Here is a 56629-nt window from a genome sequence, read left to right as displayed (position 1 = left end):
AGCTTCACCTGCGACAAAGTGAAGCAGCGCGTCACCCGGTCGCATCCCGTCTTAACGAAATCCTCCTAAAGTGGTCCGGTATCCCACCGGTCACAGGCAGGAGGCGTCCCTTGGACGCGTTGTTGTTGTCCCGGATCCAGTTCGGGTTCGTCATCAGTTTCCATGTGCTGTTCCCCGCCTTCACCATTGGCACGGCCAGCTGGCTGGCCTTCATCGAATGGCGCTGGCTGCGCACCAAGCTGCCCGTGTGGCGCGAGCTGTATTTCTTCTGGCAGAAGATCTTCGCGGTGTCGTTCGGCATGGGCGTGGTCAGCGGCATCGTCATGGCCTTCCAGTTCGGAACCAACTGGCCACGGCTGAGCGAGGTGGCCGGCACGGTCATCGGCCCGCTGCTGACCTACGAAGTGCTGACCGCGTTCTTCCTGGAAGCCAGCTTCCTCGGCGTGATGATGTTCGGCTGGGGCCGCGTCTCGCCGCGCCTGCATTTCCTGTCCACCTGCATGGTGGCGCTGGGCACGCTGTTCTCCACGTTCTGGATCCTGTCGTCCAACAGCTGGCTGCATACGCCGGCCGGCTACGAGATGGTCAACGGCGTGGTGCATCCGGTGGACTGGTGGCAGGTGGTGTTCAATCCTTCGTTCCCGTACCGGCTGGCGCACATGGCGCTGGGTTCGTTCATCACCACCTGTTTCGTGATCGGTGGCGTGGGCGCGTGGTACCTGCGCAAGGGCACGCACGTGGAAGCGGGCCGGCGCATGTTGATCGCAGCGGTGGCGTTCGCGGCACTGACCGTGCCGGTGCAGATTTTCGTCGGCGACATGCATGGCCTGAACACGCTCAAGCACCAGCCGATGAAGATCGCGGCGATGGAAGCGCACTGGCATGAAACCAAGGAGGGCGAGGGCGTACCGCTGGTGGTGTTCGCGCTGCCGAACGAGAAGGAAGAGCGCAATGATTTCGAAGTTGCCATCCCGAAGCTGGGCAGCGTGATCCTCACCCACAGCCTGGACGGCACCTTCGACCCGCTCACTTCGGTACCGTCCAGCGAGCGGCCGCCGGTGACGCCGGTGTTCTTCGCCTTCCGCATCATGGTCGGGCTGGGCACGCTGATGCTGCTGCTGGCCTGGGTGTCGGCGTTCCAGTTGTGGCGCAGGAAGCTGCTGGATTCGCCGAGGCTGCTGCGCGGCTGGAACTGGATGCTGCCCGGCGGCTTCATCGCGCTGCTGTCCGGGTGGTTCGTCACCGAGATGGGCCGCCAGCCGTGGGTGGTGTATGGCGTGCTGCGCACCGCTGATGCGGTCGGCCCGCAGAGCGCGTGGATGACCGCGCTGTCGCTGGCGGTCTACGTCGTTGGCTACGCCTTCGTGTTCGGCTGGGGCATCTGGTACCTGGTGAAGATCCTGCGCCACGGACCGCGTCCGCACGATGATGGGCCGTCGCTGGACCACGGCAGCCACACCCCGGCACGCCCGCTGTCGGCGGCCGACGAACCGCTGGAGGAGCGCTGACATGGACCTGATGACCTGGCTGCCGGTGGCGTGGTTCGCGGTGATCGGCTTCGGCGTGCTGATGTATGTGGTGCTGGACGGTTTCGTGCTCGGTATCGGCATCCTGGCCCCGTTCGCCGAGGACGAGGAACAGCTGGACCTGATGATGAACACCGCCGCGCCGATCTGGGACGGCAACGAGACCTGGCTGGTGCTGGGTGGCGCCGGCCTGCTGGCGGCGTTCCCGAAGGCCTATGCGGTGCTGCTGTCGGCGCTGTACCTGCCGGTGCTGCTGCTGGTGGTGGCGCTGGTGTTCCGCGGCGTGGCGTTCGAGTTCCGCTTCAAGGCGCATCGATCGCGCCGGCTGTGGAGCGTGGCGTTCGGCCTCGGTTCGCTGCTGGCCACGTTTGCCCAGGGCGTGATACTCGGCACCCTGGTGCAGGGCATCCCGCTGGTGGACGGTGTCTATCAGGGCGGGCCGTTCGCCTGGTTCAGCCCGTTCGCGATGCTGACCGGTGCTGCGCTGGTGGCCGGCTATGTACTGCTGGGCAGCACCTGGCTGATCCTGAAGACCGAAGGCCGCGTGCAGGCGCTGGCACGGCAGATGACCCGGCCGCTGGTGGTGGCGGTGATCGCAGCGATGGGCCTGGTCAGCAGCTGGCTGCCGTTCCTCGATTCGCGGCTGATGGCGCGCTGGTTCAGCGACGGCAACTTCTGGTGGCTGTCGCCGGTGCCGCTGTTGACCCTGGCGGTGGCCGCCGCGCTGTGGCGCAGTGCGACCCATCCGCGCCGCGACCTGCCGCCGTTCCTGCTCAGCCTGGCGCTGTTCGTGCTTGGTTTCCTTGGCCTGGTGCTGGGCATGTGGCCGTACCTGCTGCCGCCGTCGATGACCCTGTGGCAGGCCGCCGCGCCGGCCTCCTCGCTGGGCTTCACCCTGGTCGGGCTGGTCATTCTGCTGCCGGTCATCCTCGGCTATACGGCGTGGTCGTACCGGGTGTTCCGCGGCAAGGTGCACGCCGACACCGGTTACCACTGATGGGTTGAAGGCGGGGCCCGCCGGTGCCGGGCCCCGTGTTGGGGAATGTGAAACCTGCACACCCCGGGCGGGACGTGCTAGCGTGCGCTCCTTTCCGGCAGCCAGGGGGGCAGCCGGCGACGTCCTGGACGGACGCACGGCTGCAGGAATGGGGGGCCGCCGCGCGTCGCCGTAATGGCTCGTGCCTATCGTTCTCCCGTTGAAGCACCAACGCTAAATGATTGAATTCTCCATCGTCGACTGGGCCGCGTGGGCGCCCGGCCTGAGCGAGCGTAGCCAGTGGCTGGGCTGGGCCGAAGCGCCGTACCTGCCGCACGGCGGGGATACGCCGGCACTGGCAGAGGTTCCGGCAATGCAACGCCGTCGCATCGAGCGGTTGGGCCGCATGGCGATCCAGACCGCGTGCTGGTGCGAGGACGGGCAGGGGGCCGACAGCGACGTGCCGCTGGTGTTCGCCAGCCGCCATGGCGACGTCGCACGTTCGATGGACCTGCTGGGGGCGCTGGTCGGCGACCAGCCGTTGTCGCCCACCGGATTTGGCCTGTCGGTGCACAACGCGATCGCCGCGCTGTATTCAATCGCCCGCGGCCATCGCGGCAACTACCTGGCATTGGCTGCTGGCCAGGCAACGGTCGAAGCCGCGTGCCTGGAGGCCGTCGCCCTGCTTGCCGATGGCGCCCGCGAGGTACGGGTGGTGGTCTACGAGTCGCCGCTACCGGAGGTTTACGCGACGTTCGCCGACGAACCCGACCCGTTCTTCGCCTGGTGCTGGCGTTTGACCGCGCCAGCAGAGGGCCGGCCGACGCTGGCGCTGCAGTGGCAGCCGGCCGACGGCCAGGCCAGCACTGTGCCTGGCCTGCTGCCGCACGCGCTGGACCTGCATCGCTTCCTGTTGTCCGGCGCGCCAGCGCTGGAGCACGTGGCCCATGGCCAGCGCTGGCGCTGGGGCCGCCGTGAGTGAGCTGCCGCGCCGCCTCGACCACGCCTGGCGGGTGTTTGGCACCGGCCTGAGCTTTGTTGCGTTTGGCCTGGGCGGGCTGCTGCTCGGCGTCCTGGTGATGCCGGTACTGCTGCTGATGCGGGACCCGGTGGCCCGTCGCCGGCGCGCCCGGCGCGTGGTCCAGGTCGCGTTCGCCAGCCATCTGCGGCTGATGCGCGGGCTTGGGGTGATGACCTACGAGATCGAGGGCGGTGAACGCCTGCAGCGTGACGGCCTGCTGGTGCTGGCCAACCACCCGACCCTGATCGACGTGGTCTGCCTGATCTCGCTGCTTCCCAACGCCGACTGCGTGGTCAAGCGGGCCGTGGCCTGCAACCCGTTCATGCGCGGTCCGGTACGGGCCGCCGGCTACATTTCCAATGACGATGGCGCCGGCCTGGTCGATGACTGCGTGGCCGCGGTGCATGCCGGCGGCACCCTGGTCATCTTCCCGGAGGGCACCCGCAGCGTGCCCGGGCAGCCGCCGCGCCTGCAGCGCGGGGCCGCCAACATCGCCGTACGGGGCCGCATCGACGTCACCCCGGTGCGGATCACCTGCAGCCCGCCAACCCTGACCAAGGGACAGAAGTGGTATCGTGTCCCCTCACGTCGCTTTCACGTTCGGCTGCAGATCGGCGAAGATATCCCGATCGCGCCTTTCTTGGCCGAAGACGACTCGCCAAGGGGGGATGCCTTGGCGGCACGCCGCGTTACCGAGCACCTTTCTCGTTATTTCGACCTGTCTGGAGAGCCGCCCCGTGCAAGCACTTGAGCACGAGATCAAGGAATTGATCATTTCCTCCCTTTCGCTGGAGGACATCACGCCGGAGGACATCGATCCGACCGCGCCGCTGTTCGTCGAGGGCCTCGGCCTGGATTCGATCGACGCGCTGGAGTTGGGCCTGGCGTTGCAGAAGAAGTACGGTGTCAGCCTCTCGGCCGATTCGGAAGAAACCCGTCGCCATTTCTCCAGCGTGCGCGCGCTCGGCGAGTTCGTCGCCGCCCGCCAGTCGTAACGGCGCCAGGAATTGCCATGACCAAGAATGAACTGTTCGAACGCATCGTCAGCATCCTGACCGACAGCTTCGAGATCGAAACCGCCCGGATCACCCCCGAGGCACGCCTGTACGACGACCTGGATATCGACAGCATCGATGCGGTCGACCTGATCGTGCAGCTCAAGCCGCTGCTGGGCCGCAACCTGCAGCCGGAAGCGTTCAAGGCCGTGCGCACCGTGCAGGACATCGTCGATGTCGTGCATGGGTTGCTGCCGGACCAGGCAGCCGCCTGACCGCAGCGCCGGCGGCTCCGCCATGGCACGCGCACGCACGGTCGTGGTGGCTGCGATCTCGCTGGCCTACCCGGTGCTGGTGTACCTGGCGATGGGCCGTTTCGAGCCACGCTGGCTGTCGCTGCTGCTGTTCACCCTGGCCCTGCTGCGTGCGCTGAGTACGCGCCAGCCGCTGTGGTGGGCCGCCGCCGCGGGAACCGGCCTGCTGGCCGTGTTGGCCACCGTGCTGAACCAGGCCCTGCCGCTGAAGCTGTATCCGGCGCTGGTCAACATGGTGATGCTGGCGGTGTTCGGCACCAGTCTGCGCTTCGGCCCGCCGCTGGTGGAACGCCTGGCGCGGTTGCAGGAGCCGGACCTGCCGGCGTTCGCGGTGGCCTATACCCGCCGCGTCACCCAGGTGTGGTGTGGCTTCTTCGTTCTCAACGGCAGCCTGGCCCTGCTGACCGCGCTTTACGCGTCGGACCGGGTCTGGATGCTCTACAACGGATTGTTGGCGTACGTGATGATGGGCGTGTTGTTTGCAGGTGAGTGGCTGGTGCGGCGTCGGGTCAAGGCAGCGCACGCGCATGGCTGAGTGGATTGCCCTGGACCGGCTGCTGGTGGACCCGCAGCCGCAGCGCAGCATCGGCGTGTGCGATGGCGAGGTGATCGACCATGCCCGCTTCCGCCAGCGGGTGCTGGCCTGGCGTGCGGCCTTTGCTGCTGCCGATGGCCGTGACTGGGCCCTGTACTTCGATGATGCGGTGGCCTTCGCTGCTGCGCTGTTCGGCGCCTGGCATGCCGGCAAGCGGGTGTTCCTGGCTGCCGACAACCTGCCGGCCACGCTGCAGGCGCTGCAGCCACAGGTGAGCGGTTTCGCCGGCGATGTTTCCACCGACTACCGAGCGCTGGTTGCCCCCACCGTTGGCGTGGACGGCGAACTGCAGGTGCTGGACGAGCGCGCCTGCGAGCTGTGCGTGTTCACCTCCGGCAGCACGGGCCAGCCCAGTGCGATCAACAAGCGCATGGACCAGCTGGCGCGCGAGGTGGATGCGCTGCAGGCTGCGTTCGGCGCGCAGCTGGAAGGCGTGCAGGTGCATGGCACGGTGTCCCACCAGCACATCTACGGCCTGCTGTTCCGGGTGCTGTGGCCGCTGGCCGCCGGCCGCCTGATCCATCCGCGCCGGTTCTTCCACGAAGACCTGGTGGGCGCGCTGGCCGGTACCGACACGGTGCTGGTGGCGACGCCAGCCCACCTCAAGCGCCTGCCCGAGCAGCTCGACTGGGCCAGCCTGCACGGCCGCCTGCGCGCGGTGTTCTCCTCCGGTGGCCCGCTTCCCGAAGAAGCCGCACGCCAGGTACGGCAATGGCTGGGCGTGGCACCGACCGAGGTTTACGGCAGCAGCGAAACCGGTGGTATCGCCTGGCGCCGCTGGGATACCGACCTGCCGCCGTGGCAGCCGTTGCCGGGCGTGCAGTGGCGCATCGAGGATGGCTGCCTGGCCGTCGCCTCGGCGCATCTGGAAACCCTCGACTGGTGGCGCACCCAGGACCGCGTGGAAGCGTTGGCCGATGGCCGCTTCCGCCTGCTGGGCCGTGCCGACCGCATCGTCAAGATCGAGGAGCGCCGCGTTTCGCTGGATGCGCTGGAACGCGCGCTGCGCGAAGACACCGAAGTGGACGATGTGAGAGTGCTGGTCCTGCCGGGACAGCGTGAGCAGCTGGCAGCGGTGGTGGTACCGGCCAGCCTGGCGCTGCTGGAGGGCGGTGACGCCGCGCGCCGCGCGCTGGGCCAGCGCCTTGGCGCGCGCCTGGCACAGGCGCATGACGCGGTCACCCGGCCGCGCCGCTGGCGCCTGGTGAAGGCGCTGCCGATCAATGCACAGGGCAAGGTCACCCAGGCGGCACTGGCGGCGCTGTTCCAGCCGCTCATGCCGGTGCCGGTCTGGGATCACCGCGATGCTGCCAGCGCTACGTTGCGCATGACCCTCGACCCGGCGCTGCGGCCGTTCCAGGGCCACTTCCCGCAGGCGGCGATCCTGCCCGGCGTGGCGCAGCTGGACTGGGCCGTGCGTTTTGGCCGCCAGGCGTTCAGCATGCCGGCCGGATTCCTGCGCATGGATGCGGTGAAGTTCCAGCACGTGGCCCGCCCGGGCGATGAGCTGACCCTGCAGCTGGACTGGGATGCCGCGCGCAATGTGCTGGCCTTCCGCTACACCTCCAGCCACGGCGTGCATGCCAGCGGCAAGGTGGTTTTCGCCGATGCGGACTGACCCGGCCGTTGCCGGTGCCGCGTTCGCGCCACTGGTGGTGATTCCCGTCTATGACCACGAGCACGCCATCGCGGCGGTGGTCGACGGCGTGCAGGCCGCCGGGCTGCCGTGCCTGCTGGTCGACGATGGCTCGCATGAAGCGTGCGCGACGGTGCTGCGTTCGCTGGCACAGCGCCAGGGCGTCGACCTGCTGCGCCTGGACATCAACCAGGGCAAGGGTGGGGCGATGCTGGCCGGTTTTGCTGAAGCCGCTGCGCGTGGCTACAGCCACGTGCTGCAGATCGATGCCGACGGCCAGCACGATACCGCCGACCTGCCGCGTTTCGTCGAGGCGGCGCGTGCGCACCCGGGTGCGGTGATCTGCGGCATTCCGGCCTACGACGCCAGTGTTCCCAAGGCGCGCCTGTATGGCCGCTACGCGACCCACATCTGGGTCTGGATCAACACACTGTCGCTGCACCTGCGCGACACCATGTGCGGCTTCCGCGTGTATCCGCTGCCGCCGGTGCTGCGCCTGGTCGGTGAAGAGACCATCGGCCGCCGCATGGATTTCGATACCGAGGTGATGGTGCGCCTGTACTGGCGACAGCTGCCGGTCGAGCACCTGGCCACGCGGGTGACCTATCCCGCCGATGGCGTGTCGCACTTCGATGTGTGGCGCGACAACGTGCGCATCAGCCGCATGCATACCCGCCTGTTCTTCGGCATGCTCTGGCGCGCACCGCGCCTGCTGTGGCGCCGCCTGCGGGGGCAGCGCTGAGATGGCGGCCGCGCAGGGTGCCCCGCACTGGGCCGACATCGGCGAATCGACGTCGGTGGCCGGCGTGTTGTTCCTGTGCTGGGTGCACCGCTGGTTCGGGCGCTGGCCGTTCCGTCTGTGCGTGTGGCCGGTGGTGGCCTGCCACTGGCTGGGCAACCGCGTCGGCCGCCAGGCCTCCATGCAGTACCTCCAGCGCCTGCAGGCACACAGCGGTGTGCTGGGCCGTGCGCCGACCCGGCGCGACAGCCTGCGCCACTTCTTCGCCTTCGCCGACACGATGCTGGACAAGATCCTCGGCCTGGGCGGGCGCTATCCGGCCGAACGCATCCACCTGCATCGCGACCTGGTGCTGGAGAAGATCGCGCGCCGCGAAGGCGGGCTGATCCTGACCGCGCACATCGGCTGCCTGGAACTGTGCCAGGTGCTGGCCGAACAGGTGCCGGGGTTCCGCATCACCGTGCTGGTGCACACCGCGCATGCGCAGCGCTTCAACCGCCTGCTGCAACGGCTGGACCCGCTGGCGGCGGTGGAACTGGTGCAGGTAACCGAAATGGGCCCGGCCACGGCAGTGATGCTGGCCGAGCGCGTCGCGGCGGGGGGCTTCGTCGCCATCGTCGGCGACCGCACGCCGGTGCAGGGCGGACGCAGCGTCACCGCCGATTTCCTTGGCCACCGCGCCCCGTTCCCGATCGGTGCCTATGTGCTCGCCGCCGCACTGGGCTGCCCGGTCTACACCATGGCCTGCCTGCACCAGGGCGAGGGCTACCGCGTGGCATTCGAACAGTTCGCCGAACGCATCGTGCTGCCGCGCGGCTCACGCGATGCGGCACTGGCCGAACAGGCACAGCGCTTCGCGCGCTGGCTGGAACTCCAGGTCATCCAGTCCCCGTTGGACTGGTTCAATTTCTTCCCCTTCTGGGATCAGGCTCCGCATGACGACTGACGCCGTACCCGCGTGCCGCTTTGGCGATGCACCGTTGACCATCGAAGACGTGGTTGCCCTGGCCCAGCGCCAGTGCGAGGCCGCACTGAGCGACGCGCCGGCGTTCCGCGCCCACATCCAGCGTGGTGCCGACTTCCTCGACCGCCTGCTGCGCGAGGATGGCGTGATCTACGGTGTGACCACCGGCTATGGCGATTCGTGCACGGTGAACATCCCACCGGCACTGGTGGCTGAACTGCCGCACCACCTGTACACCTACCATGGCTGCGGCCTGGGCCGTTACCTGGACCCGGTCGAGACCCGTGCGGTGCTGGCGGCGCGCCTGGCCTCTCTGGTGCGCGGCATGTCCGGTGTAAGCCTGCCGCTGCTGGAAGGCCTGGCCACGCTGCTGCAGCACGACGTGCTGCCGATGATTCCGGCCGAAGGCTCGGTCGGTGCCAGTGGCGACCTGACGCCGCTGTCATACGTGGCGGCGGTGCTGTGCGGCGAGCGCGAGGTACTGCACGACGGCCGCGTGCAGCCGGCGGCGGACGTGCTGGCGAAGATCGGCATGACCCCGCTGAAGCTGCGGCCGAAGGAAGGCCTGGCGATCATGAACGGCACCGCGGTGATGACCGGCCTGGCCTGCCTGGCCTGGCAGCGCGCCGACTACCTGGCACGCATGGCTACGCGCCTGACCGCGTTCAACGTGCTGGCCAGCGACGGCAACGCGCACCACTTCGACGAAACCCTGTTCGCCGCCAAGCCGCACCCGGGCCAGGGCCGCATCGCCGCGCGCCTGCGCAGCGACCTGCACAGCGAGCGCCCGCCGCGCAATGAACAGCGCCTGCAGGATCGCTACTCGCTGCGCTGCGCACCGCATGTGATCGGCGTGCTGGAGGACAGCCTGCCGTTCCTGCGCCAGCTGATCGAGACCGAACTGAACAGCGCCAACGACAACCCGCTGATCGACGCCGACGGCGAGCGCATCCTGCATGGCGGCCACTTCTACGGGGGCCACATCGCGCTGGCGATGGACACCCTGAAGAACACCGTGGCCAACGTTGCCGATCTGCTCGACCGGCAGCTGGCGCTGGTGGTGGACGCCCGTTACAACCATGGCCTGCCGGCCAACCTGTCGGCGGCCACCGGTCCGCGCGCGGCCATCAACCATGGCCTGAAGGCACTGCAGATCAGCGTGTCGGCCTGGACTGCCGAAGCGCTGAAGCAGACCATGCCGGCCAGCGTGTTCTCGCGTTCCACCGAATGCCACAACCAGGACAAGGTCAGCATGGGCACCATCGCCGCGCGCGACTGCCTGCGGGTGATCGAGCTGACCGAACAGGTGGTGGCGGCAATGCTGATCGCCGCGCGCCAGGGCCTGGCCCTGCGTGAACGGGTTGGCCTGAATGCGCAGCTGCATGGCAGTCTGGCCGACATGTACGCCGACCTGGGGCAACGCATCGCCCTGGTCGAGGAAGACCGCGCGCTGGATCGCGAACTGCGGGAACTGCTGGTGGAGATCCGCGCGCAACGTTGGGAGCTGTATGCCGGTGAATGAGGCCATTGAACGGGTTGGCGAGATTGCGTTGACCCCCGCCTTCCATGACTGCGATCCGATGAACGTGGTCTGGCATGGCAACTACTTCAAGTACTTCGAGATCGCGCGCTGCGCGCTGCTCGGTCGCTACGACTACGACTACCCGCAGATGCTCGAATCGGGCTACCTGTGGCCGGTGGTCGACGCGCGGGTGAAGTACGTGCGCCCGCTGCTGTTCAACCAGGCGCTGCGCGTGGTCGCGCGCATCGTGGAATGGGAGAACCGGCTGAAGATCGAGTACGAAATCCTCGATGCGGAAAGCGGCCAGGTGCTGACCCGGGCGATGACCATCCAGGTCGCGGTGGACGCGGCCAGCAAGGAAATGCTGTACCAGTGCCCGCCGGTACTGTGGGAACGCCTGGGAGTGCCTGCGCCATGAACCGAGCGAACCGTTTCGCGCGTGCGCTGCTGTGCGCGCTGCTGCTGGTGGCCGCACCACTGGTGCAGGCGGCCGACCCCGCCATCGATGCGATTACCCAGGCGGTGGCGCGGCCGGATGTGCTGCGTGGCCAGTTCAGCCAGGAAAAGCAGGTGAGTGGCTTCATGAACCCGCTGCGCTCGCAGGGCCGGTTCGTGGTCGCGCGCCAGCGCGGCGTGATCTGGACCACGCTCAAGCCGTTCCCCTCGGAAGTAGTGGTCACCGCCGATCGCATCCTCAGCCGGCAGCGTGATGGCAGCACCCGCGTCGAACTGGACGCGCGGCAGCAGCCGGCGATGCGTTCGGTGAATGCGATCATGTTCGCGTTGATGAGTGGCGACGTGCAGGCACTGTCCAGCCAGTTCAACGTGGCGGCCAGCCGTGAAGGGCAGGGCTGGCGGCTGCGCCTGACGCCGAAGTCGGCGATGCTGGCCAAGGCCTTCGAATCGCTGACCCTGCAGGGCGACCGCTACGTGCGCCAGGTCGAGATCGTCGAGGCCAACAAGGACCGCACGCAGATCCAGTTCAGCGCGTTGAGCGAGGCGCCGGCCACGCTCAATGCCGACGAGGCCCGCCGCTTTGAGTGAGGCCGTGGCATCGAACGCACCGGACCGGTTGCGGCGCTGGTGGCACTGGCTGGGCATTGCCTGGCTGCTGGTGCTGCTGGCGCTGGGCGCACAGCAGTGGCAGCTGTGGAGCCAGCAATCGCGGATCGACACCGACATCCTCGCCCTGCTGCCGCAGGATGCGCACGACCGCCTGTTGAGCGACGTCACCCGGCGCATTGCCGATGGCAGTTCGCGGCAGGTCGTGGTGCTGCTCGGCAGCAAGGACAGCGCGGCTGCCAAGCGCGCGCAGGCGGCCTTTGCGGCGGCCATGGCCAAGGATGCCGACCACGCCTTGCTGGTACCCAGCGGCTCGATCGAAGGCTGGTTTGACGAGGCGCGCGCGTTCTACGCGCCGTACCGCGACCGCCTGCTGACACCGGCCCAGCGCGAGCAGTTGCAGGGCAGCGAACCGGGCGTGTTGGCCGAGCAGGCGCTGGCTGCGCTGTATGGCCCGATGGGTGCGCCGCGATTGACTGAATGGCGCCAGGATCCGTTGTCGCTGTGGCCGCAGTGGTGGCAGCAGCAGGCGCAGGGTTCGGGCCTGCGGTTGGGCGATGACGGCCTGCTTGAAGCCGAGGGCAGGCATTGGGCCGTGCTGCAGTTCGATACGCCCGGCTCGGCGTTCCAGCTGGATGGCGAGCGCCACCTCGATGGCCTGCTGGAACGTGCCGGGCAGGCCGCCACGGCGGCGGCGCCTGAGCTTGAAATCCTGCATGCCGGCGTGCCGCTGCATGCCGAGGCCGCCGCGGTGCAGGCCAACCAGGAGATCAACACCATCGGTTGGGGGTCGCTGGCGGCGGTGCTGCTGCTGGTGTGGCTGGCATTCCGCTCGCTGCGCCCGATCCTGCTGGTGGCCGCCTCGCTGCTGATCGGCTGTGGCGTGGCGCTGGCGGTGACCGTGCTGGTGTTCGGCAAGGTGCACGTGCTGACCCTGGTGTTTGGTGCGTCGCTGGTGGGCGTGGCCGAGGATTACGGCATTCACTGGTTCGCCTCGCGCCAGGCCGAACCGGCCGATCGTCGCTGGAAACTGCTGCGGCATCTGCTGCCCGGCCTGTGGCTGGCCCTGCTGACCAGTGCGCTGGCCTACCTGGCATTGGGCCTGGCCCCGTTCCCCGGCCTGCGCCAGATGGCACTGTTCTCGGTGGTGGGCCTGGCCGCAGCTTTCCTCACGGTGATCTTCTGGTTCCCGTGGCTCGACGGTGGCGAGATCCGCCAGACCCGCTTCTCGCAGTGGCTGGGCAATACGCTGGAGCGTTTCCCGCGGCTGCATGGCCGCCGCGCGGTGACGGTCTTCGTGGTGGTCGCGCTGGCACTGTCTGCCATCGGCATCGTGCGCCTGCAGAGCAACGACGACCTGCGCAGCCTGCAGTCCTCGCCGCCGGCGTTGATGGCGCAGCAGATCCGCCTGAGCCAGTTGCTGGGCATGCCCAGCCCGGCACAGTTCTACCTGGTGCAGGGCGCCGATGCGGCGCAGCTGCTGCAGCGCGAGGAAGCACTGACCGAGCGCCTGCGTGTATTGGCCACCGACAAGCGCATTGGTGGCTATCGCGCGATCAGCGATTGGCTGCCGTCGCCGGCGCGCCAGCAGGCCGATGCTGCGCTGACCGCGAAGGTGGAACCCGGCGTGCTGTCGGCCGTGTCCGAGGCGGTGGGCGAGCCGCTGCAGCGGCCGCAGTTCGCCGCCGCGCCGCTCACCGCCGAAGCCTTCCTGGCCTCGCCGGCCTCGCAGCCGTTCCGCCACCTGTGGGTGGGTGAAGTCGGTGGGCAGATGATCAGCGTGGTGATGGTCGATGACCTGTCGCGCGCCGATGCCCTGGCCACGCTGGAGGGTGCCGCCGAAGGCCTGCCCGGCGTTCGCTGGGTAGACCGCACCTCCGATTTCTCCAAGCTGCTGGGCCACTACCGCAAGCTGATGGGCGGGCTGCTGCTGGTCGGCATCGCACTGGTGTTCGGTGCGCTGTGGCTGCGCTACCGCCGCCAGGCCTGGCGCGTATTTGCCCCCACCCTGATTGCCGGCGCACTGACCCTGGGCCTGCTGGGCCTGTTCGGCCAGCCGCTGCAGCTGTTCAACGTGCTGGCGCTGATGCTGCTGCTGGGCATGGGCATCGACTACGGCATCTTCCTGATCGAACACCGTGGCGATGCCAGCGCATGGCTGGCGGTCTGCGTGGGTGCGGCCAGCACCTGGCTGTCGTTCGGCCTGCTGGGCCTGTCGCAGACCCCGGCGCTGCGCGCGTTCGGCCTGACCCTGCTGTTCGGCATCGGCCTGGTCTGGCTGATCTCGCCACTGTTCCGGCCGCCACCGCATGACCTGCCGCCGGCCTGAGTCCGCCTTCCGCTTTTCTTCTTTCCCCTGATCGAGCAACAAGGACGCCCCGATGAGTACTGCTGTGGATGCTGTCGAACGCACTGAAATCCTGATCATCGGCGCAGGCCCGGCCGGCTCCGTGGCCGCGGCGATGCTGCGCCAGCAGGGCCGACAGGTGCTGATGCTGGAGCGCCAGCAGTTCCCGCGCTTCTCCATCGGCGAAAGCCTGCTGCCGCAGAGCATGGAGTACATCGAAGCAGCCGGGCTGCTGCAGGATGTGGTCGAGGCCGGCTTCCAGTACAAGAACGGCGCGGCCTTCGTGCACGGTGAAGCGCGTACTGCCTTCGACTTCCGGAAGAAGTTCTCGCCGGGCTGGGGTACCACCTACCAGGTGCAGCGCGCCGACTTCGACAACGTGTTGGCACGCGGCGCCGAGCGCATGGGAACCACGCTGCGTTTCGGTGATGAAGTGCTGTCGGTCGAACCCGGTGAACAGCCTGCGGTGAGCGTGCGCCGCCCGGATGGCAGCGAATACCGCATCGAGGCCGATTTCATCCTCGACGCATCGGGCTTCGCGCGCCTGCTGCCGCGCCTGCTTCAGCTCGAATCGCCGTCCAATTTCCCGGTGCGCGGCGCGATCTTCTGCCACGTGCGCGACAACATTCCGGCCGAAGCCGACTTCGACCGCAACAAGATCCTGATCACCACCCATCCCGAACACATCGACGTCTGGTACTGGACGATTCCATTCTCCAACGGCTGCTGCTCGCTGGGCGTGGTCGCCGAGCCGTCGTTCTTCGAGCGCTACGATGGCGACGACCTGCAGAAGCTGCAGGCCATCGTCGGCGAGGACCCCAACCTGACCCGCCTGCTGGCCAATGCCGAATGGGCGGTGCTGCCGGTGCGCCGCATCACGGGTTACTCGGCCAATGTCAGCTCGCTGTGGGGCCCCGGCTACGCGTTGCTGGGCAACGCCGGCGAGTTCCTCGACCCGGTGTTCTCGTCCGGTGTGACCATTGCCTTCAAGTCCGCGCAGCTGGCCAGCGAGTGCCTCAAGCGCCGTTATGCCGGCCAAACCGTCGACTGGGAAGCTGAATTCTCGATCCCGCTGCGCGCCGGAGTGAAGACCTTCCGCCGCTTCGTGGAAAGCTGGTACCAGGGCGGCTTCCAGAAGATCATCTACCACCCGCAGCAGCAACCCGAAGTGCGCGACATGATCAGCTCCATCCTGGCCGGTTACGCCTGGGACACCAAGAATCCGTATGTGGCCGATGAAAGTGGTCGCCGCATGCGCGTGCTGGAGGAATTGTGCAGCGCCTGATCTTCCGTACTGCGGCCCTGCTGCTGTGCCTGCTGCTGGCCGCCTGTGCCGGGCGCATGCCCAAGCCCCAGGTGGAGCTGCCGCCACTGCGGCTGTCGCCGGCCAGCCTGCCGGCGCCGCTGGCCCTGCAGCAGCAGCTGCATTTCCGCTTCGGCAGCCATGAGCGCGACCTCGACGCGCTGCTGGAAGCCGACGCGCAGCAGGTGCAGCTGGCGGTGCAGGCGATGGGCCAGACCGGCGTGCGCCTGCAGTGGGACGGCCAGCAGCTGACCCAGCAGCGCGCGCCGTGGCTGCCGCCGCAGGTACGTGCCGAGCGTGTGCTGGATGACCTGCAGTTCGCGCTGTGGCCGACCGCGGCCATCGCCGCCGCGCTGCCGTCCGACTGGCAGGTCAGCGACGACGGCCAGCAGCGCAGCCTGTCGCGCGATGGCACGGTGTGGCTGCAACTGCAGCGCCTGGACGATGGCAGCGTGCAGCTGGACAACCGTGCCGAAGGCTATGCGCTGCGCATCGAATCGATCGACATGGCCGGACAGGACCGATGAGTGCACCGATCTACCTGAACGACCTGGGCGTGGTCTGCGCGCTCGGCGATGGCCGCGCCGCTGTCGCGTCGGCGATGTTCGCCGACGTGCCGGGCGGGCTCAGTGACAACGACAGCCTGTTGCCGGGGCGCACCCTGGCGCTGGGAGAAGTACGCACGCCACTGCCGGCGCTGGAGGAACTGCCGGTGGCCCTGCGCGGCCGCAACAACGCCCTGCTGGACGTGGCACTGGCGCAGATCGCTCCGGCGGTGGCCGCCGCGATCACCCGCCATGGCGCCGAGCGCGTGGCGGTGGTGCTGGGCACCAGCACCTCGGGCATTGGTGAGTCCGAGCAGGCCCTGCGCACCCACGCCGAACAGGGCCAGTGGCCGCAGGGCTTCGATTACGCCCAGCAGGAAATGGGTACTGCCGCGCAGTTCGTGCGCCAGCGCAGCGGCGCTCAAGGGCCCGCGTGGACCCTGTCCACCGCCTGTTCGTCCAGTGCCAAGGCGCTGATGTCGGCTGCACGCATGCTGCGAGCCGGTATCGTCGACGCCGTGATCGCAGGCGGCGCGGACTCGCTGTGCCGCTTCACCGTGGCCGGTTTCAGCGCGCTGGAATCGGTGTCGGCCCTGCGCTGCAATCCGTTCTCGCAGCACCGCGCCGGTATCAACATCGGCGAGGGCGCCGCGCTGTTCCTGCTCACCCGCGAGCCGGGCCCGGTGTGCCTGGCCGGGTGGGGCGAATCGGCCGACGCCCACCACATGTCCGCGCCGGACCCGCAGGGCCTGGGTGCCATCGATGCACTGCAGCAGGCGCTGCAGCGCGCCGGCTGGGCGGCCGATGAAGTGGACTACGTGAACCTGCATGGCACCGCCACCGGGCACAACGATGCGATGGAAAGCCTGGCGGTTTCGCAGGTGCTGGGCAACGGCATTCGGGCCAGTTCGACCAAGCCCCTGACCGGCCATACGCTGGGTGCGTCAGGCGCGATCGAAGCTGCATTGTGCTGGATCGTGCTGGCCGAGAACCCGCAGCAGCAGCTGCCACCGCACTGGTGGGACGGCGTGGCAGACCCCGCGCTGCCGGCACTGCCGCTGGTCGCACCAGCCACCCGCCTGGCGCAGGCACCGCGGCGGGTGCTGAGCAATTCGTTCGCCTTCGGCGGCAGCAATGCCGTGCTGGCGCTGGAGCGTCGATGAAGATGCTGTATGCAATTGAAGAGGTGGTACCGCACCGCCAGGACATGTGCCTGCTGGAGCGCATCACGCACTGGGACCAGGACACCATCGAGGCGGAACTGGTGGTGCCCGAGGCCGGCCTGTTCGTGGAAAACCACGAAGTGCCGGCCTGGGTGGGCATCGAATACATGGCACAGGCCATCGCGGCCTGGGCCGGCTGCCGTGCGCGTGCAGCGGGCAAGCCGCCGCAGCTGGGCTTCCTGCTCGGCAGCCGCCGCTACAACAGCGCGCGCTGCAGCTTCCCCAGCGGCTCGCGGCTGCGCGTACAGGCGCGCTGCGAGCTGTTGGGTGACAATGGATTGGGGATGTTCGCCTGCCGCATCCTGGCGGGCGAGGACGAATGGGCTACAGCCAACGTGTCGGTGTTCGAACCGACCGATGCGATGGCCTATCTGGAGAGTGGACAGGCATGACAGGGAATCGAAGCGTGCTGGTGACCGGCGCCAGCCGGGGCATCGGCCGGGCCATCGCGCTGCGCATCGCGCGCGATGGCTTCGACGTGGTGGTGCATTGCCGCAGCCGCCTGGATGAGGCACAGGCCGTGGTGGCCGAGATCCACGCGTTGGGCCAGCAGGCCCGCGTACTGATGTTCGACGTGGCCGACCGCGAGGCCGCACGCGCCGCGCTGGAGGCCGATGTCGAAGCGCACGGCGCGTACTACGGCGTGGTCTGCAATGCCGGCATCGCCCGTGATGGCGCCTTCCCGGCACTGTCGGCGGAGGATTGGGACCAGGTCATCCACACCAACCTGGATGGCTTCTACAACGTGCTGCATCCGCTGATCATGCCGATGGTGCGGCGGCGCAAGCCGGGCCGCATCGTTACCCTGTCGTCGGTGTCCGGACTGGCCGGCAACCGCGGGCAGGTCAATTACAGTGCCGCCAAGGCCGGCATCATCGGTGCCACCAAGGCCCTGGCGCTGGAACTGGCCAGCCGCCAGATCACCGTCAACTGCGTGGCCCCGGGCCTGATCGAGACCGAAATGCTCAACGATGAAGTGATCGAACACGCGCTCAAGCTGATTCCCGCCGGCCGCGTCGGCCGTCCCGACGAAGTGGCGGCCACGGTGGCGTTCCTGCTGTCCGAACCGGCCGGCTACATCACCCGCCAGATGATCTCGGTGAACGGGGGCATGCTCTGATGGCCACCGATCGTCGCGTCGTGGTGACCGGTGCGTCCGCGATCAGTCCGCTCGGCCATGACTGGCCGACCATCGAGGCGCATCTGCGCAGCTGCCGCAACGCGGTGCGCGCGATGCCCGAGTGGGATGTCTATGCCGGGCTGAACACCAAGCTGGCTGCGCCGGCGCAGGACTTCGCGCTGCCGCCGAACTACAACCGCAAGACCACCCGCTCCATGGGCAAGGTCGCGATCATGTCGGTGCGTGCCACCGAAGTGGCGCTGCGCGAAGCCGGCCTGCACGAGCACCCGGTGCTGCGCAGCGGTCGCACCGGCGTGGCCTATGGTTCCTCGTCGGGCAGCCACGAAGCCACCGGCGAGTTCGGGCGCATGCTCAACGAGTTCACCACCGAAGGCATCAGCGCCACCACCTACCTGAAGATGATGAGCCACACCGCGCCGGTCAACATCGGCGTGTTCTTCGGCCTGTCCGGGCGTGTCTATACCACCTCCAGCGCCTGCACCTCGGGCAGCCAGGGCGTGGGCGCGGCCTATGAAGCGATCCGCAGCGGCAAGCAGACGGTGATGGTCGCCGGTGGTGCCGAGCAGCTCGACGCTACCGCTGCGGCGGTGTTCGACACCCTGTTCGCCACCAGCGTGCGCAACGACGCGCCGCAGACCACGCCGCGCCCGTTCGATGCCGGCCGCGATGGCCTGGTGCTGGGCGAGGGTGCCTGCACGCTGATCCTGGAAGACCTGGAGCACGCGCAGGCGCGCGGTGCCACCATCCTTGCCGAGGTGGTCGGCTACGGCACCAACAGCGACGGCCAGCACGTCACCCAGCCCAGCGCCGACACCATGGCCCAGGCCATGCGCCTGGCGCTGGAGGATGCGGGCCTGGAGGCGGCGCAGATCGACTACGTCAACGCCCACGGCACCGCCACCGATCACGGCGACATCGCCGAGACCCAGGCCACCGCGCAGGTGTTCGGCAGCCGCGTACCGATCAGCTCGCTGAAGAGCTACGTCGGCCACATGCTCGGTGCCTGCGGTGCGTTCGAGGCCTGGCTGAGCATCGAGATGATGCGTGCCGGCTGGTTCGCCCCCACGCTGAACCTGGCCGAGGTTGACCCGCGCTGCGGCCAGCTCGACTTCATCACCGGGCAGGGCCGCGAATTGCAGGCCGAGTACGTGATGAGCAACAACTTCGCCTTCGGCGGCATCAACACCTCGCTGGTGTTCCGCCGCTGGAGCGAATGATCCACCGTCCCATCCCGCCTTTTTCCTCAACCCACCCGCACCCCCGACAAGGAGATGTTCCGATGCGCCGCACCCTGATGATCGCCACGGCCACTGCACTGCTGGCCCTGACCTCCACCGCCTCCGCCCGCGACACCCGCGTTGAGCAGTCCCTGCAGGAGCTGATCACCTCGCAGGCCGCCCGGGACGCCGGCATCGACGGCAGCGTGCGCTTCTACCTGGCCGGCCAGCCGGTCAGCGTGCAGCAGCGCCTGGGCGAGGACGTGACCAACAAGAAGACCAACGCCGCCAACAAGAGTGATGCCGAGGCCTGCCGCTGGGTCGCGCTGTCGGCGCTGCGCGCGCTGCAGGACGGCGCCAAGTCGCGCGGTGCCAACGCCGTGGTCGACATCGTCAGCTACTACAAGAAGAACGAGTTCAAGAGCAGCACCAACTACGAATGCTATGCCGGTACGATCCTCGCTGGCGTGGCGCTGAAGGGCACCTACGCCAAGGTCAAGTAAGCGACCGCAGGGCAGCGGCGTTGCCTGAACGCCGCCGCCACATTGCTGAACCCCGTCGGGGAAACGCCGTCGATCACGCCGCCATCGTCGGCCGACGGCTTTCCCCGGTGTCGGCTTTCCGACACAATCATGGCTCTTCCCGGGTTATCGTCCCGCGGACATGCACGCCTACGTCTATAAAAGCCAACTCAAGCCTGACACCTACGTCTACGTTCCCCGACGCGATGATTTCAGCGCGCTGCCTGCGCCGCTGCTCACCTCGCTGGGTGCGCTCACCTTCGTCCTGGACGTGGCCCTGGATGCCCAGCGTCGCCTGGCCCAGGCCGACCCGGACAAGGTTCGCAGTGACATGAGCGAGCGCGGGTTCTACCTGCAGGTGCCGCCGTCGGTGGCCAGCCTGATGCCGCGCCACTATGACTGACGTCTCCCGTCCGCGCGCCCTGTCGATCGCCTTCGCCGTGGGCGCCTTGCTGGCACTGGGTGCTGCCGTGGGCGGCGTTGCCGGTGCCATCCTCGCCGCCCTGGCGCAACCGGCGTTCGCGCTGGGCGTATCGTGGTGGCGGCGCAGCCGTGCGCTGCTGCCGCTGAAGGTGGTTGCACGCCAGGACCTGCCGGCGCTGCTGGCGTTGTGGGCGGCCGCCCCGCTGTTGCTGGCGCTGCTGCTGGCCTGGCCGTTGGCGGCGCTGCGTGACAGCGGCAGCCTGGCCGCGGTGCTGGGCCTGAGCGTGCTGGTCAGTGCCGGCCTGCTGGCGGCCTGGCGCACCTGGCCGCTGTGGAACGACGTTGAACGCCTGGATGGCAGCCTGGCCCAGCATTGGCAGGCGCTGGCCGGACGCGACCTGACCGCCTGGCGCGGTCTCGGTGTCGCCGCGCTGGTGATCGCGCTGGCCGCGCTGGTGGTGCTGCCGGCCTGGCCGGGGCTGCTGCCGGAGAGCGCGCGCTGGCCCGCTGCGCTGGCCGTGGTGGTGTCTCCCGTGCTGCACCTGCTGCTGCAACGGGTCGCGCCGGCGCCGCTGGTGTCGTTGCGCCCCAGCCCGATGGCGACGTCCAGCGCAGAACACGAACCGATGTCCGCTGCCGCGGCCGAGACCGCGCCGCTGGAGGCGATGGCACCGCAGGAGCTGACCCCGGCCCTGTATGAAGCCGCCCGCCACGGCCGCATCGACCGCGGCCTGCAGCTGCTGCAGGCCGGCGCCGATCCGTATGCGCTGCCCGACCCGAACTGGCGCGACCAGCGCAGCCTGGCGGTGCTGGCGGCGGTGTTGCCGGACCTGCGCCTGCTGCGCGAACTGATTGCCCGCGGCGTTGACGTGAACGCGCCGCACCGGGGCATGACCCCGCTGCTGGCCGCCACCCGCGACAGCTGGCATGGCCGCCCCGAAGCCGTGATGACCCTGCTCGCCAACGGTGCCGATTCGCGTGCCACCGACAGCGATGGCAACACCCCGCTGCACCATGCCGCGCGCAGTTCCGACCCAGGCGTGGCCGCGCTGCTGCGCGATGCCGCCGCCGAAGTCGATGCGCTGAACAACGAGGGCTGGTCGCCGCTGGCCGTGGCCTGCCAGGTCGGCAACTGGCGCCTGGCCCGCTTCCTGCTCGAACGCGGTGCGCGCAGCGAACCGGCAGAGGGCACCCCGGTGCTGCTGGCCGCCGCCGCCACCGAAGACGACGATCCGGCTGGCGTGCAGCTGCTGCTCAAGCACAAGGCACGTGCCGACGCGCGTGATCGCCAGCGCCGCAGCGCGCTGCACGAGGCGGCGCTGGCCGGCCACGTTGAAATCATCGGCGTGCTGCTGGCCGCCGGTGCCAATCTGGAAGCACGCGATGCACTGGGACGTACGCCCTGGCTGGAAGCCGCCCGTGCCGGGCGCGCCGCGGTGGTCGAACACTTGCTGCCGCACAAGCCGGATCTGGTTGCCGTCGACGGCGAAGGGCGCAACGCAGTGCAGCTGGCCGTGATGGCAGAGGATGTCTCGCCGTTGCTGGTCAAGCGCCTGGTGGAGCTGGGCATCGCCGCCGACGCGACCGATCCGGTCGGTCGCCGTGCAGTGGACTACGCTGCCGAAGCCGGGCGCTGGGCGATTGTCGCCCTGCTGGATCCGTCCTATCCGTTGCCGGCCGCGGTCAGTGACGGCCTGGCCGAGCGTGGCGAAGCCGCCAGTGCCAGCGGCCTGCTGCCGGACCGCCCGCCGCTGACCCTGCTGCGCGAGGCGCTGGGCTTCGGCAACACCGAAGGCATGGCCGCGCTGGCCAAGCTGTGCCAGCCGGAAGAACTGGGCGGCCTGCTGCTCGACCCCGAGCTGGCGCTGGAGCCGCGCGCGGTGGATTGGCTGCTGGGCCACGGCGCCGATCCCTACGTGCGCGACGCCTGTTCCGATACGCCGATGTTCGCGTTGCTGTCGCGCGGAATCGATGCGGTGCCGGCGTTGCAGGTGATGTTGCAGCGTGGCTTGTCGCCGGCCGGACGCGGTGGCTTGGCGCGCTTCCTGGCGGCCTGTGCACAGCACGACCAGGCCGCCCGTGGCCTGGAACAGCTGGCGCTGGAATTGCTGGAGCGTGGCGCCGATCCGTTCGCGGCTTCGCCGGCCGGTGATCCGCCGTTGTCACTGGCGGTGCGCCTGGGCTGGCTGCGCCTGCAGCAGGCGCTGCTCAAGGCGGGCGTCGATCGTGAAGCGCGCGACAGCCATGGCATGACCGCATTGCATCTGGCCACCGCATTGGCCCGCGAAGGCGCGCTGAAGCTGCTGGTGCAGCACGGTGCCTCGCCGGAAGCACGCGCCGCCGATGGCCAGACGCCGCTGGGCGTGGCGCTGTCGATTGGTCGCCGCGATCTGGCCGACTGGCTGGACTGGCGGGTGTGGCCGTTGCCGCGTCGCACCCTGCGCGAGTCCGATCTGCCGGCCGCCGCAATGGCCGGTGACGTCGACGCGGTACGCCGCCTGATCGATCTGGGCTTCGCCGTCGATGCGGTTGATGCGCAGGGCTGCACCGCGCTGCTGCGCGCCGCCGGTGGTGGCCATCTGGCGGTGACCGACCTGTTGCTGGCGCGTGGCGCCGATCCGCAGCACGCAGCGGCCAGTGGTGCCACGCCGCTGTCGGCGGCGGTCAGCATGCGCCAAGTGGACATCGTCTCGGCCCTGCTCGACGCTGGCGCCAAGCTGGAACACCGCCTGCCGGGCGGCGTGACCGTGCTGATGCTGGCGTCCGCGCTGGGCTTGCCGGACATCGTTGCGCGCCTGCTCACCGCCGGTGCCGACGTGCACGCCGGTGACGCCCAGCAGCTGGGCCCTCTGCACTGTGCCGCGCTGTATGGCTTCAGTGCCCGCGACCGCTCGCGCCTGCTCGCCCTGCTCGACACCCTGCTGCTGGCCGGTGCCGAACCGGACCAGGCCGCGGCCGGTGCGGTCACGCCGCTGCTGCTGCTGCTGGGCGCACGCGCCGAGCCCGGCACCGCCTGCGACGAACAGGTGGTGATGGCCGCAGTGGAACGCCTGCTGGACGAAGACGTGAGCCTTGAGGTGCGTGATCCGCGCGGCTTCGGACCGCTGCACCTCGCGGCCCTGCACGGTCTGCCGCTGCTGGTGCAGCGCCTGCTGCGCGCTGGTGCCGATCCGGAGGCGCGCGACAGCCTCAACCGCAGCCCGCGCGAGATCGCGGTGATGCGTGGCTTCATCGACGTGGCCGGCGAGTTTGAACCGCGCGTGCCGGGTGTCTCGTCGATGGCGCGGTTCCTGCGCGACAACGGTTGAGCATCGGGGTCGGATCCCTTTCCCACGGAAAGGGCTCTGACCCCGGCATCGCGTCATCCACGCATGGCGTGGATCTACGGCCGGAATCCCCAGTGGGTAGTGCCGGCCGCTGACCGGCAATCTCCTGAAACCTTCGGGATCCCGAGGCTGCCGGCCAGCGGCCGGCACTACTGCAATCCGTGGTGGGTGCCGACCGTTGGTCGGCACGCCTACTTGCCGTCGCTTTCCGCGTCGGCCTCGAACAGATGCATCAGGTCGTTGCGTGCGTCGCGCGAGGTCTGGATCACCGCTGCCTCGTCGTCGTACACCAGGTACTGGTCGCGCAGCAGCTGCTCATCGTGCTCGCGGAAGCGCTGCACGTGGCGCTCGGCCACGTCCGGTGCCACGCCCAGCGCGGTCAGCACGCGGCCGCTCATCTCCAGGCTGGTGCCGAACACTTCGCGGAACGGCTCGGCCGACATGTCCATCAACCGCCACGCATGCTGACGGTTGCGTGCACGCGCCAGCACCGTCGCGTCCGGGTACAGCCGGCGCACCATGCGCACCGCGCGCAGGTTGGTTTCCGGGTCATCCACGGTGATCACGAACACATCGATGTGCTCGCCCCCGGCCGCGCGCAGCATCTCCGGCCGGGTCGGGTCGCCGTAATACAGCTGGTTGCCGAATCGGCGCAGGTCGGCCACGGTATCCGGGTTCGCCTCCAGCGCCACGAACGGCACCTTCTGCGCGGTCAGCAGGCGCGCAATCACCTGGCCGAAGCGGCCCATGCCGGCGATCAGCACCTTGGGCCGGTTGTCCGGCGCCACCTTGTCGGCCTCGGCCGGCTCGCGCGGAGTGGCTTTCTCCTGGCCGAGCAGTTTCAGCAGCGCGATCATCAACAGCGGCGTGATCGCCATCGACAGGCCGACGATCGCCACCAGCCGGTCGTGGTTGGCGTTGCCCAGCAGGTGCGCGCGCTGTGCCTCGTTGAACACCACGAAGGCGAACTCACCGCCCAGCCACAGGACGCTGCCCAGCAGCAGCGATTGCCGCGAGCTGAGCCGGGCGACACGTCCAACCGCGTAGAGCAGGCTGAACTTGACCACCAGCAGGATGCCGACACCTGCGGCGATCAGCCACGGCTCGGCGGCGATGCGGTCCAGGTCGATGCCCATGCCCACTGCGATGAAGAACAGGCCCAGCAGCAGCCCCTTGAACGGCTCGATCTGCGCTTCCAGCTCATGCCGGAACTCCGAATCGGACAGCAGCACGCCGGCCAGGAACGCGCCGAGGCTGGGGCTGAGGCCGGCTTCCTGCATGAACCAGGCGGTGCCCAGCACCACCAGCAGGGCGGTGGCAGTGAATACTTCCGGGCTGCGGGTGCGCGCGATGATGCTGAACACCTTGCGCAGCACCGGTCGTCCGCACAGGATCACCACCGCCAGCGCACCCAGCGCCACGGCCGCATCTTCCCAGCGCAGGGTCTCGTTCTTGACCCCGCCCAGCAGCGGGATGGCCGCCAGCAGCGGAATCGCGATCAGGTCCTGGAACAGCAGGATGGCAAAGCCCAACCGGCCGTGGTCGCTGTTGATCGCCTTGTGCTCGGACAGCAGCTGCAGGCCCACCGCCGTGGATGACAGCGCCAGCGCCACACCTACCACCAGCGCGCTCTTCCACTGGAAGTGGTCGAGCAGCAGCAGGCCGCCCAGCACCAGCCCGGACAGCGCCACCTGTGCCGCACCGGCGCCGAACACCGAGCGCCGCATCACCTTCAGGCGTGCCGGCGACAGCTCCAGGCCGATCACGAACAGCAGCATCACCACGCCGATCTCGGCGGCGCCGAGGATGCGGTCGGCGTCCTGCACGAAGCCCAGCCCGTCCGGGCCCAGCACCACACCGGCCGCCAGGTAGCCCAGCACCGCGCCGAAACCGAACTTCTTGAACACCGGCACGGCGATGACCGCTGCCAGCAGCAGCACCAGCGCCAGTTCCAGACCACCGCTATGCATGGGAATACCTGGTCATCGGGGGAGCCGCTGTGCGTCCGTTCGGGTTGGGAAAAGCGTGGCGAACACCACCGCGCCATTATGCGCGCCGGCCTGTGTACGCACGAGAACAACCTGCGGGCAGGGTGCTGCCGCGGCGGGACCGGGTTGACCTGCATGGTCCACGGGTCCAGACTGCCCGCCGCTGGCGGCGCGTCCGTCGGCACACGCATCCCGGAGTCCCCAACCCATGTCCAGCGACAGTAGAAGTCGACCTCGTTCGACGCCAGCGATGGCCACCGCCTGACATCGGGACGGTTTGCCTGCGTTGGCGTTGCGCGAGGTCGCACCCCCACAAGGCAAACCCGATGAACCAGAAGCAATTGCTGCGCCCGGTGGCCGATGCCGCCGCACTGGCCGCGCCGCTGGCGAACTTCAACACCGCCGATGCGGTGGAATTCCTCAACACGCTGGAACTGACCCGCGCCGCGGAAACGCTGGCTGCGCTGCCGTTGCCGCGTGCAGTGAAAATGCTGGAAGCGCCGGAACTGCACCGCAGCGGCGAACTGGTGGCTGCGCTGCCGCCGGCGCGCGCTGCCGCCCTGCTCGGCTTGATGGCCGACGACCGCGCCACCGACATCGTCCATGAGCTGGATGAGGAAGAACGCGCCCGGTTGATCCCGCTGCTGGGCACCGACGCCCGCCAGGCCATCCAGAAGCTGCTCAGCTACCCGCCGAACACCGCCGGCGCGCTGATGACCACCGAGTACGTGGCGGTACCCGCCAGCTGGACCGTGGCGCAGACCCTGCAGCACATCCGCCAGGTCGAGCGCACCCGTGAAACGGTGTACGCGATCTACGTGCTGGAGCCGGCCAGCCAGCAGCTGCAGCAGGTGGTGACCATGCGCCGGCTGATCACCGGCCTGCCGGAGGAGTCGATCCTGGACGTGGCCCAGGTCAATCCACCGGTGACGGTGGACGCACTGATGGACCAGGAAGAAGTGGCACGGCTGATCCGTCGCCACGACCTGCTGGCGATCCCGGTGGTCGATGCGCAGCAGCAGATGCTCGGCATCGTCACCGTCGATGACGTACTGGATGCGCTGATCGAGGAATCCACCGAGGACGCGCACAAGTTCGGCGGCATGGAAGCGCTGGACAAGCCGTACATGCAGATCGGTTTCTTCGAGATGCTGCGCAAGCGCGCCGGCTGGCTGAGCGTGCTGTTCCTGGGCGAGATGCTGACCGCCAGCGCGATGCAGCACTATGAGGACGAACTGGCGCGTGCGGTGGTGCTGACCCTGTTCATTCCGCTCATCATGAGTTCGGGCGGCAACTCCGGTTCGCAGGCCACCTCGCTGCTGATCCGCAGCCTGGCGCTGCGCGAACTGCGCCTGCGCGACTGGTGGAAGGTGGCCCTGCGCGAAGTGCCCACCGGCATGGTGCTGGGCGCGATCCTCGGCTGCCTGGCCATCGTGCGAATCGTGATCTGGCAGCTGGGTGGCCTGCATGACTACGGCGAGCACTGGATCCTGCTGGCGATCACCATCGGCGCGGCGCTGATCGGCATCGTCACGTTCGGCTCGCTGTCCGGATCGATGCTGCCGTTCATCCTGAAGCGGCTCGGCTTCGACCCGGCCAGTGCCTCGGCCCCGTTCGTGGCCACCCTTGTGGACGTGACCGGGCTGGTGATCTATTTCAGCATCGCCGCGATGATCCTGCACGGCACGCTGCTGTAACAGAAAAGGGGACGGAGGGGATTAAGTCGTTTGTGGCACAAACGACTTAATCCCCTCCGTCCCCTTTTTTGGGTACCGTAGGCGCATGAGTACCTACCACCTGCAGTCCGTGTTCCGTCCGCAGTCGGTCGCGGTGATCGGCGGCAGCCCGCGTCAGCGCTCGGCCGGACGTGCGGTGATGCGCAACCTGCGCGGCACCGGCTTCCCCGGCAAGGTGGCGTGGATCAACCCGCGGCATGCCGAAATTGATGGCATCCGCACCGTGAAGCGGCTGAAGGACCTGGACTGGGTGCCGGATCTGGTGGTGATCACCGCGCCGGCGTCGATCGTGCCGCAGGTGGTGCGCACCGCTGCCGAACGCGGCGTGCAGGCGGCAATCATCCTCACCGCGCACCTGGGTGAAGGCCCGGGCTCGCTGTCGGCGCAGGTGGAGGCGGTGGCGCGCAAGCATGGCCTGCGCATCCTCGGCCCACACTGCCTGGGTGTGATTGCACCGCACGCACGGCTCAATGCCAGCATCGCCGCGCACTTCCCGCAGGCCGGTGATCTTGCGTTGATCTCCGAATCCTCGGCCATTGCCGCCGCGCTGGTGGAGTGGGGCGTGGCCCGCTCGGTCGGGTTTTCCGCGGTGGTCTCGCTGGGCGACACGATGGACGTCGACTTCGGTGACCTGCTCGACTACTTCGCCACCGACTACCGCACCCGCGCCATCCTGCTCTACGTCGAGCAGATCAAGGATGCGCGCAAGTTCATGTCGGCCGCGCGTGCCGCCGCCCGCGCCAAGCCGGTGGTGGTGGTGAAGTCCGGCCGCGCCGAGCGCGTGCAGCCGGGCAGCCGCGATACCCATGTGCAGGCCCTGGCCCGCACCGACGACGTGTACGGTGCGGCCTTCAACCGCGCCGGCCTGCTGCGCGTCAGCGCGCTGGACGAGCTGTTCACGGCTGCCGAATCGCTGGGCCGGTTGGGGACGTTCCCCGGTCGTCGCCTGGCCATTCTCAGCAATGGTGGCGGTGTCGGCCGCCTTGCCGTGGATCAGCTCATTGCATTGCGTGGCACGCTGGCCAACCTGTCCGACAGCACGGTCGAGAAACTCGACGCCGTGTTGCCGCAGGGCTGGTCGCGCAGCAATCCGGTCGACATCGTGGTCGACGCCGATGGTGACCGCTATGCCGCCGCCATTGAAGCGCTGCTGGCCGACAACGAGAACGACGCGGTGATGGTGGTCAATGTGCCCACCGCATTCACCTCGTCTGCAGACGCTGCGCAGGCGCTGACCCGCACGCTCGGCCTGCGTCCGCGCCACCATCGCGACAAGCCGGTATTCGCGGTGTGGCTGGGCAACGATGACCAGGCCACCGCCACGCTCAACGCGGCACGGGTGCCGACCTATCCGACCGAGGCCGAAGCGGTGCGCGGCTTCCAGCATCTGGTGCGCTATCGCGAAGCGCAGAACGCGCTGATGGAAACGCCGCCCAGCCTGCCGCAGGACTTCAATGTCGACGCGGCGGCCGCACGCGCGCTGGTCGATGCCGCGCTGGCCAACGGCCAGCAGTGGCTGGACCCGCTGGCTACGCATGAACTGCTCAAGGCCTATGGCATTCCGTCCGCGCCGGTGATGCATGCGCGCGATGCGCATGAGGCGATGGACCTGGCGCAGCCGCTGCTGGAACGTGGTGCCACCGTGGCACTGAAGATCCTGTCACCGGACATCCCGCACAAGTCCGAAGTGGACGGCGTGCGCCTGAACCTGTCCACCCTGCCGGCGGTGCAGAGCGCGGCCAACGCGATCCTGTCGCGCGCGCGCCAGCTGCGGCCGGATGCGCGCATCGACGGCCTGCTGGTGCAGCCGACCATCGTTCGCCCGAAGGCGCGCGAACTGATTGTCGGCATCGCCGATGACGCGACGTTCGGCCCGGTGATCGTGGTCGGCCGTGGCGGTACCGCGGTTGAAGTGATCAATGACAAGGCATTGGCGCTGCCGCCGCTGGACCTGCGCCTGGCCCATGAGCTGATCGGCCAGACCCGTGCCTCGCGCATCCTCAAGGCCTATGGCGATGTGCCTGCCGCCGACGAGCGCGCACTGGCATTGGCGCTGGTCAAGCTGGCACAGCTGGCCGCTGACATCCCCGAAGTGCGTACGCTGGACATCAATCCGCTGCTGGTCGACGGCAAGGGCATCCTCGCCCTCGACGCACGCGTGGCGGTGGCGCCGTCGCGCATCCTGCACAAAGGCCGTGGCCATCCGCGCTTCTCGGTGTTCCCGTACCCGAAGGAGTGGGAGCGCACCATCGAACTGTCCGATGGCGGCCGCGCCTTCGTGCGCCCGGTGCGGCCGGAGGATGACGCGCTGTTCCGTGCGTTCTTCGCCCGCGTCAGCGACGAGGATCTGCGCCTGCGCTTCTTCCAGTCGGTGAAGCACTTCAGCCACGAGTTCATCGCGCGCCTGACCCAGCTCGACTATGCACGCTCGATCGCACTGGTGGCGATCGAACCGCGCAGTGGCGAAATGCTCGGCGCGGTGCGCCTGCACGCCGATGCGGATTACCACCGCGGTGAGTACGGCATCCTGATCCGCTCGGACCTGAAGGGCCACGGCATCGGCTGGCGGCTGATGGCGATCATGATCGAGTACGCCAAGTGGCTGGGCCTGGACGTGGTCGAAGGTCAGGTGCTGCGCGAGAACAGCACCATGCTGGCGATGTGCCAGAGCCTGGGCTTCAAGACCAAGCTCGATCCGGACGACCCGACGGTGATGATGGTGACTCTGCCGGTGCAGCAGGTCGAAGTCCCCACCCCGCTCTTGTAGAGTCGAGCTTGCTCGACTGCCATCATCGAAAAGCAGTCGAGCAAGTTCGACGCTACAGTCAGGTCAACGCAATGGTTCCACCACCACCGCCGTGCCATAGCACAGCACCTCGGTCAGCCCGGTCATCACATCGGTGGCGTCGTAAAGCAAGCTCATGCTGATGATTGCGCTGCTGTCAGTCGTTCCGACGATTGAATATAGACTACAACGATGGCTTATACCCTACGCCAGTGACGTCCGAGTGGTCCACGCATGTCGGCGTACCGGGTGCCTGCTGTGTCTCTTGCGTAGGAGTGACTGAATCACCAGAAGTAAAGAAGCGGCTACTGACGCATTTCGCTCTTCAACTCAGCGAAGAAGCAACGCTACCATTGCGCCACTGCGTGGCGGCGACCCTTCGTGACCTTATTGAAAGAAGATGTTTCCCGATGTTGCAGGAATGAGGAAATTTGTGAGGATCCAAGGTATCAACGAAAAGACCTTCGCCATCTGCGTGTGCTGCCTAGCTATGGTGGCGGCAACTGCAGACGGTCGGACCTTGCCGTTCTTGTTCATAGGAGCGGTTGTCATTGTGATAGCCAGGCGTGCCGACGTCAGGCGCGAGCGGATTCGGGAAGAGCACGCGTCGAAATGATCACTTTGCAAGGATGCCGCTTGAGCTGCAGCTGCGGCTGATTCCTGCAAGGACGCCAAGTCCGTATTGGTTTCAATGCGGCAGTTGATGGACCAGAGCAATCGTCATGACTCTTCTCGACGCTTGGCATGGAGTCCACGCGAGTTATGCAGGGCATCTTGACCTGAGAACGACTGGTGAGCCGTTCGAACAGCCGCATCGAATCAATCTCGTGCAACGCTTGCTACATGCCCGAATCGCTCAAACGCATATCACTGCTGCAGCAGGTGGATGCGCAGCATCGTCTCCATCGCATACGGTGACCGACCCACGCGACCCGAACGCGGGTAATGTGGCTCGATCCGGGCCGGTAGTGCCTTCCATGGCACTACCTAGTCCACCTCGTAAAGGAGAATCTCGCGCCGGGTCTGCTTGCGCTTGCCCAGGCCCTGCGCATCCCCAAATGTCAGCCGTATGATGTATTCCACTACGCGACTCAATAGTGTCCCCCGAAGCGGCAATCTGTGGCGGGCACTGCTGCACAGTTCGCAGGGAGCTGTTCAGAACATCCTTGGCGCTGGTAAATCATTGGCTGGATCGCGGGGCTTTCGCCCTGCGATCCTTTGAGGGTCGATATGAAGATTACTGATGGATTTGATGGGCGGCATGGCAAGTTCTATTTTATTTCCCTGGTAGCAATGGCGTCTGCCTCAGCGCTGATGCTGGTGGCGGCGCTTCGGGGTGCTGAGCCTTTGCAGGTTCCTCAGGAGGTCGGAGTTTCTGTTGCCGCATTCTCGCTGATGTGTTCGACGGCAAGTTACCTGCTAATAGGGAAAATTAAGTGCTCGTTCCTGCTGCTTGGGGCTTCGGCTGTCGTGTTTTCGGCCGCTCTATGGTCGTTCGGTGCGCCTTTGTCGTTCGTGCTTCTTTTGGGGCTTCCAGCTCTGCTCCTGTCTTTAATTTCAGTTATTTTTCGGGATAAGGTCGATATACAGGTCGAGGGGGATGACTAACGTTATTTATCTATAGATTTGCTTATTCTTAGTCCATTGGTCGCTGATGGCTGAGCGAGATTTGTCGTCCTCATGACCTGCATCTACGGATGCTCTGAACAACTACTTCGGTAGTGCTGTCCGCTGGCCGGCGGCCTGAGAGACAATAGAGGCACACGTTGAGAAGCCATCCATGCAGCTGACATTTGGCGATACGCAGGGTCTGGGCAAGCGCAAGCAGACTCGGCGCGAGATTCTCCTTTACAAGGTGGACTAGGTAGTGCCATGGAAGGCACTGCTGGCTCGGATCGAGCCACATTACCCGCGTTCGGGTCGCGTGGGTCAGTCGCAGTATGCGATGGAGACGATGGTGCGCACCCACCTGCTGCAGCAGTGATATGCGTTGGAGCGATCCGGGCATGTAGTAAGCGCTGCACGAGATCGCTTCGATGCGGCTGTTCGCCCGGGTCAGCGAGCTTGATGCGATCCCGGATGACCAGTTGTTTGCCGGGAGCATTGCCGACAACATCAGCGGCTTCGATAGCGGCTTCGATGAACAGCGCATCGAGGAAGCTGCTCGGATGGCAGCCGTGCACGACGATATCGCGGGGCTGGCGATGGGTTATCACGGTCTTATCGGAGACATGGGCAACTCGCTTTCAGGCGGTCAGAAGCAGCGAGTGATTCTGGCCCGCGCCCTCTACCGCCGGCCACGGATTCTGTTTCTGGATGAGGCCACCAGCCATCTTGATGTCATGCGCGAGCGCTTGGTCAACGAAGCCGTGCAGCGTATGGAGCTGACCAAGGTGATCGTGGCCCATAGGCCGGAGACCATAAACAGCGCCGACCGCGTGCTCGTGATGGAGCAGGGGCGGATCGTCCAGGAGGTGCGGCCCCAGCGTGGGGCGTCGACGGCGCCTGCTTCCGACGCCGAGGAATGCGTCGCGGCATCGGTCTGACTCGCGTCCCACAGGGTATCCAGAAGCGGGCGCGGGTCCGGCGCGCCTGGCTCATCCGGCGGCACGTCGCCGCGCTTGGCGCGGTCGCTGGCATGGCGCCGCCACCGCACCGGCGCGACAATACCCCCATGACCGACCGTATCCCCCTGTTGCTGCTGCCCGGCCTGCTCAACGATGCCGAACTGTGGCGCGCGCAGTTGGCCGATCTGGCCGACATTGCCGATTGCACCGTAGGCGACCAGACCCGCGGCGAGACCCTGCAGGCGGTGGCCGAGGACGTGCTGGCGCAGGCGCCGGAGCGCTTTGCGCTGGCCGGGTTCTCGCTGGGTGGTTTCGTCGCCCAGCAGATCCTGCGCATCGCGCCGGAGCGTGTGCTGCAGCTGGCGCTGATCGATACCTCGATCCACGCCGATTCACCGGAACGTGCCGAACAACGCCGCAGCCAGCGCGCCAGCGTGCGCCTGCCGGGGAAGTTCCACGGCTTCGGCGATGCCCTGATGCGCAGCTACATCGACGCCTCGCGGCTGGATGATTACGTGCTGGTGCAACGTGTGCGTGACATGACCGCCCGCCTGGGCGCGGAAGTGTTCCTGCGCCAGAGCGCGCTGGAACGCCGCGATGGCCACGATGTGCTGGCTGGTTACCGCGACCCGCTGCTGATCGTATGTGGCGTCAACGACCGCATTACGCCACTCGCAATGAGCGAGGAAATGCACGCGATGGTGCCGCACTCGCAGCTGGTGGTGGTGCCCGATTGCGGGCACCTGGCCCCGATGGAGAAGCCGGACGAGGTCAGTGCGGCGATGCGTGGGTGGTTGCTGCAGGCGTGACACTGTCCAGCTTGATGGATTCCTCGTTCCAACCCATGCCGTTGTAAACGTGGTAGCGCAGGACGCCGATGTACTCGTGCAGCATCACTTCGATCAGCAGCAGGTTGTACGCAGAGGGAAGCCACCCCGGCGAGGCGCGGAGGCGATCACTGGGCAAGCCCTCGGCCACGACACCGAAGTGCCGGAAGTAGATCAGACTTCGCCTTAGGTGCAGGCCAGAGGTCACCAGCACTACCCGGACACTGTCGCGCTGGATCATTCGGCTGCTGTTGCTGGCGTTCTGCCAGGTGTTCACGCTGGCGTGCTCGCGGATGATGTGTTCCGCAGGCACGCCCAGCGCAATCAGTTCACGCGCGTAGACGTTGGCTTCTGCGGCATTGTCTGGCGCAGTAGCGCCACCGCTGACCAGCACCACGCAGGATGCACCGGTGCGTTCGCAGGCGAGGTAGCGCTGCGTTGCGGCCATCAACCGGCTATAGCCAGCCAGGCCGGGCCTGGAGCCGTGAGCGTCCTGATCGATGCCAGCGCCCAGCACGACAATCGCCGTGCGTGGATGGTGCGCTGTTGCAGTGCTTGGCGGCGCGTCCTGTGCCAGGTCCAGCAGCAGTTGCGTGATGGGCGCGCTCGCGCTGGCCAGGATGGCCAGTGGCGCTACGGCGAGCAGGGCGCCGCTACGCACGTGTCGCTTTCGAACCAGAACCGCACACGAGAGCAGCAGAAAGAGTGTCAGGGCGAGCATGTCGAACCTCAGGAAAATTTGAAAGGAATCCGATGGCGTTACGCGATCGTTGCTTCCATGCTGGATGCCATGGATCTGAAGCGAATGTCACTCCCGGTCAGATGTGTTGCCATCGTGGGCGCCATCCTGCTCGCGGTTGCAGGCGGGCATCTGCTGGGTAGCATGTTTCCGCAGCTGTTCCTGCAGATCCATCAACGGATGCAGTAGTCCGTACGCTCCGCACGTTGTCGCTTCAGGCCTCTGTTTGGGCGTCGCGGAACGCGGAAACGCATCTCTTCAGGTGTTGAATGCGACAAGCAGAGGAAAGCAATGCGACGCTTGAACTCAACGCAAGGCGTAGAGCCGCGGCGACATCCTGCAGACGGACCTGAGCTCGGGGAGCGATCGATGCTCAACCTGATTGCAGCGACCGCGCCAGACCAGTTCTCATCGTTTGTCGTTGACCTGGACGAGGCGATTTCGCGCTGGATGAGCGCTGCGGAGAATGAATCCCCGGGTTGCCTGGAACAGGAGCTTTCGCGCATGCATGCCTTGAAAAGTGTGACCTCGGCCTTGGGCAGCTGCAGGATTGCCGATGCCTGCGAAAATCTGGCTGATGCTCTCCGCTCCGGCGAAGCCATCGGCAGCGTGCGGCTGCGCGGCTGCGCGCTGGCAATCTCGGCAAAGCGCCTTCTGGGACGCACGACAGGTCAATCACTGACCGGGGGGCGCTGACATGCATGATCCGTACACGCCCTCTCCAATGTCGTCCCCGGCAGCGCTGCTGCATGCTGCGCGCGTGCTGGAAATGCATCGTCTGGCTCTACTGCTGTCATGCTTCCAGGAGCCGCGCGCCAGTGGGTTCCGGGTGCTGCTGCAGGCGCTTGCGGTGCTGTGGTGCTGGCTCTGGATCGATGGCCCTCAGCCTGTTCTGGCCGATGAGGCAGCGCGGGTGCTGCCGGCCGCCGTTGTACTTCTGGCGGTATCTGTAGCGTGGGCACTCTTTGTAAACCTTCGCAGGGCGCGTCACGACACGTGGTACGACGCGGCGGGTCTTCTGCTCAGTCTGGCGATGGTGGCCATCCAGGTGCACGCGGCCTTCATCCTGTTGATGGCACTCAATGCAATCCTGCCGTTCCTCGTCATCGCCGCGACGGTGGCTTACGGACGCAAGGCCATGGCGCCGGCAATCGCGGTAACGGCCGTGGCGCTGCTTTGGGCAGCCCCCGAAGGCTACTGGTTCTCGCGGCCCGCCTATCTGGCCTATGCGCTGGCGCTGACCATCCTGTTGCCGCTGGTCGTGGCGTCACTGGTGGCAGCGATGCGCGAAATCGCGTTGCGTGCCATTGCGTCGCGTGAGGCGCAGGGGCGATTCGTCGGCACCATGAGTCATGAGCTTCGCACGCCGCTCAATGCCATCATCAGCGGCATCCAGCTTCTGGAGGTCAATACGGCAAGTGCTGCCCAGCGACACGCACTGGCCACCGTTGCAGGGCAGGCCCAGGCGCTCCGACGTCGCATTGATGATGTACTTGATGTTGCCAGCATTGATGGTGGCAAGCTGAAACTGCGGCCACATCCTTGTTCGCTGCGTTCCATCATCGAGGCGGCGCAGGCGAGCTGCATGCCTGCGGCTGCAGACAAAGGCGTGGTACTGCAGGTGGATGTGGGGAGAGCAGACGTATGGCTGTTGGCAGATGGCGGTCGCATCGAACAGGTGGTGACCAATCTTCTCTGCAATGCCATCAAGTTCAGTCCCATGGCGGGCGAGGCGAGGGTCTCGGTTGGCGCCGTTCGAGCGGTGGATGACTGGCAGGTGCGGATCTCGGTCTGCGACTCCGGGACGGGCATCGACGAAGCGCAGAGAGACATGATTTTCTCGCCTTTCGTGCAGGTCAGTCAGGGCGAAGCACGTTGCGAACAGGGCGTCGGGCTCGGGCTGTACATCGTTCGGCTGATTTCCGATGCCATGGGCGGAACGATCAGCGTCGGCCGCAGCGATGTCGGCGGCGCCTCATTCGTGTGGTGCTTCGCTGCTGCCGTGGCCGATGAGGCTGAGCCGCTTCCTTCCTTGGGTGAGCTTTTCCAGTTGCACGCGGCGGTGGTTCGTCCGCTGCACTGCCTGCTGTTCGAAGACGTGGAGACCAACCGCGAGGTGGTGCAGCACCTGCTGCAGTGTGCAGGCCATCGCCTCAGCTTCCGGAAAGATGGTCACGATGCTCAGGCCGTCATCAAGGCGCTGGCGCCCGACGTAGTTCTGCTGGATCTGCACATGCCAGGTTGCAGTGGATGGGACGTACTGGAGGCGCTGGTCAGGGACCCTGCGGCGCCTCCCGTTCTGGTGATGAGCGCAGACACCCGGGTAGAGGTGATTGACAGGGCGCAGGCGCTGGGCGCGGCTGGGTTTCTGTGCAAGCCACTGGACATCGAGAGCGTCCTGGATATGTTGCGCGGTGTTGCCGAGCGCTGACCGTCCGGTAGGTGCCGACCAAGGGCGGCACCTACCGATTCCGATCCGTAACCGCAGCGGGATCAATCCCAGGCCGGGGCGATACCTTCCGGGTTGGCCAGGCGATGGCCGCGGTCCAGCTTGGCGATCTGCGCCATGTCTTCGTCGGTCAGGCGGATCGCTGCTGCTTCCAGGTTGCCCGACAGGTTTTCGCGCTTGGTCGACGACGGGATCACCGAGAAGCCCTGCTGCAGCGCCCAGGCCAGCGCGATCTGCGCCGGAGTGGCCTGGTGGCGGCCGGCAATGGCCTGGATCACCGGGTCCTTGATCACCTCGCCATAGGCCAGGCTCATGTAGGCGGTGATGTGGATGCCGTTGTCCTGCAGGAACTTCACCAGCAGGCGGTTCTGCAGGTACGGATGGATCTCGATCTGGTTGGTGGCGATGGCGCCTGCACCGAGGATGCCGATCGCCTTGCGGGTCTGTGCGATGGTGAAGTTGGAGATGCCTATCTGCTTCGTCAGGCCCTGTGCCTTGGCCTCGGCCAGTGCGGTCAGGTACTCCTCCATCGGCACGTCGACCTTGTCGTTCGGCGACGGCCAGTGGATCAGCGTCAGGTCCACATGATCGGTACGCAGCTTTTCCAGACTGGTACGCAGGCTGGCCAGCAGCGCTTCGCGCTTGAACTCGGTGATCCAGACCTTGGTGGTCAGGTAGATCTCTTCGCGCGGCACGCCGGAATCGGCGATGGCCTGGCCGACCTCGGCTTCATTGCCGTAGATCTGCGCGGTATCGATGGCGCGGTAGCCGACATCCAGCGCATTGCGCACGGAATCGATCACGGTCTGGTCTTTGAGGCGGAAGGTGCCGAGACCGAAGGCGGGGACAGTCATGGGGAGCTCCAGCAAAGGGGAGGGATGCGAATATCCGGCAAAGGGTAGGCCAGTGGCCGCATGCGTGCCGGCAACGGTGCATTGCACCACCGTACCGGCAGGGCGCCGGCACGGCATGACTTATCTCAATGCGCGGCCACGGCGATGCCATCGGCGCGGTCATCGATGCCGTCGCGGCGGTCCAGGCGGCCGCTGAGCACGGTCAATGCATACGCGCCCACCACCACCAGCGCGCCCAGCCACGGCGTGTGCATCAGGCCGATGTTCTCCACCACCAGCCCGCCGAGCGAGGCGCCCAGCGCGATGCCGATGTTGAAGGCGGCGATGTTCAGCCCCGAGGCCACGTCGGTGGCCTGCGGCGCATAGCGCTGCGCCTGCTTGACCACGTAGACCTGCAGGCCGGGCACGTTGCCGAACGCCACCGCACCCAGTGCCAGCACCGTGAGCAGCATCAGCCAGGTGTTGTAGGCGGTGAAGGTGAGCACGAACAGCACGATGGCCAGCAGGGCGAAGATGCGCTTCAGTGCGGGCACCGGACCCATGCGGTCGGCCATGCGCCCGCCCCACAGGTTGCCGATTGCCACCGACACGCCGTACACCAGCAGCACCAGGCTGACCGCATTGGCGGAGAAACCGGTGACGTCCTGCAGGATCGGCGCCAGATAGGTGAAGGCCAGGAAGGTGCCGCCGTAGCCCAGCGCGGTCATCGCATAGACCAGCAGCAGGCGGGGTTGGGCGAGTACGGCCAGCTGCTGGCGGAAGCTGGCCGGCGCACTCTGCGGCACGCTGCGCGGCACGAACAGCAGCGCGCCGAGCAGGGCGATCACGCCCAGAGCGGCCACCGCCAGGAAGGTGGCGCGCCAGCCCAGGTGCTGGCCGATGAAGGTGCCCAGCGGCACCCCGGTCACCAGCGCCACGGTGAGGCCGGTGAACATGATGGCGATCGCGCTGGCGGCCTTCTCCTTCGGCACCACCGCGGTGGCGATGATCGAACCGATCGAGAAGAACACACCGTGGGCGAGGCCGGTGAGGATTCGGGCGACGATCAGCGAGGTGTAGCCCGGCGCCAGGAAGGCGATGACGTTGCCGAGGGTGAACAGCACCATCAGCGCCACCAGCAGCGACTTGCGCGGTACGCGGCCGGTGAGCGCGGTCAGCACCGGCGCACCGATGGCCACGCCGAGGGCATACAGAGAGACCAGCAGGCCGGCCGAGGGCAGGCTGACCTGCAGGTCGGCGGCAATGGTGGGAATCAGGCCGACGATGACGAACTCGGTGGTACCGATGGCGAAGGCACCGAGGGTCAGCGCCAGCAGGGCGAGGGGAATGCCACGGATCATGGCCGGCTCCGGAGGGAAGGAAGGCGCGCAGTGTGCGCGGCGCACCTTTGCCGAAAAACCGGTCTTCACGCCAATCACTATTGCCGCCCAGTCAATAATGGAGGCATGAAGACCACTCTCGATGAAATGCAGGCCTTCCTCGCGGTGATCGACAGCGGGTCGATCAGTGCTGCCGCCGAACAGCTGGGGCAGACGCCGTCGGGCGTGAGCCGGGCGCTGGGGCGGCTGGAAGACAAGCTCGGCACCACCCTGTTGACCCGTACCACCCGCCGCCTGCACCTGACCGCAGAGGGCGAGGCCTACCTGCGCCATGCACGGGCGATCATCGATGCGGTGGAGTCCGCCGAGGAACAGATGGCCGCCCGCCGCGAGCGCCCGGCCGGACGCCTGCGCGTGGATGCGGCGATGCCGTTCGTGCTGCACGTGATCGCGCCGCTGGTGGCCGGGTACCGCGCGCGCTACCCGGAGGTGCAGCTGGAGTTGAACAGCTCCGAGCGCTACATCGACCTGCTGGAACGGCGCACCGATCTGGCGATCCGGATCGGGCCGCTGGCCGACTCCACCCTGCATGCGCGGCCGTTGGGTCGCTGCCAGCTGCGGCTGGTGGCCAGTCCGGCCTACCTGGCGGCACACGGCGAACCGGCCAGCGTCGCCGCGCTGGGCCAGCACACCCTGCTCAGCTTCAACGAACCGGAATCGTTGAATCACTGGCCGTTGCCGGGCGATGCCGATGGCCTGCTGCGGGTGCGTCCGGATATCGCGGTGTCCAGCGGCGAAACACTACGCCGACTGGCGGTGGAAGGCGTGGGCATCACCTGCCTGTCCGACTTCGTGACCGACCGCGACCGCGCCGCCGGCACTCTGGTGCCGGTGCTGGCGACGCAGACGCTGGATGTGTACCAGCCGATCCACGCGGTGTATTACCGCAACACGGCGGTGTCGGCGCGGATCAGCTCGTTCCTGGATTACCTGGGTGAAGCGATGGCGCGGAGCGATTACCTGCGCTGAGGTCGTGGCGGGGTTGCCGGCCAGCGGCCGGCACTACCGCAGGTTACGGCGGGTGCGGACCGTTGGTCCGCACGGCCCCTGCCATCGCCCGACCAACGGTCGGGCGCTACCCATGTGGTGGTGGGGTCGCCGGCCAGCGGCCGGCACTACCGCAGGTTACGGTGGGTGCGGACCGTTGGTCCGCACGGCCCCTGCCATCGCCCGACCAACGGTCGGGCGCTACCCATGTGGTGGTGGGGTTGCCGGCCAGCGGTCGGCACCACCGCAGGTTACGGTGGGTGCGGACCGTTGGTCCGCACGGCCCCTGCCATCGCCCGACCAACGGTCGGGCGCTACCCATGTGGTGATGGGGTTGCCGGCCAGCGGCCGGCACTACCGCAGGTTACGGTGGGTGCGGACCGTTGGTCCGCACGGCCCCTGCCATCGCCCGACCAACGGTCGGGCGCTACCCATGTGGTGGCGGGGTTGCCAGCCGCTGGCCGGCAACCGGATCAATCAGGCCGCGCGCGCCAGCGCGTCCTTCGCTGCGGCGGTGGTCGACAGATCGAACACATCCACCGCGTCGATCAACCGGTTCGCCTGCTGCTCCAGGCTGCGCGCGGCGGCGCTGGCTTCCTCCACCAGCGCGGCATTCTGCTGGGTGGTGCCGTCCATCTGGATCACCGTCTGGCTGACCTGTTCGATGCCCGCGCTCTGCTCCTGCGAGGCGGCGGAGATCTCGGCCATGATGTCGGTGACACGCTGCACCGACGCCACGATCTCGGCCATGGTGTCACCGGCCTCGCGCACGCGCCGTGCACCGTGGCCGACCTGTTCCACCGACGCTTCGATCAACGCCTTGATCTCCTTCGCGGCTGCCGCCGAACGCTGTGCCAGGGTGCGCACTTCGCTGGCAACCACCGCGAAGCCGCGGCCCTGCTCGCCGGCGCGTGCCGCTTCCACCGCGGCGTTCAGCGCCAGGATGTTGGTCTGGAAGGCGATGCCGTCGATCACGCTGATGATCTCGGCGATCTGCCGCGACGAGGTTTCGATCGCGCCCATCGTCCTCACCACCTGGCCGACCACGCTGCCGCCGTGAGAGGCAACGGTGTGCGCGCCGATCGCCAGCTGGTTGGCCTGGCGCGCATGCTCGGCGTTCTGGCGCACGGTGGAGGTCAGTTCCTCCATCGATGCCGCCGTCTCTTCCAGGTTGGCGGCCTGTTGTTCGGTACGGCGCGACAGATCGTTGTTGCCGGCGGCGATCTCCGCCGCCGCCGTGTGGATGTTGCCGGAGGCGTGCTTGATGTCGGTGACGATGGTTGCCAGCTGCGTAGCGGTGGTGTTCGCGTCGCCGGCGATACGCGCGAACACGCCCTGGAAATCACCGTGCATGCGCGCGCCGAGGCGGCCATCGGCAATCGCGCGCAGCATGCTGGAGACCTCGCCGAGGTTCAGTTCGGTGGTCTGCATCAATCGGTTCAAGCCGTCGACCATTGCGCGGAAATCATGCTCGAAGCGTGCGCTGTCGCCGCGCTGGCTGAAGTCACCGGCGGCGGCGGCTTCGGCCAGGCGGCGGATCTCGCCGTTGATCATGCCGAGATTGGCCTTGGCCGTATCCAATGCGTTGGTGATCACGGCCTTTTCGCCGGGCAGGCGTTCCATGTCCTGGCTGAGGTCACCGACGGCATAGCGGCCCATGATCGAGATCGCGCGCATCTTCACCTGGATGTGCGCGTCAACCAGCGTGTTGCAGTCGGCCACCATGGTGCCGAACGCGCCCGGGAACGCACTGGCATCCATGCGATGGCTGATGGTGCCGGCGTCATGCGCCTGCGCCATCGACGCCTGTGCGTCCAGTACGCCGCGCAGCGTGGACTGCACCGCCTGCATCGCCTGCGCGAGGCGACCGATCTCGTCGCGGCTGCGCACCTGCACCACGTGCTGCAGATCACCGGCGGCCACGGCACGCGCAGCGGCTTCCACCGCCAGCACCGGCTGCACCACCGCGCGCCGCAGCCACCAGGCCAGGCCCATCAGCAGCAACACGGCGGCCAGCACGGTCAGCGCCGCGCACAGCAGCAGGGTCTGCCGCGCCTGCTGCGACCGCGCCGCTACGGTTGCTTCGGCCACCTGCGTGGCATGCGTGCTCAGCGCATCCAGTGCGGTCGCCACCGGGCGGTCCTTGCCACGCACCAGATTGTCGCCGGCGGCGGGATCGTAGCCGGCTTCCGCAAACGCTTGCAGGGCGGCGTGGTAGTCCTTCTGCAGCTGCGTGTGCAGGCCGATGAAGGACTGTGCCAGTTCGCGCGTGCGTATGTCCGGGCTGGCTATGAGGCCCCTGGCCAGCTGCTCGACCAGGCGGCCCTCGCTGTCGAAGGCGTCCAGATGGCGCTGGCGCAGCGCGTCGTCGTGGCCGCGCAGCAGCACGTTCTTCCATTCCTGCACCTGGCCGCGGAACTCGCGCTGCAGGCGTTCGGCGTCGCGGCTGTGCGCGACTTCGGGTGGAACCTCGGTGGACAACTTCAACCAGGCGGAGGCCAGGCCCGCCAATGCGCACAGCAGGACCACGGCCAGACCAACGGAAACCGCGCCGAGCAGCTTGGACTGCAGGCGCGGAGCACGGACAGACGCTTTCATGGAAGGGACTCTCGGGAAGGGGCAATGCGGTATCGACCTGTCCCCACGCGTCTGAAGTGCGACGCTCATCACATTACCGTTTCGTTTAGTGATGTGAAGGGGATGTTTCATAGGACAAATGTGTCCATATGGAACGAAAGAAGACTCTCGACAGAGAATTTAAATGTAACTATCTTTGTTACATGAAATCCGCAAATCCACTGTCCGACGCCCTGCATGTGATGGCGCACCTGGTCGGCCATGCCGCCCCGCGCACGTCCGAGCAGCTGGCGTCCTGCCTGCCGACGCATCCGGTGGTGATCCGTCGCCTGCTGGCGCAGCTGCACAAGGCCGGCCTGGTGCGCAGCACCCGCGGCCACGGCGGCGGCAGCCTGCTGGCACGCGATGCCGCGGCGATCACCCTGCATGACATCTACCTGGCGGTGGGCGCACCACCGCTGGTCCAGGTCGGCGCACGCGACTCCGGCGGTGGCTGCCCGATCCAGCAGCTGGTCAACAGCGCCCTGCTCGAAGGGGCGCGCGAAGCGCAGCGCCTGCTCGAAGCGCGGCTGCAGGCGACCACGCTGGACCAGCTCGGCGCCGACTTCGCCCGCCATCTTGCCCATCACCGTTCCCTGGAAGGTCACCATGAATCCTGATGTGCTCATCGTCGGCGGCAGCTATGCCGGCATTGCCGCCGGCCTGATCCTGGCCCGTGCCCGTCGCCCGGTCACCGTCATCGACGCCGGTTCGCCGCGCAACCGTTTCGCCAGTCATTCGCACGGGGTGCTCGGGCTGGATGGCATCAGTGGCGCCGAGCTGCTGAAGACGGCGCGCCAGCAGCTGCTGGACTACCCCACGGTGCGTTGGGTGCATGCCGAAGCCGTTCAGGCCACCGCCAGCGCCGAAGGCGTGGAAGTGCGTACCGCCGATGGCCAGGTGCTGGCCGCGCGCAAGCTGCTGCTCGCCAGCGGCATCGCCGACCAGTTGCCGGCGTTGCCGGGCCTCGCCGAGCGCTGGGGCAGCACCGTGCTGCACTGCCCGTACTGTCATGGCTATGAAGTGGGTGGTGGTGCCATTGGCCTGCTTGGCGGTCATCCGATGTCCGCCAGCAAGGCGCCGCTGTTCGCGGACTGGGGCAATGTCACGTTCTTCAGCATGGGACTGGACATCACGGATGAGGAACGCGCTGCCATGCAGCAGCGCGGCGTGCAGATCGAGACGTCACCCGTGCTGGGCGTGCAGGGCGACCAGCCGACCTGGCTGGAAGTGGAGCTGGCCGACGGCCGCCGAATCGCCCAGCGTGCGTTGTTCGTGCCGGCCACCCAGGCGATGGCCACGCCATTGGTGCAGCAGCTGGGCTGCACGTTGGTCGAGAGCCCGCTGGGCGTGCTGATCGAGGTCGATGCGATGAAGCACACCTCGGTGCCGAACGTGTATGCCGCAGGCGATGCGACCACGGTGGGCAACATCACCCTGGCCATGGCCGAAGGCGTGCGCGCGGGCATCGGCGTGCACCATGCGCTGGTGGCCGAAGACAGCGTGCCGCGCTGAATGTGCCGGGGTCAGATCCCTTTCGCAGAAAGGGATCTGACCCCCGACGCGACGTGTTGCTCTGGTAGAGGCCGGCCTTGGTCGGCACCGCTCCATTACCCCTTCACGCACAGCACCTGCCGCAGCGTGTGCACCACGTCGACCAGGTCCAGCTGCGCGGCCATCACATCGTCGATCGACTTGTACGCGGCCGGTGACTCGTCCAGCACGCCACTGTCCTTGCGGCATTCCACGTGCGCGGTGGCCTCGCGGTGCTGGGCCAGCGTGATCTGCTGGCGCGCCGTGCCACGGCTCATCACCCGGCCGGCGCCGTGGCTGCAGCTGTGGAAGCTGTCCGCGTTGCCCTTGCCGCGCACGATATAGCTGCGCGTGCCCATGCTGCCGGGAATGATGCCCAGCTCGCCCTCACGCGCGCTGACCGCGCCCTTGCGCGTCACCAGCAGTTCCTGGCCGTTGTGCATCTCCTTCTGCACGTAGTTGTGGTGGCAGTTCACCGCCATCGCTGCCAGCTGGAACTTCGGCAGCCGGTGGCGCATCTCGGCCAGCACGCGCGACATCATCGCCTCGCGGTTCTGCCGGGCGTAGTCCTGCGCCCACGACACCGCTTCGACGTAGTCATCGAACAGCGGCTCGCCTTCCATGAAGAACGCCAGGTCCTTGTCCGGCAGGTGGAAGCCCAGCACGCGCCGGGCCAGTTCCTCGCGCGCCTTCTCGATGAAGTAGGTGCCGATCAGGTTGCCGGTACCGCGTGAGCCGCTGTGCAGCATCACCCACACCGTGTCCGTCTCGTCCAGGCACAGTTCGATGAAGTGATTGCCGCCGCCCAGCGTACCCAGCTGGCGGTCCAGCTTGTCGGTGCGGATGCGGCGGTGCTTATCCTTGATCTTCTCCAGGCCGGCGGCCAGCCCGGACTGCACCAGCCGGGTGTGGATGCTGTCGGGCATGCGGTGATGCTCGCCGCCGCGCCCGTTGCCCACCGGAATGCTGCGCTCGATGCTGTTGCGCAGCTGCCGCAGGTCATCGGGCAGGTCATCGGCGCGCAGCGTGGTACGCACCGCCGCCATGCCGCAGCCGATGTCGACGCCGACCGCGGCCGGGATGATCGCCCCGCGGGTCGGGATCACCGAGCCTACGGTCGCGCCCTTGCCCAGGTGCACGTCCGGCATCACGGCCACCCACGGCCCGACGAACGGGATCGCAGCGATGTTGCGCAGCTGCTCATGCGCCTGCGCTTCCAGCGGCACACCGTTGACCCAGCCCTTGATCGGCGTGGTGCCCTCGGCATGCAGCCATTGATAGTTCTGTTGAGTGTCCATGTCTTCTTTAATGTCCTTGATGGGCCGGCGGCGCGTCCCTGCGCCACCGCTACCCCCTACCTGATCGTCACCAGCTGCTTAAGCACGCCATCCAGGCCGCCGAACACGGTGAGCGTGTCGATCTTCTCGGTGACCTTCTCCAGTGCCTCCAGCTCCTTCAAGCGCATCAGCACCGGGTTGTCCTCGATCAGCTTTGCGGTGTTGAGCTGCGAACGCGTGGCGTTGGCCTCCTCGCGGCGACGGATCACGCTGGCCTGGGCCTGCTTTTCGGCCAGCACCACGCCGTTGAGGATCTCCTTCATCTCGCCCGGCAGGATCACGTCCTTGATGCCGACGCCGAGCAAGCGCACGCCGTGGCCTTCGATCGCCGCCTGCACATGCGCAGCGATCTCGCCGTCCAGTGCCGCCTTGTCACCCAGCAGCTCGTCCAGGCTGCGCGCGGCAATTGCCTGGCGCAGGCCGAACTGCAGCTGCCGGTAGACGAACTCATCGGCATTGCTGAGCGTGCGGTGCGCACGCACCGGGTCGACCACCTGCACGGTCGCGGCCAGGTTCACCCGCAGGGTCACCTTGTCGCGGCTGAGCAGTTCCTGGCCGGACACGTCCAGTGAACGTGCACGCAGTTCCACACGCTCCACCGACACGTTGCCGTTGAAGTTCCAGAACGCGTGCAGGCCGGCGTCCAGCGTCTGCCGCAGCGTGCCATCGATGAACAGCAGGCCGACCGACTCGCTCGGCACCGTGCTGATCACCGCCACACGCGGCAGCACGCCCAATTGACCCAGCCGCTGCTGCACGTCGGCCGGAATGCGCGGCTCGTCACCCAACGCCATTACCTGCACCTGGGTATCGACCGAGCCGCGCCAGTACAGACGGCGGCTGCCCGGCGGCAGCACTTCATCGATGCGGCCGTTGCGCAGCAACAGGCCGACCTCGCTGGCGCCGACGTTGGCCAGCACGAAGTGCGTGTCCAGCTGTGCGCCCAGCGCTTCGATCAGGCTGTCCTGGTCGCTGCCAGTGTAGGCCGCGCCCTTCGATGCAGTGTGGATGTCCACGTGCGGCCGGCCGCCGAACGGCGACAGGCGGTGCACGCCCGGCAGCAGGATCTGCTGGAAACGACGGTTGCGATACACCAGGCCGCGCTCGCCGTCGCCGATCACGACCTTGATGGTCCAGAACATGGGAGTCTCTCCTTGTATGGCTCTGGTGGTTCGACCCGTTGCGGATGAATCGCCATGACCCGGGTCGATCCGGTCGTGGCGAGGCTGCCTGCACATCACGTGCAGGCAGCGGAAGAGGGCGGCCATCGGCGGACGGTCCGCGCGCGGAGCCTTCGATGCGCCGGCAGTGCTGCCATCGTCGTTCCCGGCAGGCAGCACCGGTGCGGAACGTGGCTGGCAGTGGCGGCGGGCCGGGGCCCGGCGTGAGGTCCGTTGCCTTCCACGTTCCTGCCCGAAGGCGATGTCGGTGGACGGCGACGATGGCCGCTGGGGCTTGCGCCCCGGGTGTTGCTTCAAGTCATGACGTGACAGGTCATGTGGTTTGGAGTGGGAATCGAACCCACGACAGACGGATTACGGATCCGTTGCTCTGACCAAGCTGAGCTATCCAGTTGGGGACCGCGCGGAATCGAACCGCGTACCGGCGAACCGGTGCCTGCCTCCAGCAGGCGATCCAGGCGATGGCATGTCCGCGACCTCCGGCATACGCCACGGCAACGCCGCGCGCACCAGCCCGTGGTTGAAACGGGACCGTTGGATAATCGAGGGTGCAGGCCACCGACATTATCGGCGAGCGATAATGTTCTGATGCGATGCAGATAATGTCCAGGCGCTGCCAGTCGCGCGAAGTAAATCCTTTGGCGGGGCGGGAAAAGCCTGGGTCAGTGAGCGGCGGGTCGCCGCGCGGGGTGCAGTTCTGGCATCGCGGGTCCTTGTGTCGACGCAAACGAAAACGCCCCCGGGACTTGCGTTCCGAGGGCGTCGTCAGGCCTCGGAGATCGGGGTGGCCGATCTCCGCAGGGCGGGTATCAGGCCGTTGTCAGCTGGTCTTCCTTGCCGAACGCGCGCGCCGGCCCGTCCATGCGCAGGCATGGCAGCAGTTTGGCGATGGCGACGGAATGCGCGTTCAAGGGAAGTTTCCAGTGGTTGTTGAAACGAGGTGCGCACGATAAACCACGATTTAGTCGTGCGCAACCATTTTGTGCAATTATTTTCTTGGGTATGCGTGCAATGCCGGCCAGCGGCCGGCACTACCGGCCCTCACGCTTCGGCGCTGGCGGCATCCAGCTGCGCGACATCCTGCACGCTCAGCGACACGTTGGCCGCCGCCAGCAGATCGTGCAGCTGCTCGACGCTGGTGGCGCTGACGATCGGCGCGGTGATCGACGGCCGTGCGATCTGCCACGCCAGTGCGATCTGCGCGGCACTGGCGTTGTGCTTGCTGGCCACGTCATCCAGTGCCTGCAGGATGCGCAGGCCACGCGGATTCAGATAGCGCTTCACCACGTTCTCGCCACGCGCCGGGCTCTTGGCCGCATCGGCCGGCGTGCGGTACTTGCCGCTGAGGAAGCCACTGGCCAGCGCGTAGTAGCCGATCACGCCGATCTGTTCGCGCTGCACCAGCGGTTCCAGTTCCTTTTCGTAGCCGGCGCGGTCATACAGGTTGTACTCCGGCTGCAGGGTTTCGTAACGCGGCAGCTTGTAGTCGGTGGACACCTTCAGCGCATCGGCCAGGCGCGTGGCGCTGTAGTTGGAAGCACCGATCGCACGCACCTTGCCAGCTTCGATCAACCGGCCGAAAGCAGCCAGGGTCGCTTCCAGCGGCGTCGACTCGTCATCCTCGTGGGCCTGGTACAGATCGATCACGTCGGTCTGCAGGCGGCGCAGCGAATCCTCGACCGCCGCATTGATGTTGTCCGGGGTCAGGCCGGGGCGTTCGGCCCACTTGGCCACCTTGGTCGCCAGCACCACCTTGTCGCGCTTGCCGCTGCGGGCAAACCACTTGCCGATCAGCGTCTCCGATTCGCCGCCGGCATTGCCCGGCACCCAGGCCGAATACACATCGGCGGTGTCGACCAGGTTGAAGCCGGCGTCGACGAAGGCATCGAGCAGGGCGAAGCTGGCCTTCTCATCGGCGCTCCAGCCGAACACATTGCCACCGAAGGCGAGCGGACGTACATGCAGGCCGGAACGGCCCAGTTCGCGGGTTGCCGTCATGGGCACGGACTCCTTGAGGGAAGTGCTCCAGAATAAAACGCGTAGTGTGACCGTGCTGCGGCGGCGACCACAAAACAGTGTTCCGCGATACGCACGCAGCTAACGTTTTGTGAACACCTGGGACGCCGCGGCTGCTAGTCTCGCCGCATCTTCCGCTGGAGTCGCTCCGATGATGCCTGCTTCGTCCCTGCGTGGTTGCCGCCTGCTGCTTGCTTCGGCCCTGTTTGCCGCTGTTCCCGCGTTCGCCGCACCGGCCACGGTGGCGCCGGCGAAGATCCAGGTGTCGCCGGCCATCGACACGGCGGTGAAGGCACCCACCCGTGATGCCAACAACGTCAAGCGCGACGGCTTCCGCCACCCGGCGCAGACGCTGTCGTTCTTCAAGGTGACGCCGGAAAAGACCGTCATCGAGATCACCCCCGGCAACGGCTGGTACTCGGAGATCCTGGCGCCGCTGCTGCACGACAAGGGCCACTACGTTGCCGCCGTTGTCGATCCGATGGCGGTGCCCGAAGGCCGTGGACGCGACTACCAGCAGCGCAGCCGCGACAGCCTGGAAAAGAAGTACGCCGCTGCACCGGCACAGTTCGGCAAGACTGCCGTGGTGGCCTACGATCCGGCCAAGCCGGTGTTCGGCCCGGCCGGTTCAGCCGATGTGGTGCTGACCTTCCGCAACGTGCACAACTGGCGCAAGGCCGGCCAGGCGCAGGGCATGTTCCAGGGCTTCTTCAACGTGCTCAAGCCGGGCGGCGTGCTGGGCGTGGTCGAGCACCGCGCCAAGGCCGACGTGGCCGACGACGATGACACCGGCTATGTCGGCCAGCAGCAGGTGATCGCGATGGCCGAGGCCGCCGGCTTCAGGTTGGACGCGCGCAGCGAGGTCAACGCCAACGCGCGCGACACCAAGGACCACCCGAACGGCGTGTGGACGCTGCCGCCGACCAACCAGCACGACAAGGCCGACGATGCGAAGTACCAGGCGATCGGCGAAAGCGACCGCATGACCCTGCGCTTCATCAAGCCGTAAAGCGGGGCGCCGGGCCGTGCCTGGTGAGCGCGCAGCGCGGTGTTGGGCGGAATGGGTAGCGGCCGGGCAATGCCCGGCGCTGCCACCAATGGAGTGTGCTGTTGAAGAAAGTGCTGTACTTCGCCTTCGCATTGATGGCGCTGCCGCGGTTGTACGACTTCGTGTTCCATGCGGGTCACGTGCATGATCTCGTGGCGGCGGCAGGTTTTGCGGTGCTGCTCGTGGGCTGCCTGTGGGACGAACGTGCGCGCAGGGCCTGCCCACCGGTAGCGCGGCTACGGTATCGCGCCAACGCTGCCGCCACGTGCGGCGCCGTGGTGGTGCTCGTTGCGCTGTTGATGGAAAGGAAGGTCTTCGGCTGAGTGGTGATCGCGGCGGCGATGCGGGAATGGGACAATGCCCCACCCGCCGACTGCCGTGCCCGCAATGCTGATCGCCTTCAACAAGCCCTTCAACGTGCTCTGCCAGTTCACCGACCGCAGCGTGCCGGCGCGGCCGACCCTGGCCGGGTTCGGCCTGCCGCCGCGCGTGTATGCCGCGGGCCGCCTGGACCATGACAGCGAGGGCCTGCTGCTGCTGACGGATAACGGCACGCTGGCGCACAAGCTCACCGATCCCAGGCACAAGGCCGACAAGACCTACTGGGTGCAGGTGGAAGGCACGCCCAGCGATGAGCAGCTGCAACAGCTGCGCGACGGCGTCGAGCTGAACGACGGACCGACCTTGCCGGCGAAGATCGAGCGCCTCGATCCGGCGCCGTCGCTGTGGACACGCGATCCGCCGGTGCGCTTCCGCAAGACCGTGCCCGATGCCTGGCTGGCGATCACGATCCGCGAGGGCCGCAACCGCCAGGTGCGGCGCATGACCGCGGCAGTGAACCTGCCAACGCTGCGGCTGGTGCGGGTGGCGATGGGGCCCTACCGGCTGGACGACCTGCAGCCGGGGCAGTGGCGGCAGATCGGTTGAAACAGAAAGGCCGGATACCTCGCGGCATCCGGCCCTGGCTCGGGGTCAGATCCCTTCCGCAGGAAGGGCTCTGACCCGGTCGGTCACACTCAGGCGTCGCTGCCGATATCGCTGTGCTCGTCCACCACGGTGTCGTTGCGGCGGTCGCGTGCGTTGATGCGCTGCGCCTGCCCATTCACCACGTGGCCATTGGCAGCCTTCTTCTTCTGCTGCTTGCGGTACAGCGCATAGCCGAGCAGGCCGACGCCGACGGCAGCCGCGGCAATGGTCACGGCCGGGTTGCGGCGGGCGAACTTGGTGGCGACCTTGCCGCCGGTCTTCACTGCGCCGAGGGCGGCGCCGGTCTTGATCCAGTCCGCGTTGCGCAGGCTGCCACCGGCGCTCTTCAGGCCATCGCCGGCGGTGTGGGCCAGCTCCAGGGCGCGCTCCAGAGCGCGGTCGGTGATTACAGTCAGCTTGCTCATGCGGGGGTCCTTTGCCTCGGGTCGAAGTCCAGTGTCGCGTGTTGCCCGTAAACGGTATGTCAGTCGGGGACGCAGGCGGTGTGACTTTAGCGTAGCCATTCAGGATCAGGCAGGGTGGGTCGGATACCTTTCCGTTGGGAAACGGCTCTGACCCCAGCGCCACGCCTGGGTTCAGAGCCCATCGCGATGCAATGGGATCCGACCCCGCCCGTCAGGTTCCGCGCGGCTTGGCCCGGTGCGTGGCCGTCGCCGTCCACGGATCATCCGGCCATGGGTGGCGCGGGTAACGGCCCTTCATCTCCTTTTTCACTTCGGCGTAGGTGCTTTCCCAGAAGTTGCGCAGGTCCTGGGTGACCTGCAGCGGGCGGCCACCGGGGGAGAGCAGGTGCAGGGTCAGCGGCACGCGGCCATCGGCGATGCGCGGCGTGTCGGCCAGGCCGAACAGTTCCTGCAGCTTCACCGCCAGCACCGGCGGCAGCGGATCGCCGCTCTCGCTGTCCAGCGCATAGGTGATCGGCCGCTCCAGTCCGGACGGCACGGTAATGCGGGTCGGCGCATGACGCTCGACCAGCTGCCGTTGTGACCACTCCAGTGGCGATTTCAGCGCTTCGCCAAAGCTGGATTCGTCCAGCGCATCCAGTCGCGTCTTGCCGGCGAACGCGGGCTGCAGCCACTGCGCACGGTTGGCCAGCAGGGCGTCGTCGCTGCAGTCGGGCAGGCCGAGCTCGGGCATCCAGCGGCGCAGCGATTCCACCCGTGCCTGCCACTGGCGCAGGCCTTCGGTCCACGGCAGCGCCTGCAGGCCGAGCTCGGCCACCGCATCGGTCAGCGCCTGCGCGGCGTGCTGCGGATCGACCCGGCCGGCCGAGCGGCTGTCCAACACGATCCGGTCGAAACGGGTCTCGCGCAGGGCCACCAGGGCGCGGCGCTCGCTGTCCCAGCGCACCACGTCTTCGGTGACGAAGCGCTCCGGCCACGCCCTGCGCAGCTGGCCTTCGTCCACCGGTGCGGCACGCAGCAGCAGCGCATCGCGTGCCTCAAAGCGAAGCTCGCTGGCCACCAGCCACGGTTCGCCACGCAGGTCGCTCAGCTCGTGCAGGCGCGCGCTGCGCCCATTGGCCAGCAGGTAACGCAGTGGATCGCTGGGATGCTGGAAGCCGATCCGATCAGGGAAGGCGTGAGCGAGCAGGTCGCCCAGCTCATGGGCCTCGATGCTGGCCGGCGGCGTGGCTTCGCAGCGCAGGCGGCGACGCCACTGCTTGGCGGCGGCATCGATGGCGGCCAGCCCGCTGCGGTTGGCATCGCCCGGTGTGCGGCCATTGCGGAACGCGGCCAGTGCGCGCCAGCGGCTCGCCAGCGCGTCACCGCCCTGGCGCAGCGGATCGCGCGCTTCCAGCAGCGCGGCCAGATCGGCGGCCAGCGCCTGCGAACGTGCATCGGGCGCGGCCAGCAGCATCGCCGCCATCCGTGGGTGCGTACCCAGCGCCAGTATGCGGCGGCCGAGTGCGGTGATCGGACCACTGCTGGACAATGCGCCCAACCGCTGCAGCAGTTCGCGGGCGGCGCCCATCGGGCCGGCAGGTGGCGCATCGAGGAAGCGCAGGTCGCTGCTGCCCCAGGCGGCCAGTTCCAGTGCCAGTCCGGCCAGTTCCACCTGGTCGATCTCGGCGCGGCGCTGCGGCTCCAATCGCTGCGACTGCGGCCACAGCCGCCAGGCCACGCCTTCGGCCACGCGACCGGCGCGACCGGCGCGCTGGTCGGCCGACGCCTGGGCGATGGACACCACGTCCAGCCGGGTGAAGCCGCTGTTGGGGTCGTAGCGCGGTTCGCGTGCCTGGCCGCTGTCGATCACCACGCGCACGCCGGGCAGGGTCACCGACGACTCGGCCACGTTGGTGGCCAGCACCACGCGGCGGCGGCCATCGCTGGCGGCCTGCAGCACGCGCGCCTGCTGTTCCACCGGCAGCTCACCATGCAGGGCCAGTACTTCGACGCCGGCATCCAGCGATTCCTGCAGGCCAGCCTGCACCCGCGCGATCTCGCGCTGGCCGGGCAGGAACACCAGCAGGTCACCGGGGTGATCGGCCAGGGCCTGCTGCACCGCGCGGCGCACCTGCAGCTCCAGCGTCTCATCGCGGCGCGCCGGGAAATGGCTGACCGTCACCGGGTAGCTGCGGCCCTCGCTGCTCAGCCGCGGCGCATCGAGGAAGCGTGCCAGGCGCTCGCCATCCAGCGTGGCCGACATCACTACCAGTCGCAGGTCATCGCGCAGCTGCGCCTGCACGTCCAGCGCCAGCGCCAGGCCGAGGTCACCGCTGAGATGGCGCTCGTGGAATTCGTCGAACAGGATCGCACCGACCTCTTCCAGCATCGGGTCGTCCTGCAGCATGCGGGTCAGGATGCCTTCGGTGACGACCTCGATGCGCGTGCGCGCCGAAACCTTGTTTTCGAAGCGGATGCGGTAGCCGACCGTGCCACCGACCTCCTCGCCCAGCTGCCGTGCCATGAACAGCGCGGCGCTGCGTGCGGCGACCCGGCGCGGCTCCAGCAGGATGATTTTCCGGCCTTGCAGCCATGGTGCTTCGAGCAGGGCCAGTGGCACCTGGGTGGTCTTGCCGGCACCGGGCGGGGCCTCCAGCACAAGTCGCTGCTGCGCGGCCAGGTGTTGCTGGATCTGCGGCAGCAGCGGGGAAATCGGGAAGAGCGGGGCGTTCATGTGCAAAGGATAAGGGGGCACGGCGGGCGCAGGTACAATGCGCGGGCACTTTTCCCCCGCGATGACCATGCTCCTGATCGATATCGGCGCCAACCTGACCCACGACTCCTTCGACCGCGACCGCGATGCCGTGCTGGACCGCGCGCGCCAGGCCGGCGTGGTGCAGATGGTCATCACCGGCGCCAGCCGCGAGCACTCGCCGTTGGCGTTGCAGCTGGCCCAGCAGCACCCCGGCTTCCTGTACGCCACCGCCGGCGTGCACCCGCACCACGCGGTGGAATACACCGAGGAATGCGATGCCGAGATGCGCGCGCTGCACGCGCATCCGGAAGTGGTGGCGGTGGGGGAGTGCGGGCTGGACTACTTCCGTGACTTCTCGCCGCGCCCGGCGCAGCACCGTGCGTTCGAGCGCCAGCTGCAGCTGGCTGCGGACAATGGCAAGCCACTGTTCCTGCACCAGCGTGATGCGCATGCCGACTTCATGGCACAGATGAAGAACTTCGAAGGCCGCATCGGCCCGGCGGTGGTGCATTGCTTCACCGGCGAACGCGATGAGCTGTTCGATTACCTGGACCAGGACTGGTACATCGGCATCACCGGTTGGCTGTGCGACGAACGCCGTGGCGCGCACCTGCGCGAACTGGTGAAGAGCATCCCGGCCAACCGCCTGATGATCGAGACCGACGCGCCGTACCTGCTGCCGCGCACGTTGAAGCCGATGCCGAAGGACCGGCGCAACGAGCCGATGTTCCTGTCGCACATCGTGGAAGAGCTGGCACGTGACCGTGGCGAGGACGTTGCGGTGACCGCGGCCAATGCCACGGCGGCCGCCCGCGCGTTCTTCCGCCTGCCCGACGCGGGTTGACGGTAGTGCCGGCCGCTGGCCGGCACTACCGGAGCAGGTCGCGCAGGCCCTCACGGTAGCTGGGGAAGCGCGGCTGCCACGCCAGCGCTTCACGCGTGCCACGGCTGTCGATGCGCTTGTTGCTCTCGTAGAAGCGCCGCAGCGTCGGGCTCAGTGCCGGGTCATCCCAGGCCACGGCGGGCGGCAGCGCAAACCCGCCCAGCTTCGCGGCGAAGGCCAGCACATCCTGCGGCGGTGCAGGCTCGTCGTCGCTGGGCAGGTAGAGACCCTGCCGGGCCGGTCGCCGCATTGCGGCGATGATGACGGTTGCCAGGTCATCCACGTGCAGTCGGTTGAACACCTGGCCCGGGCGAACCACGTGGCGCGCACGCCCCTGCGCCAACTGCACCAGCGCATTGCGACCCGGCCCGTACAGGCCGGGCAGGCGGAACACCGCCGAGGCGATGCTGCGTTGTCCGGCCAGTGCACGCCACTGTGCTTCCGCGAGCAGGCGCTGCACACCAGCCGCTTCAGTGGCGTCGGCCGCGCTGCGCTCGTCGATCCAACCGCCGGCGCGGTCGGCATACACCGAGGTCGACGACAGATAGCCGACCCAGCGCAGTGCCGGGCTGGCCTGCAGCGCGGGCAGCAGCAGGCGCAGTGCCGGGTCGCCCTCCGCGTCGGGCGGCACGCTGCACAGCACGGCATCGGCCTGCGCGATCTCATCGAGCAGGGCAGGCGACGGTGGCGTGTCGGCGTGCAGCTGATGCCGTGGCAGGCCATCGTCCGGCGCGAACGAGGGATCGCGCACCGTGCCGGCCACGCCTACGCCGTGCGCCTGCAGCTGCGCGGCCAGCACGCGTCCGCTCCAGCCCAGCCCGAGAATCAGTACCCGCGCGGGCAATGGGCTGGCCTGCAAGGCGGAACTCACGCGACCCGCAGTGCCTGGTAGGCCTGCAGGCTGCTGTAGGCGACCTGCAGCAACAGGGCTTCCTGATCGGCCTTGCGTGCACGCGCCAGCATGTCGCCGACGATCTGCTCGGCCTCGACCTGCTGGCCAGCCTCCAGGTCCCGCAACATCGATGCCTTCAATGCAGAGCCGGCCTGGGTGAGGGTGCCGCGCGCGGTGTCCTGCGCGGCATCGGGAATCGGCTCACCGGCAGCTTCGGCCACGGCCAGGCATTCGTCGTACAGGCCGCGCACGATCGCCTCGCCATCATCGGTGGCGACGATGGTGCCGATATCCGCGCGAAGCAGGCAGGTAGCAGCGGCCAGCGCGGTCAGGAAGGTGTACTTGATCCACTGTTCCTGGCCGATGTGTTCGCTCGCCAGGTGATCAAGATGGGCCTGCGCGCAGGCAGCGGCGAAGGCACGCACGCGTGCGGACGCCGCGCCGTCATCGCGCTCGCCGAAGGTGAGCTTGGCCGGCTTGCCCAGGTGCAGCACCGCACCGTCGGGGGCCTTGGTGGCGCTGATGAAGCACAGGCCGCCGAGCACGGCGTCGCGGCCGAAGCGCAGGTCCAGCGCGTTGTAGTGGTGCAGGCCGTTGAGGATCGGCAGCACGGTGGTGTTCGCGCCCACGGCTGGAGCAATGGCGTCGATCGAGCTGTCGAGGTCGTAGGCCTTGCAGCTGAGGATGACCAGATCGAACGGCTTCTGCGCGGCCAATGCGGGCAGCGCATCGGCGGTGACGTGCTGCACCGGGAAGCTGGCATCGCCGAGCGGGCTGCGGATGACCAGGCCATCGCGGTCCAGCTGTGCGGCGCGCGCGGGGCGCACGAGGAAGGTCACGTCCACGCCGGCCTGGGCCAGGCGACCACCGAAGTAACCGCCGGTACCGCCGGCGCCGAGGATCAGGATGCGCATTGCACGTTCACCGCTTTCTGGAGAATCAGATCTGCGATTGTGCCGGAGATTGCGGCCAACGGCGGAGCCCCTCGTGGTGGTTCGCGCAGTTGGTTTCATGAGCTGGGTCGTGTGCGATGGGTTCGCGGGGGACGCCGTGAACCCCGCTCCGCGGTCCGGCCCAGCCGCTGGCGGCTGTGCGTTCGGGCGCTTGCGAAGCAATGCTTCGCAAGCAAAGCGCCCTCACCCCTGGGGGCTTAGCCGCGCCATCCATGGCGCGGATTGATCTGGCCCCCTGAAAACGGACGCCATGAAGCCGTTTCAGGCGGCAGCCCGGAGCTGCCGGGCGTAGTTGTTAGGCGAGTGGTAGCCCAGCGCCGAGTGTAGCCGGGCTG

General features: G+C 67.6%; 49 protein-coding genes, 1 tRNA gene and 3 pseudogenes. 38 read left to right on the top strand and 15 right to left on the bottom strand.

The features are described from left to right. Positions 1 to 110 precede the first annotated feature (110 nt). From AC5P5R_RS12160 to AC5P5R_RS12050, 23 genes are all read left to right on the top strand, one after another. A complete protein-coding gene (locus AC5P5R_RS12160; protein ID WP_100438186.1) occupies positions 111 to 1508 on the top strand; it encodes a cytochrome ubiquinol oxidase subunit I in 1398 nt (465 codons plus the stop codon). A gap of 1 nt (position 1509) precedes the next feature. Next, the gene (cydB, locus tag AC5P5R_RS12155) at positions 1510 to 2523 is read left to right on the top strand and encodes a cytochrome d ubiquinol oxidase subunit II (protein ID WP_100438187.1); all 1014 of its coding nucleotides are present in this window, start codon (positions 1510 to 1512) and stop codon (positions 2521 to 2523) included. 217 nt (positions 2524 to 2740) lie between these two features. Beyond that, entirely contained in the window at positions 2741 to 3484 is a 744-nt protein-coding gene (locus AC5P5R_RS12150; protein ID WP_005411612.1) for a beta-ketoacyl synthase chain length factor, read from the top strand. Beyond that, a complete protein-coding gene (locus tag AC5P5R_RS12145; RefSeq protein WP_005414875.1) occupies positions 3477 to 4274 on the top strand; it encodes a lysophospholipid acyltransferase family protein in 798 nt (265 codons plus the stop codon). Before AC5P5R_RS12150 ends, AC5P5R_RS12145 begins: the two co-directional genes overlap by 8 nt. After that, a complete protein-coding gene (locus AC5P5R_RS12140; protein WP_005411610.1) occupies positions 4261 to 4518 on the top strand; it encodes a phosphopantetheine-binding protein in 258 nt (85 codons plus the stop codon). Before AC5P5R_RS12145 ends, AC5P5R_RS12140 begins: the two co-directional genes overlap by 14 nt. Positions 4519 to 4535: 17 nt before the next feature. Beyond that, complete coding sequence (locus tag AC5P5R_RS12135) at positions 4536 to 4793, top strand: acyl carrier protein (protein ID WP_005411609.1); 258 nt, start codon at positions 4536 to 4538, stop codon at positions 4791 to 4793. Positions 4794 to 4815: 22 nt separating this feature from the next. Then, positions 4816 to 5367: a COG4648 family protein gene (locus AC5P5R_RS12130; RefSeq protein ID WP_005414874.1), complete on the top strand. Its 552-nt coding sequence runs from the start codon at positions 4816 to 4818 to the stop codon at positions 5365 to 5367. Next, positions 5360 to 7045: an ApeI family dehydratase gene (locus tag AC5P5R_RS12125; RefSeq protein WP_100438188.1), complete on the top strand. Its 1686-nt coding sequence runs from the start codon at positions 5360 to 5362 to the stop codon at positions 7043 to 7045. The genes AC5P5R_RS12130 and AC5P5R_RS12125 overlap by 8 nt, the downstream gene beginning before the upstream one ends. Next, positions 7035 to 7805 (top strand): glycosyltransferase family 2 protein, encoded by a 771-nt coding sequence (locus AC5P5R_RS12120; RefSeq protein WP_065183622.1) that lies wholly within the window; start codon positions 7035 to 7037, stop codon positions 7803 to 7805. The genes AC5P5R_RS12125 and AC5P5R_RS12120 overlap by 11 nt, the downstream gene beginning before the upstream one ends. Position 7806: 1 nt before the next feature. Then, positions 7807 to 8748, top strand: a complete 942-nt coding sequence (locus tag AC5P5R_RS12115; protein ID WP_049417925.1) for a lysophospholipid acyltransferase family protein — start codon at positions 7807 to 7809, stop codon at positions 8746 to 8748. Next, complete coding sequence (locus AC5P5R_RS12110; protein ID WP_005411604.1) at positions 8738 to 10288, top strand: HAL/PAL/TAL family ammonia-lyase; 1551 nt, start codon at positions 8738 to 8740, stop codon at positions 10286 to 10288. The genes AC5P5R_RS12115 and AC5P5R_RS12110 overlap by 11 nt, the downstream gene beginning before the upstream one ends. After that, positions 10275 to 10706, top strand: a complete 432-nt coding sequence (locus AC5P5R_RS12105) for an acyl-CoA thioesterase (RefSeq protein ID WP_005411603.1) — start codon at positions 10275 to 10277, stop codon at positions 10704 to 10706. The genes AC5P5R_RS12110 and AC5P5R_RS12105 overlap by 14 nt, the downstream gene beginning before the upstream one ends. Continuing rightward, entirely contained in the window at positions 10703 to 11332 is a 630-nt protein-coding gene (locus AC5P5R_RS12100) for an outer membrane lipoprotein carrier protein LolA (protein WP_049459617.1), read from the top strand. The genes AC5P5R_RS12105 and AC5P5R_RS12100 overlap by 4 nt, the downstream gene beginning before the upstream one ends. After that, positions 11304 to 13679: an MMPL family transporter gene (locus AC5P5R_RS12095; protein WP_049459616.1), complete on the top strand. Its 2376-nt coding sequence runs from the start codon at positions 11304 to 11306 to the stop codon at positions 13677 to 13679. The genes AC5P5R_RS12100 and AC5P5R_RS12095 overlap by 29 nt, the downstream gene beginning before the upstream one ends. A 52-nt stretch (positions 13680 to 13731) precedes the next feature. After that, positions 13732 to 14982, top strand: a complete 1251-nt coding sequence (locus tag AC5P5R_RS12090; protein ID WP_049459615.1) for an NAD(P)/FAD-dependent oxidoreductase — start codon at positions 13732 to 13734, stop codon at positions 14980 to 14982. After that, complete coding sequence (locus AC5P5R_RS12085) at positions 14970 to 15527, top strand: DUF3261 domain-containing protein (protein WP_005411599.1); 558 nt, start codon at positions 14970 to 14972, stop codon at positions 15525 to 15527. Before AC5P5R_RS12090 ends, AC5P5R_RS12085 begins: the two co-directional genes overlap by 13 nt. Beyond that, positions 15524 to 16708: a beta-ketoacyl-[acyl-carrier-protein] synthase family protein gene (locus tag AC5P5R_RS12080; protein ID WP_005411598.1), complete on the top strand. Its 1185-nt coding sequence runs from the start codon at positions 15524 to 15526 to the stop codon at positions 16706 to 16708. Before AC5P5R_RS12085 ends, AC5P5R_RS12080 begins: the two co-directional genes overlap by 4 nt. Then, complete coding sequence (locus AC5P5R_RS12075; protein WP_100438189.1) at positions 16705 to 17160, top strand: hotdog family protein; 456 nt, start codon at positions 16705 to 16707, stop codon at positions 17158 to 17160. Before AC5P5R_RS12080 ends, AC5P5R_RS12075 begins: the two co-directional genes overlap by 4 nt. Continuing rightward, positions 17157 to 17888, top strand: coding sequence for a 3-ketoacyl-ACP reductase FabG2 (locus AC5P5R_RS12070; RefSeq protein ID WP_164281588.1), 732 nt, complete (start codon positions 17157 to 17159; stop codon positions 17886 to 17888). Before AC5P5R_RS12075 ends, AC5P5R_RS12070 begins: the two co-directional genes overlap by 4 nt. Then, the gene (locus AC5P5R_RS12065) at positions 17888 to 19126 is read left to right on the top strand and encodes a beta-ketoacyl-ACP synthase (RefSeq protein ID WP_005411595.1); all 1239 of its coding nucleotides are present in this window, start codon (positions 17888 to 17890) and stop codon (positions 19124 to 19126) included. Before AC5P5R_RS12070 ends, AC5P5R_RS12065 begins: the two co-directional genes overlap by 1 nt. Before the next feature lie 62 nt (positions 19127 to 19188). After that, positions 19189 to 19629, top strand: coding sequence for a hypothetical protein (locus AC5P5R_RS12060; protein ID WP_043034448.1), 441 nt, complete (start codon positions 19189 to 19191; stop codon positions 19627 to 19629). A gap of 160 nt (positions 19630 to 19789) precedes the next feature. Next, the gene (locus AC5P5R_RS12055; RefSeq protein WP_005411593.1) at positions 19790 to 20050 is read left to right on the top strand and encodes a YcgL domain-containing protein; all 261 of its coding nucleotides are present in this window, start codon (positions 19790 to 19792) and stop codon (positions 20048 to 20050) included. Continuing rightward, positions 20043 to 23378 (top strand): ankyrin repeat domain-containing protein, encoded by a 3336-nt coding sequence (locus AC5P5R_RS12050; protein ID WP_043034450.1) that lies wholly within the window; start codon positions 20043 to 20045, stop codon positions 23376 to 23378. Before AC5P5R_RS12055 ends, AC5P5R_RS12050 begins: the two co-directional genes overlap by 8 nt. Positions 23379 to 23587: 209 nt before the next feature. On the opposite strand, the gene AC5P5R_RS12045 is transcribed toward AC5P5R_RS12050, so the two are convergent. Next, positions 23588 to 25366, bottom strand: coding sequence for a monovalent cation:proton antiporter-2 (CPA2) family protein (locus AC5P5R_RS12045; RefSeq protein ID WP_005411591.1), 1779 nt, complete (start codon positions 25364 to 25366; stop codon positions 23588 to 23590). A gap of 344 nt (positions 25367 to 25710) precedes the next feature. Here AC5P5R_RS12045 and mgtE point away from each other — a divergent pair, with 344 nt between their 5' ends. Together mgtE and AC5P5R_RS12035 are read left to right on the top strand one after the other, a co-directional pair. Further along, on the top strand, positions 25711 to 27081 hold the full coding sequence (gene mgtE, locus AC5P5R_RS12040; protein WP_043034452.1) for a magnesium transporter: 1371 nt from the start codon (positions 25711 to 25713) through the stop codon (positions 27079 to 27081). 85 nt (positions 27082 to 27166) lie between these two features. Then, the gene (locus tag AC5P5R_RS12035) at positions 27167 to 29887 is read left to right on the top strand and encodes a bifunctional acetate--CoA ligase family protein/GNAT family N-acetyltransferase (protein ID WP_043034453.1); all 2721 of its coding nucleotides are present in this window, start codon (positions 27167 to 27169) and stop codon (positions 29885 to 29887) included. 63 nt (positions 29888 to 29950) lie between these two features. Here AC5P5R_RS12035 and AC5P5R_RS12030 read toward each other — a convergent pair. Then, a pseudogene (locus AC5P5R_RS12030) lies at positions 29951 to 30061 on the bottom strand (YbjQ family protein); the annotation flags it as partial. Positions 30062 to 30747: 686 nt separating this feature from the next. Beyond that, positions 30748 to 30976 (bottom strand): annotated as a pseudogene (locus AC5P5R_RS12025) (transposase); the annotation flags it as partial. 159 nt (positions 30977 to 31135) lie between these two features. Between AC5P5R_RS12025 and AC5P5R_RS12020 the strand changes: the two are divergent. The 3 genes and pseudogenes from AC5P5R_RS12020 (at position 31136) to AC5P5R_RS12010 (ending at position 33281) form a co-directional block, all read left to right on the top strand. Beyond that, positions 31136 to 31513 (top strand): hypothetical protein, encoded by a 378-nt coding sequence (locus AC5P5R_RS12020; RefSeq protein WP_043034456.1) that lies wholly within the window; start codon positions 31136 to 31138, stop codon positions 31511 to 31513. Positions 31514 to 31685: 172 nt separating this feature from the next. Further along, positions 31686 to 32451 (top strand): annotated as a pseudogene (locus tag AC5P5R_RS12015) (transposase). A 128-nt stretch (positions 32452 to 32579) separates the two neighbouring features. Continuing rightward, on the top strand, positions 32580 to 33281 hold the full coding sequence (locus AC5P5R_RS12010; protein WP_043034459.1) for an alpha/beta fold hydrolase: 702 nt from the start codon (positions 32580 to 32582) through the stop codon (positions 33279 to 33281). On the opposite strand, the gene AC5P5R_RS12005 is transcribed toward AC5P5R_RS12010, so the two are convergent. Then, a complete protein-coding gene (locus AC5P5R_RS12005; protein ID WP_224119435.1) occupies positions 33244 to 33816 on the bottom strand; it encodes a YdcF family protein in 573 nt (190 codons plus the stop codon). The genes AC5P5R_RS12010 and AC5P5R_RS12005 overlap by 38 nt on opposite strands. Here AC5P5R_RS12005 and AC5P5R_RS12000 point away from each other — a divergent pair. The 3 genes from AC5P5R_RS12000 to AC5P5R_RS11990 all read left to right on the top strand — a co-directional run bounded on the left by AC5P5R_RS12000 (position 33784) and on the right by AC5P5R_RS11990 (position 36469). Further along, on the top strand, positions 33784 to 34227 hold the full coding sequence (locus tag AC5P5R_RS12000) for a hypothetical protein (RefSeq protein ID WP_223846451.1): 444 nt from the start codon (positions 33784 to 33786) through the stop codon (positions 34225 to 34227). The genes AC5P5R_RS12005 and AC5P5R_RS12000 overlap by 33 nt on opposite strands. 180 nt (positions 34228 to 34407) lie before the next feature. Next, entirely contained in the window at positions 34408 to 34734 is a 327-nt protein-coding gene (locus AC5P5R_RS11995; RefSeq protein WP_099527226.1) for a hypothetical protein, read from the top strand. Position 34735: 1 nt separating this feature from the next. After that, entirely contained in the window at positions 34736 to 36469 is a 1734-nt protein-coding gene (locus AC5P5R_RS11990; protein ID WP_049395767.1) for a hybrid sensor histidine kinase/response regulator, read from the top strand. Between the two features lie 62 nt (positions 36470 to 36531). Here the strand turns inward: AC5P5R_RS11990 and dkgB are convergent, their stop codons facing one another. Both dkgB and AC5P5R_RS11980 read right to left on the bottom strand, forming a co-directional pair. Continuing rightward, positions 36532 to 37341 carry a 2,5-didehydrogluconate reductase DkgB gene (gene dkgB, locus AC5P5R_RS11985; RefSeq protein ID WP_076739400.1) on the bottom strand — a complete coding sequence of 270 codons (810 nt, stop codon included), beginning with the start codon at positions 37339 to 37341 and terminating at the stop codon, positions 36532 to 36534. Positions 37342 to 37466: 125 nt separating this feature from the next. After that, positions 37467 to 38681: an MFS transporter gene (locus AC5P5R_RS11980; RefSeq protein ID WP_076739399.1), complete on the bottom strand. Its 1215-nt coding sequence runs from the start codon at positions 38679 to 38681 to the stop codon at positions 37467 to 37469. A 105-nt stretch (positions 38682 to 38786) separates the two neighbouring features. Here AC5P5R_RS11980 and AC5P5R_RS11975 point away from each other — a divergent pair, with 105 nt between their 5' ends. Next, a complete protein-coding gene (locus AC5P5R_RS11975; RefSeq protein WP_005411584.1) occupies positions 38787 to 39689 on the top strand; it encodes a LysR family transcriptional regulator in 903 nt (300 codons plus the stop codon). A 495-nt stretch (positions 39690 to 40184) separates the two neighbouring features. Here the strand turns inward: AC5P5R_RS11975 and AC5P5R_RS11970 are convergent, their stop codons facing one another. After that, positions 40185 to 42305 (bottom strand): methyl-accepting chemotaxis protein, encoded by a 2121-nt coding sequence (locus tag AC5P5R_RS11970; protein WP_076739691.1) that lies wholly within the window; start codon positions 42303 to 42305, stop codon positions 40185 to 40187. A gap of 182 nt (positions 42306 to 42487) precedes the next feature. On the opposite strand from AC5P5R_RS11970, the gene AC5P5R_RS11965 reads away from it, so the two are divergent. After that, on the top strand, positions 42488 to 42943 hold the full coding sequence (locus tag AC5P5R_RS11965) for an Rrf2 family transcriptional regulator (RefSeq protein WP_044571046.1): 456 nt from the start codon (positions 42488 to 42490) through the stop codon (positions 42941 to 42943). After that, positions 42933 to 43838 (top strand): NAD(P)/FAD-dependent oxidoreductase, encoded by a 906-nt coding sequence (locus tag AC5P5R_RS11960; protein WP_012481581.1) that lies wholly within the window; start codon positions 42933 to 42935, stop codon positions 43836 to 43838. The genes AC5P5R_RS11965 and AC5P5R_RS11960 overlap by 11 nt, the downstream gene beginning before the upstream one ends. Before the next feature lie 95 nt (positions 43839 to 43933). Here the strand turns inward: AC5P5R_RS11960 and AC5P5R_RS11955 are convergent, their stop codons facing one another. The 4 genes from AC5P5R_RS11955 to AC5P5R_RS11940 form a co-directional block, all read right to left on the bottom strand. Continuing rightward, positions 43934 to 45154: an RtcB family protein gene (locus AC5P5R_RS11955; RefSeq protein WP_076739692.1), complete on the bottom strand. Its 1221-nt coding sequence runs from the start codon at positions 45152 to 45154 to the stop codon at positions 43934 to 43936. 56 nt (positions 45155 to 45210) lie between these two features. Further along, positions 45211 to 46335, bottom strand: coding sequence for a slipin family protein (locus AC5P5R_RS11950; RefSeq protein WP_005411579.1), 1125 nt, complete (start codon positions 46333 to 46335; stop codon positions 45211 to 45213). A 357-nt stretch (positions 46336 to 46692) separates the two neighbouring features. Continuing rightward, positions 46693 to 46766, bottom strand: a tRNA-Thr gene (locus tag AC5P5R_RS11945). Between the two features lie 649 nt (positions 46767 to 47415). Further along, positions 47416 to 48372 carry an aldo/keto reductase gene (locus AC5P5R_RS11940; RefSeq protein ID WP_012481579.1) on the bottom strand — a complete coding sequence of 319 codons (957 nt, stop codon included), beginning with the start codon at positions 48370 to 48372 and terminating at the stop codon, positions 47416 to 47418. Positions 48373 to 48541: 169 nt separating this feature from the next. Between AC5P5R_RS11940 and AC5P5R_RS11935 the strand changes: the two genes are divergently transcribed. The 3 genes from AC5P5R_RS11935 (at position 48542) to AC5P5R_RS11925 (ending at position 50365) form a co-directional block, all read left to right on the top strand. Further along, positions 48542 to 49399 carry a class I SAM-dependent methyltransferase gene (locus AC5P5R_RS11935; RefSeq protein WP_049418666.1) on the top strand — a complete coding sequence of 286 codons (858 nt, stop codon included), beginning with the start codon at positions 48542 to 48544 and terminating at the stop codon, positions 49397 to 49399. Positions 49400 to 49494: 95 nt separating this feature from the next. Beyond that, the gene (locus AC5P5R_RS11930; protein WP_012481577.1) at positions 49495 to 49761 is read left to right on the top strand and encodes a hypothetical protein; all 267 of its coding nucleotides are present in this window, start codon (positions 49495 to 49497) and stop codon (positions 49759 to 49761) included. Positions 49762 to 49825: 64 nt separating this feature from the next. Next, positions 49826 to 50365: a pseudouridine synthase gene (locus AC5P5R_RS11925; protein WP_012481576.1), complete on the top strand. Its 540-nt coding sequence runs from the start codon at positions 49826 to 49828 to the stop codon at positions 50363 to 50365. A gap of 89 nt (positions 50366 to 50454) precedes the next feature. Here the strand turns inward: AC5P5R_RS11925 and AC5P5R_RS11920 are convergent, their stop codons facing one another. After that, positions 50455 to 50829 (bottom strand): hypothetical protein, encoded by a 375-nt coding sequence (locus AC5P5R_RS11920; RefSeq protein ID WP_005411574.1) that lies wholly within the window; start codon positions 50827 to 50829, stop codon positions 50455 to 50457. A gap of 211 nt (positions 50830 to 51040) precedes the next feature. After that, entirely contained in the window at positions 51041 to 53545 is a 2505-nt protein-coding gene (gene hrpB, locus AC5P5R_RS11915) for an ATP-dependent helicase HrpB (protein WP_076739694.1), read from the bottom strand. A gap of 67 nt (positions 53546 to 53612) precedes the next feature. Between hrpB and AC5P5R_RS11910 the strand changes: the two genes are divergently transcribed. Further along, the gene (locus tag AC5P5R_RS11910; RefSeq protein WP_076739713.1) at positions 53613 to 54410 is read left to right on the top strand and encodes a TatD family hydrolase; all 798 of its coding nucleotides are present in this window, start codon (positions 53613 to 53615) and stop codon (positions 54408 to 54410) included. Positions 54411 to 54435: 25 nt separating this feature from the next. Here AC5P5R_RS11910 and AC5P5R_RS11905 read toward each other — a convergent pair whose 3' ends face one another. Continuing rightward, positions 54436 to 55320: an NAD-dependent epimerase/dehydratase family protein gene (locus AC5P5R_RS11905; RefSeq protein ID WP_180845852.1), complete on the bottom strand. Its 885-nt coding sequence runs from the start codon at positions 55318 to 55320 to the stop codon at positions 54436 to 54438. Then, complete coding sequence (gene panE, locus AC5P5R_RS11900; RefSeq protein ID WP_076739695.1) at positions 55317 to 56255, bottom strand: 2-dehydropantoate 2-reductase; 939 nt, start codon at positions 56253 to 56255, stop codon at positions 55317 to 55319. Before panE ends, AC5P5R_RS11905 begins: the two co-directional genes overlap by 4 nt. Between the last annotated feature and the right edge of the window lie 374 nt (positions 56256 to 56629).

The sequence above is a fragment of the Stenotrophomonas sp. YJH_SMC_19 genome (genome assembly GCF_059367915.1).
The sequence above is the reverse complement of the archived record's forward strand: the minus strand, read 5'-3'. Positions and strand labels throughout refer to the sequence as shown.

Excerpts from the sequence above, each read along its gene's own strand:
- cydB (WP_100438187.1), top strand. The coding sequence starts at position 1,510 with ATGGACCTGATGACCTGGCTGCCGGTGGCGTGGTTCGCGGTGATCGGC.
- AC5P5R_RS12150 (WP_005411612.1), top strand. The coding sequence starts at position 2,741 with ATGATTGAATTCTCCATCGTCGACTGGGCCGCGTGGGCGCCCGGCCTG.
- AC5P5R_RS12135 (WP_005411609.1), top strand. The coding sequence starts at position 4,536 with ATGACCAAGAATGAACTGTTCGAACGCATCGTCAGCATCCTGACCGAC.
- AC5P5R_RS12130 (WP_005414874.1), top strand. The coding sequence starts at position 4,816 with ATGGCACGCGCACGCACGGTCGTGGTGGCTGCGATCTCGCTGGCCTAC.
- AC5P5R_RS12125 (WP_100438188.1), top strand. The coding sequence starts at position 5,360 with ATGGCTGAGTGGATTGCCCTGGACCGGCTGCTGGTGGACCCGCAGCCG.
- AC5P5R_RS12120 (WP_065183622.1), top strand. The coding sequence starts at position 7,035 with ATGCGGACTGACCCGGCCGTTGCCGGTGCCGCGTTCGCGCCACTGGTG.
- AC5P5R_RS12115 (WP_049417925.1), top strand. The coding sequence starts at position 7,807 with ATGGCGGCCGCGCAGGGTGCCCCGCACTGGGCCGACATCGGCGAATCG.
- AC5P5R_RS12110 (WP_005411604.1), top strand. The coding sequence starts at position 8,738 with ATGACGACTGACGCCGTACCCGCGTGCCGCTTTGGCGATGCACCGTTG.
- AC5P5R_RS12105 (WP_005411603.1), top strand. The coding sequence starts at position 10,275 with ATGCCGGTGAATGAGGCCATTGAACGGGTTGGCGAGATTGCGTTGACC.
- AC5P5R_RS12100 (WP_049459617.1), top strand. The coding sequence starts at position 10,703 with ATGAACCGAGCGAACCGTTTCGCGCGTGCGCTGCTGTGCGCGCTGCTG.
- AC5P5R_RS12095 (WP_049459616.1), top strand. The coding sequence starts at position 11,304 with ATGCCGACGAGGCCCGCCGCTTTGAGTGAGGCCGTGGCATCGAACGCA.
- AC5P5R_RS12090 (WP_049459615.1), top strand. The coding sequence starts at position 13,732 with ATGAGTACTGCTGTGGATGCTGTCGAACGCACTGAAATCCTGATCATC.
- AC5P5R_RS12080 (WP_005411598.1), top strand. The coding sequence starts at position 15,524 with ATGAGTGCACCGATCTACCTGAACGACCTGGGCGTGGTCTGCGCGCTC.
- AC5P5R_RS12075 (WP_100438189.1), top strand. The coding sequence starts at position 16,705 with ATGAAGATGCTGTATGCAATTGAAGAGGTGGTACCGCACCGCCAGGAC.
- AC5P5R_RS12070 (WP_164281588.1), top strand. The coding sequence starts at position 17,157 with ATGACAGGGAATCGAAGCGTGCTGGTGACCGGCGCCAGCCGGGGCATC.
- AC5P5R_RS12065 (WP_005411595.1), top strand. The coding sequence starts at position 17,888 with ATGGCCACCGATCGTCGCGTCGTGGTGACCGGTGCGTCCGCGATCAGT.
- AC5P5R_RS12060 (WP_043034448.1), top strand. The coding sequence starts at position 19,189 with ATGCGCCGCACCCTGATGATCGCCACGGCCACTGCACTGCTGGCCCTG.
- AC5P5R_RS12055 (WP_005411593.1), top strand. The coding sequence starts at position 19,790 with ATGCACGCCTACGTCTATAAAAGCCAACTCAAGCCTGACACCTACGTC.
- AC5P5R_RS12050 (WP_043034450.1), top strand. The coding sequence starts at position 20,043 with ATGACTGACGTCTCCCGTCCGCGCGCCCTGTCGATCGCCTTCGCCGTG.
- AC5P5R_RS12045 (WP_005411591.1), bottom strand. The coding sequence starts at position 25,366 with ATGCATAGCGGTGGTCTGGAACTGGCGCTGGTGCTGCTGCTGGCAGCG.
- mgtE (WP_043034452.1), top strand. The coding sequence starts at position 25,711 with ATGAACCAGAAGCAATTGCTGCGCCCGGTGGCCGATGCCGCCGCACTG.
- AC5P5R_RS12035 (WP_043034453.1), top strand. The coding sequence starts at position 27,167 with ATGAGTACCTACCACCTGCAGTCCGTGTTCCGTCCGCAGTCGGTCGCG.
- AC5P5R_RS12020 (WP_043034456.1), top strand. The coding sequence starts at position 31,136 with ATGAAGATTACTGATGGATTTGATGGGCGGCATGGCAAGTTCTATTTT.
- AC5P5R_RS12010 (WP_043034459.1), top strand. The coding sequence starts at position 32,580 with ATGACCGACCGTATCCCCCTGTTGCTGCTGCCCGGCCTGCTCAACGAT.
- AC5P5R_RS11995 (WP_099527226.1), top strand. The coding sequence starts at position 34,408 with ATGCTCAACCTGATTGCAGCGACCGCGCCAGACCAGTTCTCATCGTTT.
- AC5P5R_RS11990 (WP_049395767.1), top strand. The coding sequence starts at position 34,736 with ATGCATGATCCGTACACGCCCTCTCCAATGTCGTCCCCGGCAGCGCTG.
- dkgB (WP_076739400.1), bottom strand. The coding sequence starts at position 37,341 with ATGACTGTCCCCGCCTTCGGTCTCGGCACCTTCCGCCTCAAAGACCAG.
- AC5P5R_RS11980 (WP_076739399.1), bottom strand. The coding sequence starts at position 38,681 with ATGATCCGTGGCATTCCCCTCGCCCTGCTGGCGCTGACCCTCGGTGCC.
- AC5P5R_RS11975 (WP_005411584.1), top strand. The coding sequence starts at position 38,787 with ATGAAGACCACTCTCGATGAAATGCAGGCCTTCCTCGCGGTGATCGAC.
- AC5P5R_RS11970 (WP_076739691.1), bottom strand. The coding sequence starts at position 42,305 with ATGAAAGCGTCTGTCCGTGCTCCGCGCCTGCAGTCCAAGCTGCTCGGC.
- AC5P5R_RS11965 (WP_044571046.1), top strand. The coding sequence starts at position 42,488 with ATGAAATCCGCAAATCCACTGTCCGACGCCCTGCATGTGATGGCGCAC.
- AC5P5R_RS11960 (WP_012481581.1), top strand. The coding sequence starts at position 42,933 with ATGAATCCTGATGTGCTCATCGTCGGCGGCAGCTATGCCGGCATTGCC.
- AC5P5R_RS11955 (WP_076739692.1), bottom strand. The coding sequence starts at position 45,154 with ATGGACACTCAACAGAACTATCAATGGCTGCATGCCGAGGGCACCACG.
- AC5P5R_RS11950 (WP_005411579.1), bottom strand. The coding sequence starts at position 46,335 with ATGTTCTGGACCATCAAGGTCGTGATCGGCGACGGCGAGCGCGGCCTG.
- AC5P5R_RS11940 (WP_012481579.1), bottom strand. The coding sequence starts at position 48,372 with ATGACGGCAACCCGCGAACTGGGCCGTTCCGGCCTGCATGTACGTCCG.
- AC5P5R_RS11935 (WP_049418666.1), top strand. The coding sequence starts at position 48,542 with ATGATGCCTGCTTCGTCCCTGCGTGGTTGCCGCCTGCTGCTTGCTTCG.
- AC5P5R_RS11925 (WP_012481576.1), top strand. The coding sequence starts at position 49,826 with ATGCTGATCGCCTTCAACAAGCCCTTCAACGTGCTCTGCCAGTTCACC.
- AC5P5R_RS11920 (WP_005411574.1), bottom strand. The coding sequence starts at position 50,829 with ATGAGCAAGCTGACTGTAATCACCGACCGCGCTCTGGAGCGCGCCCTG.
- hrpB (WP_076739694.1), bottom strand. The coding sequence starts at position 53,545 with ATGAACGCCCCGCTCTTCCCGATTTCCCCGCTGCTGCCGCAGATCCAG.
- AC5P5R_RS11910 (WP_076739713.1), top strand. The coding sequence starts at position 53,613 with ATGCTCCTGATCGATATCGGCGCCAACCTGACCCACGACTCCTTCGAC.
- panE (WP_076739695.1), bottom strand. The coding sequence starts at position 56,255 with ATGCGCATCCTGATCCTCGGCGCCGGCGGTACCGGCGGTTACTTCGGT.